Below are 57671 nucleotides of genomic sequence, written 5' to 3'. Positions count from 1 at the left end.
GGCTCAAATGGCAATGGCTGAGGAGTCTATCCAGGTGCCGTCGGTAGGTGATCGTCCACCACGGCGTATGCCCCGTGCTTCATTGGCACAGGCTGTGCAAGGGCGTTATGAGGAAATCTTTGAGATGGTGCAGGCTGAATTGCGTCGTTCTGGATTCGAGGAGTTGGTCCGTGCAGGCATGGTCCTGACGGGTGGAGCTTCGAAGATGGAGGGTGTCGTTGAGTTGGCTGAGGAAATGTTGCAAATGCCGGTGCGTGTCGGCATTCCACAGCATGTCACTGGTTTGGGTGAAGTGGTTGGTAATCCTGTACATGCTTCTGGCGTGGGGTTATTGCTGATGGGCAGTCAGATGGAACGCCCGCGTCGTCCATCGTTACCGACTGGGCGAGTGGGTGCTTTTTTCAAGAAGTTGAAGAATTGGTATCGGGGAGAATTTTAATCGGTTGATGGAAAAAGCCGGTTTTTTCGCAAGTGTAATAGCAAGGGCATGGATAGGCGCCGTAAGGCGTGGCAATAACATCAAACCAAAAATGCCGTCGGGGTTCCGAGTTCAATCTTCAGCTCGTTAGCTCGTTTTCTCGTCGGTACGGCAACTTACAATTGAGGACATGGAAATGGCACATTTTGAATTGATTGAGAAGATGGCTCCGAACGCGGTTATTAAGGTCGTCGGTGTTGGGGGCGGTGGCGGTAACGCTGTAGCACACATGGTGAATAGCACGGTTGATGGTGTGGAGTTCATCATTGCTAACACTGACTCACAGGCGATTAAGAACTGCGGTGCCAAGCTGCAATTGCAGCTTGGTGCTAACGTCACTAAAGGTCTGGGTGCAGGGGCAAATCCTGAGGTCGGTCGTCAGGCTGCACTGGAGGATCGTGAGCGCATCATTGATGCCCTTCAGGGGGCGGATATGGTGTTTATTACTGCTGGTATGGGTGGGGGCACTGGTACAGGGGCGGCTCCTGTTGTGGCGCAGTTGGCCAAGGAGATGGGTGTTCTCACAGTGGCTGTGGTGACCAAGCCTTTCCCGTTTGAGGGGCGTCGCCGAATGCAAGTGGCGTTAAAGGGGATTGAGGAGCTGAATCAGCATTGTGATTCTCTGATTACTATACCCAATGAAAAGCTAATCACCGTGCTTGGCCGTAATGCGACGATGATTCAAGCTTTTCGTGCCGCTAATGACGTGTTGCAAGGGGCTGTGCAGGGTATCGCTGATTTGATCGTGCGGCCAGGTTTAATCAATGTTGATTTTGCCGATGTACGTACCGTGATGTCTGAAATGGGTCTGGCGATGATGGGTACGGGTTCGGCCCGTGGTGATGACCGTGCTCAGGCTGCTGCCGAGGCGGCAGTTCAGAATCCGCTTCTGGATGACGTTAATTTGGCTGGTGCCAACGGTATTTTGGTCAATATCACCGCTGGTTCGGATTTTACTATGGCTGAGTTTGATGAGATTGGTCGCACCATTGATGGCTTCGCTTCTGAAGATGCGACGGTGGTGGTGGGTACTGTGCTTGATCCTGAGATGCAGGATGAAGTACGCGTTACTGTGGTTGCGACGGGCTTGAGTCGTACTGTGTCACGTGCGGCTCAGCAGCGTCCGGAGCAGCAGCGCGCGTCAGTCAAGCTTGTGCGTAACGCGACTACCGGTCAGGCTGAATTTGGTGACCTGGATAATACGGGGGGGCAGTGTCCCGCGCCGTCGGTGGGTCCTTGGGTTTGGGCTTTGGGTTGCGTCGATCCGGAACTGATGCAGTGTCTGGTTCAGCTCCTTCGGCACCAGTGACTGCTGAGTTGCCGAGCGATTATCTGGATATTCCTGCATTTTTGCGTCGTCAAGCTGATTAATGCTTGTATGGTTATCAAAGTGGCTTACCGATGGCTGATGAAGTTGTTCATGGTCAATGTAGTGTCTCAAAATGCGTATGAAGTGATCTTCTGAAAGTGCATGGGATAGTATGGAACGTTATCTCAGTGAAGGTTATGTGGAGCCGACGTTTGCTGCGCTTGGATGCAGTTGTCGGCTATCGCGTGCTTTCCTGGTGCACGTTTTATACCCTAGTCTACAACGCGTCTGCGTCTCGGTCGTTTCGGCTGCCGGGGGTGCCTATTGTTATTTCTATGTGCTTGTACTGCTAATATGAGGGCATTCATCATATTGCTACTAAATACGGTGGCGCTAATTTCTTGCCATGCTTCATTTTTTCAGACTTCCTCCTATGAGCCAGCAACGTACCCTTAACAACACGATTCGCGCGACTGGCGTTGGTCTGCACAGCGGCAATAAGATCCATATTACCCTCCGTCCTGCTCCGGTCAACCACGGTATCGTGTTCCGGCGCGTGGACCTGGATCCTGTGGTTGAAATCCCTGCTAGTGGGGATTTGGTGACCGAGGTGATCTTATGCACTGGTTTGACGCGCAATGGGGCTAAAGTACAGACGGTCGAACATTTGATGTCAGCCTTTGCTGGGCTTGGTATCGACAACGCTATTGTGGATCTGTCGTCGGCTGAGTTACCGATTATGGATGGGTCTTCTGCGCCGTTTGTATTCCTGTTGCAGTCGGCGGGTATCTTAGAGCAGAACGCTGCTAAGCGTTTCATCCGTATTAAGCGTTCTGTGGAGGTGCGCCAAGGGGATAAGGTGGCCAAGTTTAGCCCTTACGATGGTTATAAATTGGGTTTTACCATTGAGTTCGATCATCCAATGATCCCGCATAAACAGTCGTATTATGAGATGGAGTTTTCTACTGCGGCTTATATCAAGGAAATTTCTCTGGCGCGTACTTTTGGTTTTATGCATGACTTGGAAGATATGCGTGAGCGTAACCTTGGACTTGGCGGTTCAATGGACAATGCGATCTTGCTGGACGACTTCCGTGTGCTCAATGAGGATGGCTTGCGCTATGGCAACGAGTTCGTGCGTCACAAAATACTTGATGCAATCGGTGATCTTTACTTAATTGGTGGCCCGATTTTGGGGGCTTATGAGGCATTTAAGTCTGGTCATGCGCTGAACAATAAGCTGGTTCGTGCTGTACTTGCCGATGAGACTTCTTGGGAGTGGATCAGCTTCCCTAGTCCAGCCGCTGAGCAGCCGCCTGTCGTCTACACGCATCCCGCTTGCATTTGAATCATTCTCAGAAAACTTGACTATATGATTATTAATCAATGATTTCTTAATCTGCAAATAACGAATCAAGAGCCGATACCAGTTACTATGCGCCAGGTCGCGTGGTTCCAATGCCGTAAATTTTTGCGATTAAGTAAAGGAGTCATCGGTTCTCGGATTTCAGTTTTTCTGCAGATGCATTGGTCCATAAAGGGATTTTAACGCTTCTTGTAAGCCTTTAGGCATTGTTGCATTAACTGCTTCGTTTTTTTCCTTTACGCGTTCTTTAGTAAAGGGTAAAGCAGACGCTAACGTTTTGATGCTTACCTGAGTGGCCATGAGTCCGATGGATTTGGCCGCGTCTAGAAGCTGAGATTCGGAAAGTCGTAATTTTGTGTGCCAAGCAGGTGATTCGACCAGAAAAACAAGTTTTTTACCATTGACGTTGGCCAATCGGCATTGATTTGCCAGCGTTTCTGGCAGATGGGAGCGCAGCTGATGATCCAGCCTATCGAGCCATATGGCCCGATGGAAGGTGGAGACGTTTTTTTCATTCAGTACCGCTTCAATGGCGGTCTGAAAGGGGGAAGGGCTGTTAGCGTTGGATTTCAGATTAGACATGAAAAAAATCGTATGGCATTAGTAAGAAGAATCAAACTTAAATCGTATGAAACCCGATTTGAGTGCTCTGTCCGTCGGTTCCGCGACTTCTCAGAGGAACGTCCGTTCATTGTATTAGGGGCTGTATTAGGGATTGGTTTGCTCAGTGGTATTGGTACTGGTGCAGCGTTGGGGATGGTGAGCAATGTGCGGTTGCAAGCTAAGGTTCAGCAGCAGCGGGCTGAGTTGGAACACATTCGAGGCACCTCCAAGGCGCAGGTGAATGCGTTGGCTGCGCGTCTGGGGGAGTTACAGGCTCAGGCTAACCGCCTTAACGCGCTTGGTGCACGTTTGACCGAAATGGGTAAGCTCGGGAACGGTGAATTCAATTTTGAGGCTCCAGTGGGTGTCGGTGGCCCTGAAACTCCAGCAAATGATATGCCTGTGCAGGATCTCAAGGAGAGTTTAGGGCAACTTGAGCAGCAATTCTCTAGTTCTGGTCAGCAACTGAGTGTGCTTGCTTCGTTATTGTTTAATAATCAGCTTGAACAAAATGCGGTCCCTTCGCGGGCGCCGGTCCGCAACTCCTACATCACTTCCAATTTTGGTCGTCGTGTTGATCCTTTCAATGGCGCTGTCGCTGAACATAAGGGTGTAGACTTTCACGCGAGTGTGGGTAGCTCGGTCATGGCAGTGGCCGATGGCGTGGTCAGTTATGCTGGTTACCGCAATGGCTATGGTAATGTGGTTGATGTTGACCATAGCAATGGTTATTTGACACGTTATGCGCATAATTCGCGTCTGACGGTCAAGGTTGGCGATTTGGTCCGAACTGGGCAGGAAGTTGCCAAAGCAGGCTCCTCCGGGCGCTCCACAGGAGCTCATGTGCATTTTGAATTATGGAAGGATGGGGTGGTGATGAATCCGATCAAATTCCTGGGTAATCCTAGGGGACTACAGTGGGCTTCTACCAACATGGTTGAAAGACAGTGACATTAGGTTGAATTTACAGGGGTTGCCCCGAGCTACAATATAGCTTGACTACGAACAGGGTGCGGTGCGCCCTGTTTTGCTGATGGCGTTGGGATACCCTAATGATCCGACGTCTATTAATAAACCGTTCCTTTTCAACCGGTTTCCTCAATGATCAACAGTCTGCTTACCCGACTTTTTGGCAGTCGTAACGAACGCCAGCTTCGCCAACTAAACTCCATCGTAGCTAAGATCAATGCTTTGGAGGCGGAGTTACAGAAGCTTTCCGATACGGCACTCCAGGCCAAGACAACCGAATTCAAACAGTCCATCCAAGATGGAAAGTCGTTGGATAAATTGCTGCCGGAAGCATTTGCAGTGTGCCGTGAGGCCAGTCGTCGTGTGCTGGGTATGCGCCACTACGACGTGCAGTTGATCGGTGGCATGGTGCTGCATTTGGGCAAGATTGCCGAAATGCGTACCGGCGAGGGAAAGACCTTGGTAGCGACGTTGCCTGTCTATTTGAATGCGCTGGCAGGCAAGGGTGTACACGTGGTCACCGTGAACGATTATCTCGCCCGCCGCGATGCCGCTCATATGGGAAGACTGTACAACTGGTTAGGTTTGAGCGTTGGTGTGGTTTATCCAGGGATGCCGCACAGCGACAAGCACGCGGCCTATGGCGCTGATATTACTTACGGTACTAATAATGAGTTTGGCTTCGATTACCTGCGGGACAATATGGCGTTGTCTAAAGCAGATCGTTACCAGCGTGGGTTGCACTATGCGATTGTTGACGAAGTGGACTCAATTCTGATTGACGAAGCCCGTACTCCACTCATCATTTCCGGTCCGGCCGATGAGTCTCCGGATCTTTACATCCGAGTGAATCGCATCATTCCGCATCTGACCCGGCAGGAGAACGAAGAAGCAGAGGGTGATTACTGGGTTGACGAAAAGGGCAAGCAAGTGCATTTGTCCGAGGTCGGCATGGAACGTGCCGAGGACCTGCTGCGTCAGGCTGGTATTTTGGAGGAAGGGGATGACAGTCTGTATGCCGCGCAGAATCTGAGTGTGGTCCACCACCTTAATGCTGCACTGCGTGCTCATGCCCTTTATCAACGCGATGTGGATTACATCGTTCGTGACGGTGAAGTCGTGATTGTCGATGAATTTACCGGACGCACTTTGGCAGGTCGGCGTTGGTCCGATGGTTTGCACCAGGCGATTGAAGCGAAGGAAGGAGTGCCTGTACAACGCGAAAATCAGACGCTGGCCTCGATTACCTTCCAGAACTTGTTCCGTATCTATAAAAAACTGTCCGGTATGACAGGGACTGCGGACACAGAAGCGTACGAATTCCAAAGTATCTATGGACTGGAAGTCATGGTCATCCCGACTAACAGGCCGACCGTTCGAAAAGATTATCCGGATCAAGTCTTTCTTAACCGCAGTAGCAAGTTCAATGCAGTATTGGAAGACATCAAAGACTGTGCGAAACGTGGTCAACCGGTCTTGGTTGGTACCACCTCAATTGAAATTTCGGAAATGTTGTCCGAACACCTGCGCAAAGCCAGAGTCAAGCACGAAGTGCTCAATGCTAAACAGCACGAACGTGAAGCGACCATTGTTGCCAATGCTGGGCTTCCTGGTGCGGTGACCATTGCTACCAACATGGCTGGTCGTGGTACCGACATTGTTCTTGGCGGTTCGCTTGATACTGTGCTGGCTGAACTTGATCCAGATGCGACCGAGGAAGATCGGTTCCGAGTAAAGACGGCATGGAATCGCCGTCACGAGGCGGTTAAAGCTGCTGGCGGCCTGCACATTATAGGCACCGAGCGTCACGAGAGTCGTCGTATCGATAATCAATTACGCGGCCGTGCAGGACGCCAGGGTGACCCGGGTTCCTCGCGTTTCTACCTGTCCCTTGAAGACAGCTTGATGCGTATCTTCGCTTCCGAATGGGTGCAGAAGGTAATGCGTTTGATGGGGATGAAAGAAGGCGACGTGATTGAGGACCGTCGAGTGACCCGCCAAATTGAGAGAGCACAGCGTAAAGTTGAAGCTCACAATTTTGACATCCGTAAGAATTTGCTTGATTACGACGATGTCAACAACGAACAGCGTAAGGTGGTCTACGCTCAGCGTGATGAACTGCTTGATGCCGAATCGATTAAAGAGAACATTGATAGTATACGCCACGAAGTGATTGATGCTTTGGTGACACGTTTCGTACCAGAACATTCCATTGACGAACAATGGGATTTGCCTGGCTTGCAGGCGACCCTACAGAGTGAATGGGGCTTACACCTGCCGCTGATAGAGATGCTCAAGGGGCGCGAGGAAGTCGATGCCGAACGGATCGCTTTTCTGGTTCAAGATGCAGTGGATAAACATTGCGCTGAAAGAGAAGCATCTATCGGTGCTGAGACCATGCGCGCCCTTGAAAAGCATGTGATGTTGACAGTGCTTGACCAAGGGTGGAAGGAACATCTGGCCACAATGGATTACTTACGCCAAGGGATTCACCTGCGCGGCTATGCGCAAAAACAGCCTAAACAAGAATACAAACGTGAGGCTTTCGAGCTGTTTTCCGAAATGTTGGAGCATGTTAAGCGCGAGGTGATCGCCTCGCTAGCGCGGGTGCGTATCCGTAGCGAGGAAGAAATGGCTGCCCTGGAAGAGCAAGAGCGTCGTCAAGTCGATACCCTGTTACGCCAATCGCAGTTTCAGCATCAAGAAGCGGGCGGTTACGGTACCGGTGACGAAGCTGTTTCGTTACAGCGCCAGCCTGCTGGCCAAAGAGCGGCTATCGCTCAGGTCATTCGTGATACACCAAAAGTTGGTCGCAATGATCCTTGCCCTTGCGGCAGTGGTAAAAAGTACAAACATTGCCATGGTCTGGTGACTTGAATGTCAGACCCTCAATCTTGACCAGATCCCTGAGTGGCAAGCTGTTTGGGGGATCACCTGTATTCGATGATTTCCATCCACACTCGCAGTGGCGCTTATTGGCGTTGTTGCGTTTCGAACACACTGATTTGAAATCGTTGCGGTAACCAAATTGCTGCTGTTGATTTCCCCCCACCTATTGAAGAGTGATCGTCCAGCTAAAGTGTGGTAGAACTACTCTCTACCCAACAATGCGCTTCTTTGCAGATGTCCTACGCTCCCTTCTTGTTGGAAATGAGCGTATGGATTGCATCTTTAGATCTCATTGCAACGCAGCCTAACCTTCTTTGTGCTGCCTATGCCGCCGGTTTGCATCCTGATGTACTGACGTAGACAACTCTGCTGTTGCAGTGAAAGTGTGTACTGAGCAGCGTGTCATCTGCCTTAGCTTGGTGGATGTTGCGCATCAGGTTGCAGCGATAATAGCGATGTGTCCATTTGAGCAGCCCATCTCTGTTTAACTGTAATTTTCCATTCAATCAGTGATGCAACGGCCTAGGTACGGATATGATCACCGTGGTTGATCGCAATTCCCCTATAGCTCTGCGCTATGGGGACAGTTGTGTGTTAGTCCAACACAAATGAGGTATTAGATGCGACGCTTGGCAATCTTATTTTGGCTTGCAACATCCGGTTGCGTGGCCTCCGCCATGTACGGTGGAACGGTGGGTGCACAAAATGCAGTGTCTGATACTCACTTTGTTGAACCACTCCGCGGCGTTAACTGGCGTGGTTTGGAAACGGCGCAGCACCTGCCGCAAGGTTTAAATCAACGTCCCTGGCGTGAAGTACTCGACCAAATGCAGAGCCTAGGCATTAACGCAATACGCCTGCCCCTGTGCTCGGACACCCTACATGGCGCCATGCCTACCAATCTGGATCTAGTGCGTAATCCAGATCTCAAAGGACGTACCGCATTGCAGATTGCCGACGCAATCATGGATGAAGCTGGGAAACGTGGGATGCGGGTCCTCCTGGCGTATCACGGCGTGGAGTGTCCTACCGACAGAAACCCATTATTGCGCAGCGTAGATGAATCAGAGCACCAATGGATCAGCGATGTGCAATTCATCACCTCGCATTATCGTGCTCAACAAAAAGTAGTGATGGGCGTGGACTTGGCCGACATGGCAAACCATCGCCCCTTTCAGAGCGGTGGTGATAGCGCGCCTGATTGGAATCCTGTCGTCGAGCGTGCCGCCGCTGCCATTCTGGCGATGAATCCCGACTGGTTGATTGGTGTGCAGCTTGTTGGCCTGAATCCCCCCTGCTTGGATGCCTCCGCTCCCATCTCCGATGACAACATAAAATCGCAGCACTGTGTCCAATTACGCATTCCTGCTCGGAGCCTCTTGCTCATGCCGCGCTTCGCGGGCACTGACATGGATACTGAAGCTGCCCTTGGCGCATTTTCTGGAAAACAAACCGTGTTACCCAACTCTCTGGATGCCACGGATGCCGAGCAGCTCGCCCATCGGATTGATGCACTGCTGGCATTTGGTATACGCCAAGGCTTTTATGGATCTTGGATGACCTCAGCACAGATGCCATTTGGCCTGCTCGATAACGACGGCCGTACCCCACGTACCTCATTGATTGCACAACTACATCGTTGGTGGGGTGTTAGCCGTGTCGATGTTGCCAGTGAGAATGCTACGACGAAGAATCAAACAACGACCGATACCAATGGATGTGTTGCTGGTGATAACAGCGTGCCACTCAATGGTTGGGACACCTCTTTCAGTGGTGTCGCCACCTATACCTATACGGGTTACAAAGGCGGCGCATTGATGCTGGATCCGATTCAGTCCCATGTGCAAATCACTGCACTGAATCCTACTCAACTCAATTTGGGGGGGATTCCCGCTGCGATGGCCGGTGCTTATTTGCGTGTGCAGGGTCCGAAGGGAAGCACAACCGTCTACGTGACGGACCTCTATCCCACCGGATCTTCCGGGGGATTAGATCTTTCGCCGAATGCCTTTGCCAGTATCGGCAATATGGCTCAAGGGCGTATCCCCGTGCAATGGAAGGTCGTCTCAGCACCTGTGAGTGGCAACTTGATCTATCGGGTAAAAAAGGGAAGCTCGGGATGGTGGGCAGCGATCCAAGTACGTGAACATCGGTATCCAGTCCTCAAACTTGAAATCTGTCAGGATGGCACCTGGTTGAATTTGCCAAAGAGAAATTACAACTACTTTGTTGGTACCCGACTGGGTAACCAACCCTTGTCAATGCGCATGACAGATATTCGTGGTCAGACCTTGATTGATACGCTTCCCGCCTTGCCCAATAAGGCTTCCTCAAAAGCATATTCTGTGAATGGAAATGTCCAGTTTTCCGAATAAGACCGTGACTGGCTCAGCCTGGTTCTCCTACCTGAGTGGTGATTGCCTGAACAGATTAATGAGGTTTTTAAAACTGCTTTAAGCGCACTGACCTTGGAGCGCTCCGCAGTTGCCTAACGACACACTACCCCTCCTGATTGCTGAAGAGCAGACTCCCCTTGTGGTCGCAGCAATGGCATACCGAAGGTCAATGAGAGTGTGCCGAGTATCCTCCTCATCACCCTGACCCACTGCTGTGAATCACTAGTCCCCTCTCATCATTTCTGCACAATGCATATTAACGGCGTTGTGCCAACACCCCATCTAGGATCAGCGTACTTTGGAAACCCGCCTGCTCCAGGCGTCGTGCGATCTCACGAGGCACATCACGGCCATGACTCAGCTGAGTTGGTGAGCCGGTGTAGTGGAACATCTGCCCGCCACGGCACAGCACCCGTGCCAACTGATCGTAAAAACGTAGCGCGTATAACTCCCCGGCAATACTGAAGCGTGGCGGATCGTGAACAATGGCATCCACACTGGCATCCGGTAGATCCTCAATGGCTTGCTCAATGTCCCCACCAACCAACTCAAGGCGCTGATTAGCCTGTATCGCCTGAGGATTTGGAGACCAAGGATTGAGCGTGCGTAGCCAAAGAACATCAGGATTTTTCTCAAACGACCGGATGTGAATCGCACCGGCTTCCAGACAGCAGGCTGCGAAATAGCCGAGTCCACCGCACGTGTCCAACACCGTCTTCCCTTGTGGCCTGACCAGAGCCACTTTGCGTCGTGCGTCCTCGAAAGGAGACACACGCAGGGACGGTAACATCTTGATGCCATCAATCTCGAACGTCGGTGCCCCCCACGGAGTAGGCACTAACTTGATGAGCGAGCCACTGAACCGCGAAATTGCGGTGAAGTTTTGACCATCCCAATAGTAAATCGTGCGGTCTTTCAATCGGTTCGGATACGGATAAGCCTGTGTTTTGGCATGCCAAGCATCGGTAGCGATCCGTACTTGCGTATGCGTGCGCCCCAAGTCCAAGGAGCCTGACCAGGTCGCCGCCCCGCGGCTGCGGGCCTCCTGCAGCGCATGACCAATGTCCAGGGTCAGCAAAGGACCGGTGTAGTGGGGTGTCTCCATCGAAGCTGGCAAGACTGCTTGGCAAAAAAGAAGCCTGGGATCCTACCCGAGCCAGATGCAGGTGAGTAGCCGATCTGCTTGGGTATTGCGCTGTGCTTACGGCACATCCTTGATAGCGACATCACTGCATTGGCTGTGCCATCCTCATACATGGCATAAGAAGTCCCGGTATATGTGGTTGATTTGCGTCCTGACACCAGCGACACCAACGATGAATAGATAATATACCTGTGGCGGTGGAAACGATTTTGATCAGCTGAATCGTTTCCATATTGTATTGTCCATCGTGTCGACACCATGTCGGCTCCTGTTTTCGGTGAATGAAATGACTCCATATGAACAAAAGCTTCTTGATGACTTTTTGACACGACTGCGTGGTGCCGGAGAAAGCGTAAAAGATCCTCAAGCCGAAGCGCTTATCTGCGAGCGCCTCGCTGGCCATCCTGATGCAGCCTATCTCCTGGTGCAGCGCGCATTATTGCTTGAACAAGCCTTGGCCTCAGCGCAAACCCAGATTGCAAAGCTGCAGCAAGCCGCTGCCGGACATGATGCGGGTGCTGGCAGTGGCAGTTTCCTCGGCCAAGCCGCTTGGGGAACGCAGCAGACCGTCCCACCCACAGTCGCTCCCCCGCCTCCTCCCGCAGCACCTCCGAGCTGGCGTGAGCGTCTGTTTGGGAGTACTCCAGCGCCAGTGCAGCAAGCGGCGCCCTCGGCTGCAAGTAGCTTCCTCGGTACTGCTGCCAGTACGGCGGCGGGTGTTGCCGGTGGAATGTTTCTGTTTCAGGGCTTGGAACACATGTTCGGTGGTCACCAAGGCCAAAGCGGTGGACTCTTTGGTAATGCTGACAACACACCACAACAGACCATCGTTGAGAATGTTGTCACTAACAACTACTACGACACCGGCACATCCATAAGCGATGCGGGCGGTTTCGCTGACGATACCGATCTATTCGACAACGATAACGATACCTGGGTGTGAGATTGGCACAGGGTGCGTGTGGATCACACGCACCCTGTGCCGCCGTCTGCGCGGCGCACCACGCGATGGGCTATCCCTGCTTTAACCCCTGAGTCTGAGCACACATCCATGCAACCTGATGTCACGGGTGAGAGAAAAGACGCAGGTCTGTTACCTCGTATCGTGCTGGTGTTGTGAAGATGTCGCTTTGGGGTGACACACCCTCTGATGATCCTCAAGAAACACCCAACAGATGAAAACAACATCGCTTTGCTGCAGCCAAAGCCATTTCTTCATGGGTGTTTGCTGCTGCTCCGTGAGGGGGCACGATATTTTTCGATCTGAGGCCGTGTCGAAACAATCGTGTTACTGCTGCTGAAGTGTGCGATGCACATCGCATCCCTACGTTTGTTGGTGAATGATTATCCGTGCCCTATTTCTTCACCGGGGTTTTCGATGACATATGAACCCTCCTCAAGACGCAGCCCCTGCTGATGACAGCCTACCCAGCCCTTGTGTTGCAAGCTGGCATCGGATTCGATTCACGGACAGCGACCTAGCCATCCGTAAAGCGATTGACTGTCTTGATATGGATGAGATGCCACCTTTCTAGGAATGATGCTGAAGCTGTTATTGGAGTGCAGCGCTGTGAGCGTATTCCGCTGCGCAGAGAAGGGACGTTCTCGCTTGCATATGTGCGCGATGCGTCCCTTCCCCCTGCCTGCTGTGTCAATGTCTGATTCCAGACATTCAATGCGTTGAGACTGAGTTACCGTCGTTATCCAGGACTTGCACATCAGCCAGCTTCAGGGCGCGGACCGGTGCCTCAATGGTGCTGAGGTCACCGATGATGACCCAGGTCATCGCATTTGGATTGATGATGCGTTTTATGGCGCGCTCTACACTGATTGACTCAATGGCTTCCAAGCGTGGTTTGAGAGTCTGTATGTAGTTGTCTGGGCGTTCGTACCGGACAATGCTTTCCACTGCGTCCAACACTGCGCCGCTGGTTTCATAACTGCCCGGCAGGCTACGGATAATCTGTTGCTTGATCTTGTCCACTTCTTCTTGGGTGAGCGGCTTGTTACCGATCACGTCTTGTGCCTCTTTCTGTATCTCTGCGATGGATTCGGCCGTTTTGTCTGTTTGTACGGGGGCGATAAACACGTAAGGACGTTGCCCCTGTGCGTTGGGGAGCACACTACTTGCACCATAAGCCCAATGTTTTTCCTCGCGCAGATTCATGTTCAGGCGTGAACTGAAGGTGCCCCCGAACGCCTCGTTACCTACATTGATTTCCAGATTAGCGGGATCTTTCGTCGGAGGAGCCAACAGACCGGCGAGAATCAATGACTGCTGCGCTTCTGGACGATGGATCAGGAATATACGTGGTTTGAGCTGTGCGGCCACGTCGGTAATCTGCTTGTGGCTTTTGATCGTGCTCGGAGCTTGCCAGTCACCAAAGGCGGCTTCCAACTGCGGGATGATGGATTTAAGCGTGGTATGACCGGTCACCAGGATGCGTACATTGTCCGGGCGTAGCCAGCGTTGCTGGAAATCTTTCAAGTCTGTAGCCGTCAGACTTTGGATCGCTTCATTGGTACCGCTGCCTGTCAGTGGGATGCCGTAAGGATGCCCTTTCCCATATAACAGTGGCGGCAGAATGCGTAGAGCCAGTCCCTGCGGCTGGGTTTTCTCTTGCGCAATGGCGGCCAGCCATTGGCCGCGTATCCGTTCAATGTCTGTCGCCTTGAAGGCTGGATTGCGTACCAGATCGGCGAACAGGTGCAGCGATGGGATAAGTTGATCGTTGAGTGCGTTCAGCGAAGCACGACAGGAATCCAGATCGCAGGAAATACTGCTGATGGCACCCAGACGTTGATGCTGCTGTGACACTTCGACTGAGTCCAACGAAGTCGTGCTTTCGTTCATCAACGTTGCGGTGAAGTTTGCCGTACCCGGTTTAGCGTCTTGGTCGGCTGCGTAGCCAGCGTCAAATAACAGCACGATTTGCGTTACCGGAATCGTATGCCGTTCGGCCAAGATGACTTCGATGCCGTTTTTCAGCTTACTGCGCTGCAATGCAGGGAAATTTAGAGAAGGGAACTGTGTGACTTCCGGTACCCCAGAGCGGCGGTCCACCTGCGATGCTGTCACGTGGTAATGAACTTTGGGTGCGAGTATGGCTGCTGGTTTGCCTGGTTCGGCAGGGCGCGCAGTGACCTTTGCATCCTCAGTCGCTGGATCAACATTGGGGCCTACTGGTAACACGGTCAGCAGATAGTCCCCCTTGCTGAACCATGTTGCTGCTGCCTGTTTGACACTGTTGGGCGTGGCCTGTGCAGCACGTTGTAGATCGAGCTTGTAGGCACCTGGATCATTGAGATAAAGCTGTCCCGCAGCGAGGATCGCGGCCTTATTACCGACCCTCTCCAGGCCGCGCACCAGATCGGAGCGGTAGTTCATCTGAGCGCGTTGCAATTCATCATCACTTGGGCCTTCGGCCAGAAACTTTTTTAATTCCTCGGCAATCGCTGCTTCAACCTTGGCAGGATCGATCCCAGGTTTCACATCGGCGTTGATTTGCATTTGGCTGGCCAGCGCAAATGGAGAAATACTGGCCGATATGCTGTCAGCCAGCTTGTCCTTATAGACCAAGCGCTGATACAGACGGGAACTTTTGTTGCCACCAAGAATAGTTGTCGCCAAGTCCAGTTGCACCACAGTATCGCTCCCCAGTTCTGGGGTGATCCAGGTGCGATACAACCGTGGTTGCGATACCCGATCGTATTGCACACCGCGCTTCTGTGCCGGTAGCGGGGTGATCCAGGGGTGCTGGTGTGCCACCGGAGGGCCGGCGGGGATATCGCCGAAATACTTTGCCGCTTTGTCGCGTGCCTCGGCCAGCGTGATGTCTCCGGCTAACACCAAGGTCGCATTGGCTGCACCATAATGTGCTTGGAACCAGCTTTTTACATCGGCCAACGAAGCAGCCTCCAGATCCTCCATTGAACCAATCGTGCTGTGCTGATACGGGTGATTGGCTGGAAAGAGATTGGACAGAATATTTTGCGTCACCCGTCCGTAGGGCACGTTCTCCCTTTGGCGTTTTTCATTTTTGACTACGCCACGCTGCGTATCCAATTCCTTCTGGCCGATTGCGCCAAGCAGATGGCCCATACGGTCTGATTCCATCCAAAGCGCCATATCCAGCGCAGTTGTCGGTACAGTCTGGAAATAATTGGTACGGTCAAACCACGTGGTGCCATTCATCCCGGTTGCACCGATTTTCTCGAAGGGTTGAAAGTAGCTGGCCTTGTGATTTTCCGAGCCAGAGAACATCAAATGCTCAAACAGATGTGCGAACCCAGTTTTCCTGGCAGGCTCGTCTGCCGAACCGATGTGATACCACACGTTGACGGCAATAACGGGTGCTTTGTGGTCCTCATGGACGATCACCGTCAACCCATTGGGCAGGGTGAAGCGCTCGTAGGCGATCTCTGGAATGTCTTGTTTCGGAATGGCTTTGCTGGAAATCGTCAGAGTTCCCGATGTCGCATTGACCTGGGGTGTGAAAGTGGCGGTTCCGAGACCGAGAATACCGATGATGAGCAGGGGAAGCGGGCGCAGCATGTATGACTCCATGAATAAGATTCATTACCGAGCGTAGGAGGTAGCGGCGTCTTTCGCAAATGTTCCTTCTATTGAGTGAATGAAGCCATGACGCGGTGGGCACTGCTGACGGCCTATTGATCTGCGATGCAGAGTATTTCTGCCGAGTGATTGTTCAGTGACTGGATGTGCTGATAAGACATTGCTTTGGTGTCATGTTGCTGTGGGTACTTCAGGGGGAGCCACTGCACAGCTGTGTTCCCATACGGCGATTGCCCGCCGTATCGACATCAACCATGAGATGCTGGATGCGCATCGTGATGCTGTTTGGTTGTTTCAATATGAGGAGGTTCGTATTGCGATCCAGGCCTGCATCATCCGTCTGTATCCGCGTGATGGATATTGATTGCCACGCCGCAAAAATATCGGCGTGGTTGCACAGGCCTAATGATTGTTTTTGGGAGATGCTGTCATGCCATCGTTACCACTCCGGCGGCGGTCTGCCGCCGGAATAGAAAATGCACTTCAATAGTTCGAACAGAACCCGAATTCAGTCCTGCCTTTCGGATCAAGCGTCTTATTCCAGTCCATACCAAAAGCGGTGAGTGCGTTATCCTTCACTGACCAACGCGCGCTCCATAGCGTCTGGATCTTCCCCTTGATTGGAATCGTCACCGTCCAGGTATTCGGACTGTCGCTGGTATTCGTCACTTGGATCCGCTCGCAGTAACCAGTATGCCAATCGCTGTCTACGATGGTATTAACAGCAATCTTGCTCTTTGTAGGATCGGAGCCGCTACCGGAGCCGCCGCCAGCACCACTGCCGGAACCAGCACCAGCACCGCCGCTGGAGCCGCCGCGAGCACCACTGCCGGAACCAGCACCAGCACCGCCGCTGGAGCCGCCGCCAGCACCACTGCCGGAACTAGCACCAGCACCGCCGCTGGAGCCGCCGCCAGCACCACTGCCGGAACTAGCACCAGCACCGCCGCTGGAGCCGCCGCCAGCACCACTGCCGGAACCAGTACCAGCACCGCCGCTGGAGCCGCCACCAGCACCACTGCCGGAACTAGCACCAGCACCGCCGCTGGAGCCGCCGCCAGCACCACTGCCGGAACCAGTACCAGCACCGCCGCTGGAGCCGCCGCCAGCACCACTGCCGGAACCAGTACCAGCACCGCCGCTGGAGCCGCCGCCAGCACCACTGCCGGAACTAGCACCAGCACCGCCGCCGGAACCACCACTGGCACCACCACCGGCATTCCACAGCTTATTCAGCAGCTTCACCTTGTCATCGCGTGGGGTGGTCCAGTCATTGCCAACCATGCCGCCGGTATCGCCGCTGTTCTGGTTTGCCGCCCAATAGAAGGCATCCGTCACGCCGATACTGATGAGGTAATCCACAAAAGCGTTTTGCCAAGCGATATCGCGTGGATCACCTTCACCGTACTTACCACCGAACTCACCAATCGCCATCGCATAGCCGGCTTTCGCAAAACGTCCGAAGTGTTGATCCCAGATCGCTGCCATGTTGTTTGGGAAATCAGGGCTATTGAAGTACGGCTGTACGTAGACATCTGGCCCGTAGACGTGTGGCATCAATAGCAAATGGTTGGCAGGGACTTTCAGTGGCGTACAGTCCATCGGTTCCAGGTTCTCGCCCCAGAAATGCCCAATGGTGCTGGAGCAGATGGGATTTTCTCCAATCCCCTCGACTCCGATCAGCCATTTTGGTGCGGCCTCCAAGATCGCTGCTGCCGCATGCTCGACTGCGGTGTTCCAATCAGTTTTTGGATCTCCGGTGCCCCAAGTGGCTCTGCCATGTGGTTCATTCTTTACGTCCAAGCCGATGACGCCGGGTACGTTGGCGTAACGGTGTGCGACGAAGCGTAGATCATCAATCCACTGTTTTTCGCTGTATGAATCTGTGTGCCACAACTCAGAGATTGCTGAGCAGTCCGGCCGATGGTGATCTAGCAGCACATACATTCTGCGGTCGCTCAATTCTTTGACGACCTTGTCCAGGATTTGCAGCGAACTCAAGCCTTGCAAGTCCGGATTGCGGCTGTAATCAATGCTGCTTGGTGATGTGTTGCTATTTAGATTGGCTGGGCAGAACGGTAAACGTATCGCGTTGAATCCCATGCCCTGTAGCTGTGTGATGAATTCTTTCCAATTACGTGCCCACAGTCCATTTACCACATGATCTCCGGTTTCAAAACCAAACCAGTTGACGCCCCTTAATTGGATTTGGTTGCCTTTGTCATCGACGACCTTCCCATGGCTGATGCTGTAACTGAATGCTGGCGCCGTAGATAAGGATAGGCACGTGGCTAACATGAGTTTGCCGAAGTGTTTGGAAAACGACATTAAGTATCCTTAATAGGGAGGGCCGTTATCTTCTGCGCACTCATCCTCCGTCGTCGATATGGGGGTCGTTAGTGATTCAAACGCCGTTAGGATTAAAGCCAAAAATTCGATTAAATCCCGGATGAATGCGTTTATTTGTGTTTTTTATCACTCTATTTACGAGGCTAAAATCACTTAAATTCCGTCGGGTATCGCTCATGGCACTCCAAGTCTCGATTGCGTGTCATGGTCCCTAACGGTGATTGATGCGTTCTGCTTTACACTCGGAAAGTGTTTTTGCGCTAGATGAAGGTGTTGCCAATGAGGCGGATTGCAGTGGCGGTGTTGGGGTGGTCGGTGTCTGGGATGTTGCTCGCACAGACGACACCGGTGTTTGAGGGCAAACGCATGTCTGAGGATGTCAAACAATTGGCATCCGACGCCTTCCAGGGTCGCGCGCCAGGCAGTGCAGGGGAGCAGAAGACCATTGCTTATTTGAGTGAGCAATTTGCCGCCGCTGGGTTGCAGCCCGCTGGGGATGTGCAGGCCGATGGCAAGCGTCTATGGACGCAGACGGTACCGCTGCGGCGTACGGAAATCCTTGGTCCCCCGCGAGTGTTGCTCGGTGCTGCGGGTAAGCACCGCTCTTTGACTCAGGGGCAGGAGATTGCGGTACGCGCACCTTTGGATGGAGCGTCCCAGGTTGCCTTGCATGCGGTGCCGTTGGTGTTTGTCGGCTATGGGGTGAAGGCGCCGGAGCGCCATTGGGACGATTTCAAAGGCGTTGATTTGAAGGGCAAGATTGCGGTGATGCTCATCAATGATCCCGACTTTGAAACCGGCCAGGGCGATTTTGACGGTAAGGGCATGACTTATTACGGCCGTTGGACCTATAAATTCGAGGAGGCAGCACGCCAAGGTGCGTTGGGTGCGTTGATTGTGCACGAAACGGCTCCAGCCTCGTATGGTTGGGCGACCGTGGCCAGTTCCAATACCAACAGCATGTTTGATGTGGTCCGCGAGCATCCAGAGGCGGTCCATCCGAAGCTGGAAGCCTGGATTCAGCACGATGTGGCTGTGCAGTTATTTAAGGATGCTGGTCTTGACTTTCAGACGTTGAAGATCAAAGCCCAATCACGTGATTTCAAACCAGTGCTTTTAAATGGACAGACGCTGAGCGCTGATTATCGGGTGAAATCTGAAGTCATCACCTCGCATAACGTGGCGGCGCGATTGGAGGGGCGGGCGCATCCTGATGAGACGGTGATCTACAGCGCTCACTGGGACCACCTCGGTGTTGGCGCGCCTGATGCCAAGGGGGACACCATTTTCAACGGTGCTTTGGACAATGCTAGCGGCACTGCGGCGTTGCTGGAATTGGCGCGAGGTTTTGCTCGGGGGCCGCAACCGCAGCGTTCGGTGTTGTTTTTGGCAGTCACGGCAGAGGAGAAGGGGTTACTTGGCTCGGAATACTATGCGTCCAATCCTCTGTATCCGCTGGAGAAGACCGTGGCCGTGATCAATATGGACGTGATGAATCCACAGGGGCCGACCCGCGATTTTGGGATCTATGGCACCGCCAAATTGGATTTGCTGGACATGCTGAAGCAGGTTGCCGTCGGCTGGAAGCTGCGTTATACCCCCGATCCAAAGCCGGAAGCAGGTCATTTTTTCCGTTCCGATCATTTCTCTTTTGCCAAGCGCGGTGTTCCTGCCATTTCATACTCCGCCGGACAGGATATGGAGGTGGGGGGAGTGGCTGCGGGCAAGGCTGCTTCGGAGGACTATACGGTTCGGCGGTATCACCAACAGGGGGATGAATGGCAGCCGGATTGGACGTTTGCTGGCGCGGCGCGGGATGTGGCGGTGCTGTACGCCTTGGGTCGTGTGTTGACGGATGAGGCTCGGCACTGGCCGAACTGGGCTGAGGATTCCGAATTCCGTGCCCTGCGTGATGCCAGTGCCGCAGCCCGTGAATGAGTATGGCGGTGTTAGATCTCGTGCCGCGTGGAGACTTTGGGAGCGGATGCAGGGTGGTGCTTCATCTTCTTGAGTCCAACAGGTGTTCTATGTCTGGAGGTGATTCTTGGAGGTGCGGTTTGCAGGGTGTGCGCTGCTGCTAATGATGAATGGGAGTTTCACAGACTCGTACAGTGTTTTAAACAGTGGCGGTTGGGTCGTGTTGTGCGGCGCACTTGGCGCATATCCCATGGACTTCCAACGTTTGCATCTGCGGTTGAAAGCCCAGTGCTCTGGCACAGGCATTCAATTGGGCAACGACATCCTTGTCTTCTAATTCCACGGCGTTATGGCAGTTATCGCAGATGAGGAAGGGCGCTGAATGCTTTCTGCTGTTTGGATGGTGGCACGCAATAAAGGCGTTGATCGATTCTAGTTTGTGAATGAAACCATGGGTCATCAGAAAATCCAGCGCACGGTAGACCGTGGGTGGAGCATCGGCGCCGACATCCTTACCCTCGCGTACCCATTCCAGCAGTTCATATGCCTTCACTGGTTTGCCAGCGTGAGCAATCAGTTGCAATACGTTGGCGCGGATAGGTGTCAGGCGTAGTCCACGTTCGCTACATGCGTGCTCCACTGCATGGATGAACTCGGGTGCGTCGTGTACGTGGTGATGGGGGGCGGTGCAGCCGTGATCGTTACTCATAGAGATTCCGTGGGATTCAAGCCGTAGAGATTTTTATCAGTGCCGCATCAATGCGTTTCAAGGCTTCGTTGCGGCCGGTGAGGTAAACGGTATAGGCAATGTCCGGGCTGACTTGGGTCCCGGTGATCGCTACCCGCAATGGTTGTGCCACTTTGCCCATGCCGATCTCTAGTGTTGTCGCAGTCGTGCGCAAGGCGGTATCCACGTTGTCCACAGTCCACGCGGGAAGTGCGGCTAACAGCGTACGTGCGTGCAGTAGGGCTGTTTCGGCACCTGGTTTGAGATGCTTGGCAACGGCTATTTCATCATAGCGCTGTAATGGGCAGTACCAGATTTCTGCTTTCTCGGCCATTTCTTTCAGTGTCTGGACGCGTTCCCGTAAGGCCAGGATCACGTCCGTCGGAGCAGGACCGGCGCTGACATCAATACCGCGTTGTTCCAGATGCCAGACCAATGGCGGGGCAAGCGTCGCCGGGTCATCGGTCTTCAGATAGTGCTGGTTCACCCAGCCAAGTTTTGCCATGTCAAGGCGCGCTGCTTTGGAGTTGACATCGTTGATTTGGAACAGGTCGATCAGCGCTTGCCGGTTGAATAGCTCTTGGTCGCCGTGTGACCAGCCCAGCCGTACCAGATAGTTAATCAGTGCATGGGGCAGGTAACCAGAATCTCTGTACTGCATCACATCAGCCGCGCCGGTACGCTTGGACAACTTGGCGCCTTGTTCGTCCAGGATCATCGGTAGATGCGCAAATGTGGGTAGTGGTGCGCCCAGGGCGTGATAGAGGTTGATTTGCCGTGGCGTATTGTTGATGTGGTCGTCGCCGCGAATCACTTCGGTGATGTTCATGTCCCAGTCGTCCACAACCACGGCGAAGTTGTAGGTTGGGTAGCCATCGGGACGCAGGATGACCATGTCGTCCAGTTCGCTGTTGGAGATCTGGATGCGACCTTTGATCAAATCGTCGAACGCCACGGTGCCGGTGTGCGGATTTTTGAAGCGGATGACCCGGTTGGGATCATCCCGGTATGGCAGGTTGGCTTCACGTGCAGCGCCGTTATAGCGTGGTTTTTCGCCAGTGCGCAGAGCTGCTTCACGCATGGCGTTCAATGTGTCCTTGGAGTCGTAAGCGTAGTACGCCTTGCCTTCGGCAAGCAGACGCGCAGCTACCTGGTTGTAGCGTTCGATGCGTTGGGTTTGGTAGACAGGGGGTTCGTCGTAGTCCAGTCCCAGCCAGTCCATTGCATGCAGGATGGCATCAATCGCGGCTTGTGTGCTGCGTTCGCGGTCGGTGTCTTCGATGCGCAGTAGGAATTGCCCGTTGCGGCGCCGTGCTTCCAGCCAGCAATACAGTGCGGTGCGGGCGCCCCCAATGTGTAGGTAACCGGTGGGGCTGGGGGCAAAGCGGGTGCGGCACGTCATGGAAGGCTCAATGGACTGCAAATCGTTGCAATTCTAACGGAGCGGCTTGTGTTGCGTCCTGGCGTGTTGCGTTTTCAGCATTGCAACATTGTGGAATAAGGGATGCATGGGTGCGATGGCCATCACGCCTCAATGTGTTCTGAATAGCCGCCTGGTGGCTGAAAAAGTCAGCGGCCAATAGGCAGATTTTGGGAGGGTCTGCCGATTCAGCCGCCGCGTTGTGCGGTTGTGCGTCAGTATCCAATGGGTTTGCGGGTTTTGGGTGGTATGGAGTTGTCAAAGTGGATGGTTGGGTGGTGGTGGCCGTTGCGCTGATGGTTCCGCAGGCGCGATGCATGATGTCGTTTGCCTGTGTGGGGTTGGGTGGCGAGGACAGGAGGGGCATTGCAAGGGATGCGGGCATATTTTGGTGTGTTGTGCGCGGTATCACTGGCACAGGGGGTGTGAGTGATGGCCGTTTGCCCGTTTTGGCGGGTGTTGGCACTGCATGGCGGTGCTCGCAGGCTGTTGCTGTCATCGGAGCTAGGTTGGTGGGATGGACGCTTGGTGTTTACCTGCTGCCAGATGAACCAGGACAATGGCGTTTTGTTTCTATAAAGGAAATCGAGATGTCCATCGTCCGCATGACTGATCTCGCTTTATCCGGTAAACGCGTACTGATTCGTCAGGACTTGAATGTACCGATTGATCAGGGTCGTATTACTTCCGAGCAGCGCATTATTGCTTCGCTTCCGACGATCCGTGTAGCGCTGGAGCGTGGTGCGGCGGTCATGGTGACTTCGCATCTGGGCCGTCCGAAGGAGGGCGTGTGGAGTGAGGAGGATTCATTGGCACCCGTGGCGAAGCGTTTGTCTCAATTGTTGGGGATTGAGGTTCCGTTGCGTCGCGATTGGGTGGATGGCGTGCAGGTTGCGCCAGGGCAGTTGGTGTTATTGGAAAACTGCCGAATGAATGTCGGCGAAGCTGAGAATGACGAGGCGTTGGCAAGGAAGTATGCGGCGTTATGTGATGTGTTCGTGATGGATGCGTTTGGCACTGCGCACCGTGCCCAGGCATCAACGCATGGGGTGATCTGTTGTGCTGCGATTGCTGCCGGCGGTCCGTTGTTGATGGCTGAGTTGGATGCTTTGAGCCGGGGATTGAAGCATCCGGTGAAGCCGCTGCTGGCGATTGTGGGGGGCAGTAAGGTATCGACGAAATTGGAGTTGCTTTCCAATTTGGTGAATAACGTTGAGCAATTGATTACGGGGGGAGGCATTGCCAATACGTTCCTTGCCGCAGCCGGTTACCCCATCGGTAAGTCACTGTATGAGGCGGATTTGATCGAGACTGCTCGGGAGATTATTACTGTGGCGAAAGCGCGTGGCGCTGAGATTCCGTTACCCACGGATGTGGTTGTTGCCAAGCAGTTTTTGCCTGGAGTCACGGCAACGGTGAAGACGGTGGATGCAATCGTTGCCGATGATCTTATTTTGGACATTGGTCCGCAGACGGCACGGCACTATGCTGCCTTGATTGAAACGGCGGCTACGGTGGTCTGGAATGGTCCAGTGGGTGTGTTTGAGTTCGATGCCTTCAGCAAGGGGACCGAGGTGTTAGCGCGGGCCGTTGCTGCCTCGTCTGCGTTTTCGATTGCCGGTGGCGGCGATACCTTGGCTGCTATTGATAAGTATGGTGTTGCGGACCAGATCAGTTACATCTCCACAGGCGGCGGTGCTTTTCTGGAGTTTTTGGAAGGTAAGACGTTGCCGGCGGTGGCTGCGTTGCAGGCGCGCAGCGGATAAGCCGTGTGTTGAGTCCAATGGTGTGTTGATCCATTCAAGTGGATATCGTTACGGGGTTACTGCCTCGTTTTATCGTGTTTGGTGATGGGGTGCCGGAAGCGGTGTCACGCTGTGTTGGGGTGCTTGTTGTTGTGGGTTGTTGCGGTGTTTTTGTTGGATAGGTGGGGCGTTGTTGATGAGAGGTGATGGGAGTGTGGATGGTGCCCGGTGGTGGAGCAGAGGGATGCATCCGGGGTGTGCTGCCGGGGAGTCCCTGGGCCTGTCTTGCGATGTGCTGACGTGTTGTCTGATGAGGTCGGAATGATGGTTGTCTGTCTGCTGCGACATGAGAGGTATGTCCATCCTGAAAATAAGTAACATTCTGGAAAAAACAGCCTGTGTTATTTTTGCTAGCTTCTGTGAAAGAGGCTTTCTTTATGTCTGAACGCCAGCGCCGTACCAGGATTCTTGCCACTCTTGGGCCAGCGACAGATCCGCCTGGTGTGCTTGATGCGCTGTTTAAGGCGGGAGTTAATGTGGTGCGGCTGAATTTCAGCCATGGCGATGTTTCGGATCAGGCCAGGCGTGTTGCTGAAGTGCGTGCGGCGGCGGCGCATGTGGGCGTTGAGATTGGCATTCTTGCGGATCTACCCGGCCCGAAGATCCGTATTGGACGTTTTACCGGGGGAAAAGTGCGGCTTGTGGCTGGTGCGCGCTTTGATCTGCTTGCCGATAGCAATGCGTCGCTGGGGGATACGACTCAAGTTGGGGTCAGTTATCTGGGGTTGCCGCAGGATGTCGCCGCCGGAGATGTGTTGTTACTGGATGATGGCCTCATGCAATTGCAAGTGGTGCAAGTGCAGGGTGCGCGGATTGTGACGACGGTTCTTAACGATGGTGTGTTGTCCGACCGTAAGGGGCTGAATAAGCAAGGTGGCGGTTTGTCGCTGGGTGCGCTGACGGATCGTGATCGCGAACTGATTGGTATCGTTGCCAGGATGGGGATCGACTTTATTGCAGTTTCGTTTTGTCGTCATGCTGAAGAGATGCATGAGGCGCGTCGCATTGCTCGGGAGTGCGGCTGTGATGCTGCGTTGGTGTCTAAGATCGAGCGTGCTGAGGCTATCGTGAATCTTGCCGAGATTGTTGCGGCTTCGGATGTGGTGATGGTTGCGCGTGGTGATTTAGGTGTGGAGATTGGTGACGCTCAATTGCCGGGCTTGCAAAAAAAGATCATCAAAGAAGCGTTGTTACAGAACAAGGTGGTGATTACTGCCACGCAGATGCTGCAATCAATGGTTGAAAGTCCGATACCGACCCGTGCTGAGGTGCTGGATGTGGCCAATGCGGTGATTGATGGGACCGATGCGGTGATGCTGTCGGCTGAAACGGCGACAGGTGATTATCCAGTCAAGGCAGTAGAGGCGATGGCGCGTATCTGTCTGGGAGCGGAACACCAGTTTGAGTTTGATACTGATTATGAGATGGCGCAGCGTAATTTGCAGCGTGCAGATCATGCGATTGCAATGGCAACGATGTTCTTATCTGAGCACATTTGCCTTGGTGGTGTGGTTGCGTTGACGGAGTCCGGTACGACGCCACGGTTTCTCTCGCGGTTCCGGTCGCACGTCCCGATCTATGCGTTTACGCGTCACGAGGATGTGCGGCGGCGCATGGTGCTGATGCGTGGTGTATTTCCGATGCGTTTTGACAGCCGTGGTTTAACGCCGCGTGAGGCAGCTAGGGCGACAATCCGTCTTTTGGTGGAATGTGGTTGTATGAGTCCGGGTGATCGTGTGGTGTTCACGAGCGGCGAGCATATGGAAACGCTTGGCGCAACCAATACACTGCGTTTACTTGAAGTAGGCGCTGATGGGTGTGTCAGTGGTCTGTGGGAACTCTAAGCTTGCGGCTTGCGGATACAAGTAGGTTTCACTGTAGTAGCGCCCACGTGTGGCCGTCCTTGGTGAAGAGAAGATTTCGCCGTTGTGGCTTGATGTAGCAGTGGGTGTTGTTTTTTTAACGTCTCAGGATGCCTTTGCTAGTGTTGCAGGCGTGATTTGCGGCAGTGTCTGAGTGGCGGTCATGGGCGGTAGATGGGAACGTCGAGCGGTGCTGTGCAGGTGATGTGTGCATCTGTTGCCTTAGTGGCTGTGGTGTGCGCCAGGGCCGCTGTTGCAGGTGGTGTCTTGCTTGATGATGGGGTCTGCTCTAGGAGCGTATGGGGTTCAGGTGATGGATGGGTGTTTGCTGCATCTTGCTATCAGTTAGGGCGTTGTGTCTGGCCGATGTGCTTGCTGTATTGCTAGGCAGTGTGCATGAGGACGCGATGGCTGTAGGTGCAGATGGCTTGGGGATGACATTGGCTGTGATGGGGTGTCCCAGAGCATCCACTGGCACTGGGTGTGAGCTGTTTTCTTCTGGAGCACTTGGAGAGAGGGTCTGTGTGTGTTGTGGTGGAGTTACGCCCAAGGGAGTGTGTGGTGCGCAGTGGTGCTTGGGTCGGTGTGTAAGCGGGTATTAGTTGCCGTTGTTTGATGTGCTCTGATCCGGGGTGGCGTGAGCGATTGATGCTTGAATCTTGGTCTCTATTCTTTGCCCTGTTGAGTTGCAAGTGGCGATGTAGGGTAGGGCATGGCTGGGATGTGAATTAAGAAGGAGTGATTGCGTGTGTCTATTTATTTGAAAGGGAATGTTCTTGGGGTGTTCATCGCTATACTTCCGTTTTCTCCGTAGCTGCCATAGGAATCCAATGAGTATTGAACAGCTTGCAGAAACCGCTCAAGCAATGGTCGCCTCGGGTAAGGGGATCATTGCGATTGATGAGTCCGCCGGCACCATTGCTAAGCGTTTTTCCAGTGTCGGTATCGAAAATATTGAAGAGAATCGCCGTGCTTACCGTGAGTTGCTGCTGACGACCCCTAAATTGAGTGATTACATTTCTGGGGCGATTCTATTTGACGAGACCATTCGTCAATCCACGAAGGCCGGTGTCCCGTTTCCGAAGTACATGGCCGAGCATGGCATCATCCCAGGGATTAAAGTGGATAAGGGCGCATATCCGTTAGCAGGGTGTCCTGGTGAGTTGGTCACGGAGGGGTTGGATGGGTTGCGTGCACGACTGGAGGAGTATTACAAGCTTGGCGCACGTTTTGCCAAGTGGCGTGCTGTTATCAACATTGGTGATGATATTCCGTCAGGGATGTGCATTGATGCCAATGTACACGCGCTAGCGCGTTATGCGGCGTTGTGTCAGGAGCAGGGCTTGGTGCCGATGGTGGAGCCGGAGGTCATTATGGATGGTAACCATGACATCTCGGCTGCTTATGAAGTGACCGAGGCGACGTTGCGTTCCCTGTTCAATGCGCTGTATGAGCAGAATGTGGTGCTTGAAGGAACCATTCTGAAGGCGTCTATGGTGATCCCTGGTACCGACTGTGAGGAGCAGGCCAGTATTGATGAAGTGGCTGAATCCACGGTGATGTGTTTGAAATCGACAGTGCCTGCGATCCTGCCGGGTATTGTGTTCTTATCTGGTGGACAGACGGATGCGCAGTCCACGGCACATTTGAATGCGATGAATCAATTTGATCCCTTGCCGTGGCCGTTGAGTTTCTCTTATGGCCGTGCGATGCAGCAGGCGGCATTGAAGTTGTGGTCACAGGATATGAAGGGCAATTTCGCCAAAGCGCAGCAGGTTGTGTACGAGCGGGCCAAGGAAAATGGTCTGGCCGCTCTTGGTAAGTGGAAGGGGTGAGCTTCTTTGCTCATTGTGGCGAAGGCGCTGGCTGTGATGCTGGTGCCTTCTATGTTTGATGCTTCAAGTCGTACTGTGGCGGTTTTGGGAACGATGCGTAGACAAGCGGTCCGATGATTCAGGATTCAGGATTCAGGGGACGCTGCGCCGCTTGCTGTGAAGCCTTGGGAAATAGGGTTACTAGTCGGCGTTGTGCAGTTGTTGTTGATGTACGATGAATGCACGTTGCGCTGCTTGACGTGCTGCACGGCGCAAAGTGCCAATAGCGCCTTCAGCAGTTAAGAGAGGAGCTAAGGGAGCTAGTAAGCTCGGGGTTGCGGCGTTGCGCGCTAGCAGGTTTCCTAGCGTTGCTGAGTTCAGCGCGCCGCCAAGTGTTACGCCTCCGGCGATGGTGGCTAATGTCGGTATTAGGCCACCTGTGACCACGCCGCCGCCGCCGAGCAGGCCCATAGATAACATGCGGCCAGGGGTGCCTGAATCGGGGATTGGATCTTTTAAGACGGTTTGGCCGACTTTTGCTAAATCGCGATACTCTTGCGTTGCTTTGGGGCCGCGTGCGTTAACCGCGCTCCATAATCCCGCCGGTGTAATATCTGCGCGCGCACCTGCGGGGCGCGTGAGAAGCTTTTCCAAGGTTTTAAAATTGTTGTACTGCTGGTTGGTTTTTTTAAACAATTCAAGCGCTGCAACGTCGCCAGGATCATTAGACGTTTTTAGCGATTGTTCTGCATCGTTAACAAGTTCTTTCCGTAGACGGCCTACATAGTGGCCGGTGGATGTACCAGGCTGGACGCCTGCTAAATCACGCACCAACGTTTGATAGTTTCTGCCGCTAATGGGGCCTTCATGCCCTGCGCGCACGATGTCATTAAAAATACGGTGAAACTGGTTTTGAACGATTTTCCCGCCGTCGGCGCCTAAATCTCGATACGCATCGTTCACTACTTCCTGCATACGTGCAGCCGCTTGGGGAGATAACGCTATGTTTCTATCGTCCCAAATCGCGTTATATGTATCGTTAAAACGCTGTTTCTGGCTTGCTAACCAGCGATCATCTAGCCGTTCTGTTGCATCGCCTACGTGGCGGGTTAGTGCTTTGTTCCACGCGTTCTGCTGATTGCCTGCAGCTGCGTCTGCGCCGCTGAATGGGATGTATTTTGCGACACTAGCGGCGGTACGTAGCGGCGTGGATTGTGCGATCTGAGAAATATGCAGCGGAATCCCTTCACGTTGCGCAATGTCGGTCGCGGCACGTAGGATCGGATCAGCTTCACGCACTAGGCGACGCGCTGCGCCGTGCACAACGCCGCTCACGCCACGGCCTAACACGCCGCCTAATGCGCCGTAGCCTGCATTCGTGAGCCGATTTTCTCCGGTGCGTGTTTCACCAAGTGCGCCATAGGCTGCCCCTTCGGCCGCAGCAATCCCGCCTTTAACGGCAAGCTGGGCCACGTTACCGCTCCCCGCTCCTCCTTCCTATGCAGACTACAAGAACTCCATCGCATTCACTCAGTGGCGTTCGGAATTAGAGAGCAAAGGCGCACCTTACACTTCGGTCCAACGCAATGATATGTGGGTAGAGAAATGATCCATGCAATCACCAGGGGGGCACTGTTCGCTGCCCTGATGTTAGCTACACATGCTTCAGGTGTGCCAATGAACACAACACATACCGATGATACAAAACGTTCCGTGTCTGGAAGGCCAGCAGCACAATTAAAAGATATTGCAGCTCAACTGATCGTCATGGGGGAACAGGATCAGGTTGACCGCAAACGCGCCATGTCGCCTGGATTTGATGATTATGCATTGTATGCAGCCGATCTTAAGCGACAGCAACAGTTAGAACGGCTGATGCAAGGGCGCGGATTATTCAGGCTCAATGAGGTGGGCAAGGACGCTGTCACCGCCGAGTTTCTGATCATCCAGCACTCCAGTCCAGCGTTCATGAAGCGCTTTGAGAAAGAAATGGGAGAACTTGCCGCCAGGGGTGATTTCCCCAAGGATGACTACGCAACATTCGTAGACCGCCTCTTGGTCTATGAACACAAACCACAGCGCTACGGGACACAGGCAAACGGAGACTTGGAGTTGTACCCGATTGAAGACGAGCAGTTTGTAGATAAGCGGCGTGCGTCAATGGGATTGCCCCCATTACAGGTGCTCATTGATAAACTTGAGAAAGTCAAACAGTCTGTACGTAATGGAAAGGGACTCGGACTTGAGAAATAGCGAACTGTTTACAGCAGTTTCTTAACAAAAGCATCCATATTCCAATGACACCTCATCGGCTTGGCAGACGTTTTGTCGCCGAGCTAATTGAAGTATTCAGCCTCGGCATCAGTCACGGCTTTGCTGCGCCGCGTGTTTCAATCGCAAAATTTCCACGGTGCGGGTTTCTTTGCCGCTGGGCATCCCGATGTGTTGGGCAGTGCATTGTTGTGATGCAGCGCCACTTGCGGTGTGCAAACGGATGTCTTCCGTTGAGATGCCTATGTTGTAACAACGCCGCCAATGGGATTGGCGGCATCCGCACCCATAGGGGTCGGATGTTGACATGGTTAAGTCGGCCTTGCTGAGGGTGCTCTGCATCCATGCAGGATGATGCGCTGGCCAGATGGGCCACGTTGCGTTTGATGTGCTGTTTGGCGACCAGATCGCAGTGGGGCTTTGCGTGTGTGTATCGGCAAGCGCAGGAGTGTGTGCTACGTGTTGCAACGCCATCTGCGGGGGTGTTGGCAGCGGGGATGGTAGCCGCTAATGATAGCGATGGGATGAACGCGTGAGGTGCGCTGTATCTGCGGCTGTGAATGTTCCTAATGTTCTTTAGTTTTGTGCTTCGTGTGACTGTACTGCACGGGATAGGCTTGCTTGGGTGGCGATGATTGCTGTGGAGTCCATGCGACGTGTCCATTTGTTGTGCGATGGAGGACACATCGGCCGTGGAGCGTGTTGCGCTGCGCCAGCTCAGGAACATTCTGCTGTGTTCAGCCGAGACTGGCTAACCACGCGTCGTCTGAATGCTCATTGATGTCAGCGAACAGAGGGGTGGAGAAGTAACGTTCGCCGGTATCTGGGAGCATGGCGAGGATCACGGCACCCGGTTCGGCCTGTTGTGCGATCTGCAGTGCTGTTGCGACGGAGGCACCGCCGGAGATCCCCGAGAAAACACCTTCCTCCGCGGCCAGGCGACGGGCTACCGTGATTGCATCGTCGTCGGTAACACTGAGGATGTGGTGTGGAACGGAACGATTCAGTACCTCCGGTACGAAATCGGGTGTCCATCCCTGAATCTTGTGGGGTTGCCATTCCTTCCCTTGGAGCAGTGCTGCGCTGGCAGGTTCGCTGGCGGTGATTTTGATGTCTGGTCGCGCGATTTTCAGTACTTCACCAACGCCAGTAAGCGTGCCGCCGGTGCCCCATCCACTGACGAAGTGGTCGAGGCGGCGTCCGGCAAAGTCTCGTAGGATTTCCGCGGCGGTGGTGTTGCGGTGATAGGCAGGGTTGGCTGGGTTGGAAAATTGGCTGGCGAGGAACCAGCCGTGCTGTTGGGCGAGTTCTTTGGCTTTGCGTACCATGCCGCTACCGCGTTCGGCGGCTGGGGTGAGGATGACTTTGGCACCGTAAGCGCGCATCAGTTTGCGCCGCTCGATCGAAAAGGTTTCGACCATGGTGGCGACGAACGTGTAGCCGCGGGCAGCGGCGATCATGGCCAGGGCGACGCCGGTATTTCCCGAAGTGGCTTCGACGATGGTGTCGCCGGGTTTCAATAACCCCTGTTGTTCGGCGTCGAGAATGATGGCCAGTGCCAGACGGTCTTTGACCGAGCCGCTTGGATTGAATGATTCAACCTTGATGTATAGATCCACGTGTGCCGGAGCAATGCGGTTCAGTTTAACCACGGGTGTGTGGCCAATCGTGTCCAGGATAGTGTTGTAGATAGTCATGAAGGTCTCTGTGGAAGTAATCGGGGAGGATGTACACACAGATACGTGTGTCTTTGAATCAGCTTATAGGATGCGTGCGTGGGGGGCATGGGGCAGATAATGGTGTGGTGCCGAACCAATGCAGGTGTTCGGCCAGCGCGGTGACTTCGCCGAGGATCAGCAGTGCGGGGGGACGCACGGCGTATGTCTGTGCGGTGTGCGCGAGTGTTTTCAGCGTTCCTGTGAGCACCCGCTGTTGCGCGCGTGCGCCATTTTCGATCAGTGCAAAAGGCGTTGTTTCGGTCCGTCCAGCCTCACACAGGCGTTGCTGTATGGTGGGTAGTCCCGCCACGCCCATGTAGAACGCCAGCGTTTGACGTTCTTGTGCCAGTGCAGCCCAGTTCAGGGTATCTAGGGAGGATTGGCAATGGGCGGTGATCAGGCATAGCGATTGGGCGTGGTCGCGGTGGGTCAAGGGGATACCCGCATAGGCGGCACAGGCAAGGGCGGCGGTGATTCCGGGGATGACCTCATAGGGGATGCCGTGGGTACGTAAGAATTCCAGTTCCTCGCCACCACGACCGAAGACGAATGGATCGCCACCTTTCAGCCGTACGACACGCTGACCAGCACGGGCGTGTTGCAGCATCAGGGTGTGAATGTCTTCTTGGCGCACACTGTGGCCCGTTGCGGATTTGCCTACTTCGATCTGCTCCGCATCGCGCCGTGCCATCTGTAACACGGTGTCGCTGACCAGGCGGTCGTAGAGGATGATGTCGGCTTCATTCAAGGCGCGCAGTGCATTTAAGGTCAGTAGCCCGGCGTCGCCGGCGCCAGCGCCCACCAGGGTGACGCTGCCGGACTCCGTGGGGGGAGTCTTGGCGAGTGCTGCTTCCAGCACTGCTTCGGCCTCTGCGTGGCGTTGCTTGCGTAGCAATCGTTGGAGTGGGCCGGCGAGTTGGGTTTCAAAGAAGCGGCGGCGTGCTTCTATGTTTGGATAGCGGGCGCGGATAGTGTCGCGGCGTTGCGCGAACAGTGTGGTCAGTCGTCCCCAACTATCGTCAATGAGGCTTTCCAGTTGTTGTCGCAGATAGCGTGCCACCATCGGTGCGCCACCGCCGCTAGAAATCGCGATCCGCAACGGGCCGCGTTCGACCACGGCCGGGACCTGCACGTTGGAGAGTGCAATGTCGTCGACCACGTTGACGAATAACCGTTGCGCATGTGCTGCGCGCGCCGCGGCGTGGTTCACCTCGGGTTGATCGGTGGCGGCGATGACCAACCAAATATCTTCTTGCAGCCAGCTGTTTTCAAACGTCCCTTGCCGCCACGTGATGCGACCGGTTTCGGCCCAGCGCTGTAACGATGCGGTCAGAGAGGGGGCGCCGATAATCGGCAAGGCGCCCACTTTGAGTAATGCCTCTGTCTTGCGTTCTGCAACCTTACCGCCGCCGACCACCAGGACGGCGCGGTCGTGTAGGTTGGCAAATAAGGGGAACAGAACGTTGGCAGTCACGATAGTGAGTTGAGGTCGGGGGTCATGACCGTAGTGCCTGGTTGATAATCTCAGGAAATGACTTCAGGCAGTTGGAAAATAGCCGTTAGTTATTAAGTTCTTCATGGAAGTGATCTACAGTCGTTTTTGGTTTTGCGATATTTCGCCTGTCATGACGTTGACTCAACTTCGCTACCTTGTGGCTATTGCCGATGCCGATCTCAATATTACGCTTGCTGCTGCACGTATACATGCCACGCAGCCGGGCCTGTCCAAGCAATTGAAAAAGCTAGAGGATGAACTCGGCTTTTTGTTGTTTGTGCGCCGGGGCCGTAGTTTGGAGTCAGTGACGCCTGCGGGGGAGGAGGTGATTGAGCGGGCGCGGGTGATGTTGGTTGAAGTCAACAACATACGTACTTATGCCGCCAATCAGCGCCGTGAGTACCAAGGGCAATTGACGTTGAGTACCACCCACACTCAGGCGCGTTTTGTGCTGCCGCCTGCCGTGGCGTTGATCAAGCAGGCTTATCCGCAGGTTACTGTGCATTTGCAGCAGGCTGCCGAGAGCGATGTGCTGGATGAGTTTGGTCAGGGAGGGGCCGATATTGCAATCGTGAGTACTGCGGGCAGCGCGCCTTCATCAGGGCTTGCGGTCCCTTTGTATCGGTGGCGGCGTTTGGTGATTGTGCCGTGTGGTCATCCTTTGGATACAGTGGGGTGCACTCTGGATTTGGCAGCGCTGGCGGAGTATCCGTTGGTCAGTTATGACTCTTCAATACGGCCAATGTCTTCGCTGCAACGCGCTTTCGCCAGTTTAGGGTTGGAGTCGCGCATTGTGTTGACAGCTTTGGATGCTGATTTGATCAAGACCTATGTGCGTGCCGGTCTGGGTGTGGGCATTCTTGCGGAGATGGCGGTTAATGCGGTCGATACCGATTTGCGTGCTTGGCCGGTACCGGCGCCCATTCCTGAATGTATTGCTTGGGCGGTGCTGCCACGTGATCGTGTCTTGCGTGACTACGTGTTGGAGTTGGTGCATGCGCTTGCGCCGCAGATCGACAAGCGTGATTTGCGGCGTGTGCTCAATGGTCATCAGGAGCCTGACTGGCCGTCGCCTCCTAGCTGGCAATCGTTGACACAGACCATTACTCATTGAGTGGGTTCTCAAGTGGCTGTGTGGGGGCTATGGATGTTCTTGGTGAGTCACGCAGGTGGTGGCAGGGTGTGTGATGTGTTCACGGGTGCTTGCAGTCACTGCTTGGGAGTGTGTTGTGGTGCGGGCGTTTCGGTTCCACGATGTGTTGCAGGGGTGCCAGGAGGTGTTGCTCAACGGGCTTGGGCCATCGCATCGCCCGTGGTATCTGGTGATTGAGTGGGTTTGGAAAGAGTGCTGGATGTGCTTCCAGGTTCTTGGATTTAGGTGTCATCTCCGCCGTGCGGCTGCGCATGTGCAGCGTATCTTTGTGTTGGAGTGTTGCGGTATGGGCTATAGAAGCATGTAGTGTGCTGGGATCAATTCACCCCTGAGGCACGACGCCATAGGGCGTTGACGAGCGGTGGCAGGCGGTCGACCAAGCTCAGTACCCGGCCACGTAGCAGGGTGAGGTGAAATGCGTCGTTGGAGAATACCCGGTTAATGGCATCGAACGTGTAGGCCGCGAGGGTGTTATCACTGCGGCGTGTCCGTGCCCAGCGTTGCAGGCGGTGCGGTGTGGCCCAGTCAACATGGCGCGTGTGTGCCTGTTGGATCAGGGTTTGCAATGCGGTTACATCGCGCAAACCGAGGTTGACGCCCTGTCCGGCCAGTGGGTGGACGACATGTGCGGCGTCACCGAGTGTCAGTACCCGACCGGCGATGTAGTCGGTGGCCAGTTGGCGGCGCAGTGGGAATGCGGTGCGTGGTGAGATGAGCTGTATGTGTCCTAGGCGCCCACCGAAGGCAGTGGTGAGTTCGCGTGCGAATGTTGTTTCGTCCAGTGTCAGGAGGCGTTGCGCTTCAACATCGGGGAGCGTCCAGACGATTGAGCTGCGCTCATCAGTAAATGGCAGCAATGCCAATGGTCCGCTTGGTAAAAAGCATTGCCAGGCGGTGGCTTGGTGTGGGTGTTCGGTTGCGACAAAGGCGACAATGCTGCGTTGTGCATAGTCATGTCGGTGTACTGGCAGGTGCGCCAATTGACGCAAGGTGGAGTCGGCGCCGTCGGCAGCGATGGCCAGGCGTGCTTCGAGTCGCCGGCCGTCCTCCAAGCGTAAACGCACTCTGTCGGTGTCTTGCTCTAGGGCGGTGATCCGTGCAGGGCAATGCAGTTGTACGCCGGCATCCGCAAGTGCAGACCACAACTGGTTGACTAGGAGTGCGTTCTCGACGATCCAGCCGAGTTGTTCGCAGCCCAATGTGGCAGCGTCGAAGTGCAATTCATCCGCTCCGCCACTGTCCCAGATCCGCATGTGATGGTATGGCTGGGCGCGTGTCGCGCACACGGTCGGCCATACGTTGAAGGTGCGCAGGAGTGCGGCACTGTCCGGGGCAAATGCGTAGACACGCAGATCCGGAACCGTTGCTTGCCAACGCGGTGGTTCGTATTTTTCAATCAAGGCGACGTGTAACCCTGTTTTCGCCAATGCCAGGGCGCTGCTGGCACCGACGACGCCGCCGCCAGTGATGAGTACATCCGGTCGCTGAGTTCGGTTCATACGCTGTTGAGACACAATTGCGGTACGTCGCCACGGAAGCCCATCGCGCCGTTGACCAGGAGTGCTTGCAGCTCGCTGATGTGGGAGACGGCAAGCAGGCCGAGACTGCGTAGCGGTCGCAGCAGCGGCAATCCATTGCTGGTGAGTTGTGCTAAGCCGTTAGAGAACATGAGTGTCTGTTCGCGGTCTGCACGCCGTCGTGCGGTATAGGCGGTGAGCAGTGCGGTTGCGCCGGGGTCGGTGTGATCGGCGGCGATCATTTCAGCCAAGGTGAGTGCATCGCGCAGGCCCAGGTTGAAGCCTTGGGCTCCTATGGGGTGCAGTGTCTGTGCGGCGTTGCCGAGCAGTGCCACGCGTTCGGCGGTCAGATCTTGTGCGATCACTTGCATCAATGGGTAGGCGCTGCGTGCGCTACTGGCAATGAAGCGACCAGCGCGCCAGCCCATGGCGTGTTGCAGCCGTGTCAGCCAGGCGCTGTCATCCAGGGCAGCGACTGTATTGGCCTGGGTACGGGCGACGCAATGAATGGCGCCATAGTGACGGTCGGCGCGAGGCAGCAGGGCCGTGGGGCCGTGTTCGGTGAAACGTTCGTAAGCGGTTCCGTCGGGTGCTTGAGTGGTTTGCACCCGTGCGACGAAAAGTGTTTGGAAGTAATCGTGTTGTGTGGTGTCGATATGCAGCAGTTCGCGTACGGTGCTCTGTGTGCCATCTGCACCGACGATCAGGCGTGCATGTAAGAGCTGTTCGCCATCGGCATGGGCGATCCGTACGCCGCGCATGCCATCGGTCACGGGCGTCACGGCGATGCAGCGTGCTGGGCGGTAGCGGGTGAGTTGTTTGAGTTCGGTGAGGCGGTGTTCCAACGCTTCGCCGAAATCACGTGCAATGACTACTTGGCCGAAGGCGTCACGTCCGTAGGTCGAGGCGTCCAATCGCACGCGGCCGAAGTCGCCGGTGCGGCTGGCGTGGATACGCCGGATGGGGCCGGCGGCGTGGCGTATCCGTGTCATGACATTGAGGGCGTCTAAAGCGTTTACTGTGGCTGCGGCGAAACAGAGGGTACGCTCATCGAATACCGTGGGTAGCGCCCCCGGTGGTGTGACTTCAACCAGGCCAATGTTCATGCCGATCTGGTCCAGGGCAATCGCGAGGCTGGCGCCGACCAAACCGCCGCCGACAATCAAAACATCATGGAGCTGATTCATGCCGCCATGATAAGCCTTCCTCTCTTGGCAGTGGGCCTGGGTGTGGGTTCGTCTGCCAAAGTGGGCAGCATCATGAGGTGCTGTCTATTGCATAGGAATGATGGGGCCGTAGGTGATAACAGCGGATGCCTCCAGAGGATCAAGGGGATTCGTGTCTCGTTGATAGTGATCTCGTCAGGCTGGGCGGCACCGCGTTAGGACTTCAAGGTCAAGGTGACGTTGCTAAGAGGAAGATTTTTTTGAATGCGCGCTGAACTCGGTGTGCCGCCACGTTGCTATTGCGGTGGTGGGTTGGTATCGCTGTGAATAGCGCAGGGACGCCATGCAGACGTTGCGTGATCGTTGTATCGCTGATGTTTGTGGGTGGTGCGCTCTGCCGTCGGAGGCAGTGATGCATGTTTGCGGTGATTGAACTATTGCGTCTTAACTTTATTGTCCATCAGTGGGGGATGGGGCAAGCTAAGCGACGTTATTATTGTGATAATCCGACCACGTGTATCGAGTTCTACGTTTATTACCCCTGCCTTTAAGTGTTGCGATCTCTTTGTCGGCGTTGGCAGACGAAAAACCGCCTAATTGGGGGTTGTGCCCCGCGACGTTGCCGTTACAGGGTTTTGAGCAGGCCCCCGGCATGGATAAGCATGTTGTTCAGAGTCGCCCTCAATTGCCGACCAACATTGAGGGTGACACGCTCACTGGTACCGCACGCACACCGCTGTACCAGGGCAATGTTTTGATGGCGCGTGGCGATCAGCTCTTGGGTGCCGATAGTGTACGGATGGATACCGAGACGGACAGTTATGTTGCTGAGGGGCATGTCCGTTACCAGGATTCTTCAATCTTGGTCGTTGCCGATCGTGCTGAGGGCAACCAGGATACGGATGTTCATAAGATCAGCAACATTCAATATCAGTTGATAGGTCGGCGTGGCAATGGTGTTGCTAAGTCTGTTGATATCCACGGTCAGGTTGGACAAACGCATGAGGCCACCTATACCACCTGCGATCCATCGCAAGCGATCTGGCGTCTCCGTGCTCCCGAAATTGATGTGGATAACGTGGAAGGTTTCGGCGTTGCGCGTCATGCGGTGTTTGAGGTTGGTCAATGGCCGGTGTTGTATCTGCCTTGGTTTAAATTTCCCATAGATAGCCGCCGCCAAACGGGATTGCTTTACCCGCAGTTAGGGTATTCCGGCCGCAATGGTTTTGACTATGCGCAGCCGATCTATCTCAATCTGGCACCGAACTATGACGCCACGCTGTATCCGCGTTACATGCAGAAGCGTGGTTTCATGATCGATACCGAATTTCGCTATTTATACGATGACGGCAAGTGGCAGACGCGTGCCGCTTTTATCCCTAACGATCAGTTGCGCGATAAAGATCGTGGGCGCTTCAGTTTCAATGGCTACCACAATATCGATAACCATTGGCAGGCGCGTGCTTCATTGGCCTGGGTCAGTGATACCCGCTATATGGAGGATTTTTCCAGCCGCCTTGTTGGGATGTCATCTCTGTCGAGCTTGCAAAGCACCGTCGGTGTGTACGGTACAGGTGAGACATGGACGGCTGGCCTGATGGCTGACCGCTGGCAACTCACTGATTACAGCTTGAATGAAAGTGCGTTGGCTTATAACCGTCAGCCGCGCTTGTTTTTCAACTGGGATAAGCCGGTGTTGGACTTTCTGGAATTCGGCCTGTACAGCGAGGTGGTGCGTTTCAAACACGATGATGCGTATTTGGTGGCACTCCAGAATGATGGCAATTATCTCCGTACCGGCGAGGTGATTCGCTATTACGGCGGCACTCGCCTGGATGTGAAGCCTTATGTATCGCTACCTTTCACGGGTGCGTCTTGGTACGTCACTCCGACGTTTGGGTGGCGCTATTCCTCCTATTATTTGGATAGCGGCATTGCAGAACAATTGAATGGGAGTCGCACGCCGGTGCGCAGCCTGCCTATCGTCTCTTTGGACTCGGGGGTGTACTTGGATCGTGACACCACTGTTTTCGGCAGGAACTATCTCAATACATTGGAACCGCGGTTTTACTATCTGTATGTCCCCTACCGTAACCAGAGTGATCTGCCGCTGTTCGATACTCGTGCGTTTACCTTCAGTTGGGGGCAACTGTTCCGCGACAGCCGCTACACTGGTCCCGACCGTCAAAACGACGCCAATCAGCTGACTCTAGCGGTCACGTCGCGGTGGCTGGATCAAAATACTGGCAAGGAGGATCTTGCGCTGAGTGTCGGCCAGATCCTGTACTTCAAGGATTCGCTTGTCACGTTGAGCGATAGTGAGGAACGTATCCAAAAGGGTAAGTCGGTTTGGGTTAGTGATGTGGCTTACAACGTCAACGACCGTTGGACGCTGAACGCAACGTACCAGTGGAATCCTAATTTCCGCCGCGATGATTTAGCCAGCGTCCGCGCCCGTTACTTGATCGGTAGCGATGGCATCATCAACCTGGCTTACCGTTATCGGCGTAATACCTTGGATGGGACAACCCAGCTCAAACAGACGGATTTTTCTTTCCTGTATCCAATCAATCCCCGTTGGAGTGCCATTGGTCGTTACTACTATTCGTTGTTGGATAAGAAGCCGTTGGAAATCATCGGTGGTCTCCAGTGGGATAGTTGTTGTTTAGCCGTACGCACCGTGCTCCGTCGTCACATGCGTGACCGGACAGGGAATATGGATAATTCTATTCAGCTGGAGTTTGTGTTTAAGGGCTTGAGCTCAGTGGGGCAGGACACAGATCGGGTCCTACGCCGTGCTATTCTCGGTTACTATCGCGATGACCTTTACTTGGTTCCGCCTAGTAATACGACGACCGATCCAGACGCTTACGATCCAAATAAGATTCCATGACCAGATATTTTTCTATTGTTCTCTCTTTGCTGTTGGCTGTGTCCTGCGTGTTTTTGCCGGTGGCGTCAGCACGACAGCAACAACATCAACCGCTTGATCGCATTGTTGCTGTGGTTGATGACAATGTGGTCTTGAAAAGCGAGCTTGATCGCGCGATTCACAATGTCAAATCACAGTATGTTGGCCATGAAGGCCAGTTACCGCCGGATGAAGTGTTGCAGCGCCAAGTGTTAGAACGCTTGATTTTGATCAAGCTGCAAGTTGCGCGGGCGCAGACCAATGGCATCCGCGTCAGTGACGATGAGCTGAATCAGGCCATTTCCAGCATTGCTGAGAATAATAAGACCAGTGTTGATGGTCTTCGCCAAAAATTAGTTGCCGAAGGGATTTCTTTCCCCGAATTCCGCCAGTCAGTGCGTGATGAGATTACCGTGCATCATTTGCGCCAAGGCTTTGCGCAGAGCCGTATTGTGGTCAGTGAAGGTGAAGTGGATACCGCACTCGCGCAGGCCAACAGCGGTGCCCAGTATCATCTACAGCACATCTTGGTTTCCTTGCCTGACGGGGCAACCTCCGAACAGATTGCGATTGCCCAGAAAAAAATCAATGGCATTAAGAGTGTGATCGATAAAGGCGAACTTGCCTTTTCCGCTGCCGCAGTACGTTATTCCGATAGTCCCAACGCGCTTGAAAGTGGTGATTTGGGCTGGCGTAGCCTTGACGAGATTCCCGAAGCATTTGCGCAGATGGTTCAAACCATGAAGCCTGGCCAGATCGTTGGTCCGCTGCGTGGCACCAGCGGTTTTCAGCTGCTTAAGCTCGTAGAAGTTCGCGATAGTACTGCTGCGGCGGGTCCGCGGCAGATGGCGACCGAATACCACGCCCGCCACATTCTGGTTCGTATTACTGATAAACAGAAAGAAGCGCAAGCCAAGGCCAAAATCGACACCCTGCGTGCTCGTATCGCTGGTGGTGCGGATTTCCAGACCGTTGCTCGAGAATCCTCAGAGGACGCTAACAACAGTAACCAGGGTGGGGATCTTGGTTGGTTCCCGTCCGATGCGTTTGGGGCTGACTTTGGCAACCATGTTAAAGCGCTTGCTGACGGCAACGTCTCCGAACCTTTCCGTAGCGCTGCCGGATGGCATATCGTGCAGCGTCTGGGCACCCGCCAGACAGATGTCACCAGGGAGAACCAGCGTGCCCAGATTCGTGACACGATTGGCCAACGCAAGTTAGAAGAATCTTATGAGCGTTTTTTGCGGGAACTCCGTAGTGAAGCGTATGTGAGTCTTCAGATTGAGGAGCCAGCTGACGATCACCATACTCCCAGTGCGGCGGTGACCCCGGCAACAGGGGCCGTATTACCGGCCGCAACGAAGCACTGATTTATGTTGCACCCCGCGCTTGCTTTGGTTCCTGGCGAACCGGCGGGCGTTGGCCCTGAATTGTGCGTGCGGTTGGTACAACAGCCGCGTCAAGATTGCCGACTTGTTGCCTTCGCCGATCCAGCCACCTTACAGGCTGCTGCCGCTGCACTAGATTTGCCGCTGCGTTTGCTTCCGCCCGAAGCACTCCCTGAGCGTCCTGGTGATCTGCCTATACAGGCCCATTGCCACGTTCATCCGACGCGTTTTGGTCACCCAGACCCTGCCAATGCTCCTGCGGTGATCGCTGCACTCTGTGAGGCGGCAAGCCACTGCGTACATGGAGTGCTGCATGGCATCGTCACTGGCCCGGTACACAAGGCCGTTATCAATCAGAGCGGCATCCATTACACCGGCACGACAGAATTGCTGGCCGCGCAGGCAGAGTGCGACGTAGTCATGATGTTGGCTAATCCGCATCTGCGCGTGGCCCTGGTCACCACCCATCTGCCGTTGCGTGATGTGCCGGACGCTATCACTGCAGCACTGTTAGAGCGGTGCTTACGGATTGTTAATACCGCGATGTGCGGTGACTTTGGCATCGCAACCCCTCGCATTGCCGTCCTTGGATTAAATCCGCATGCAGGTGAAGAGGGTTATCTTGGTCGCGAAGAACTGGATGTTGTCATCCCCGTGTTGCAGCGTTTGCGTGCCGAAGGCATGGTTTTGCTGGGGCCACTGTCTGCGGATACGGCGTTCTTGCCAACCAAGTTGATTGGCTATGATGCAGTGGTGGCGATGTATCACGACCAAGGGTTGCCAGTACTCAAACACAGCGGATTTGAACAGGCGGTCAATATCACCTTGGGCCTTCCCTATCCGCGTGTCGCTGTGGACCACGGCACCGCCCTTGACCTTGCTGGCCGTGGCGTTGCTGATCCTTCTAGTCTCTTTGCAGCCACTGCGCTATGTGCCCGGCTAGCTGCGTCGCGCGCCTTGCTGTCCGTACGTTCCTGATGACCGCGCCTCAGTGATTCCAAACGAGCGCCTTGTATCGGGCAGCTACCGTGTTTCCCTGTGATACAACCTCATCAACCGGCTGACAGCAGTAGCGTGAACATCCAGTTGCCGATGCCGCTCCGTGTGCGATGCCTTGCATTGCTAGACATTCCCATTGAGTGGATGCTCGCTCATTGTTACTGGTGGCTCCCGGCAAGAGGTGCAAAGCGGCATCGTTAACGCATGGCTGGAGACTGCTGCCTGTCGCGTATCCACGGACATACTTTCCCTTGCCTCTGGTATTGCCGAGCAAGCCTTACCTCTCATGAGAGCGTGCAAACAGACAAGACCCATGCCCAGCAGCGTCTCTGCTGCTGCAGAACATTATTTGGCCGTCCTTGGAGTGATCCAGCGTTGCTGCTGCACACCGCGTACCTGTGCTGCTGCCGTATCGCTCACATCGAAGACGAGCACCGTATTCTCCCCTTGGCGCTGCCACGCCCCCGGGAAGTAAAGCGCCCGCTGCGGGCCGATGTCCCAGTAGCGGCCAAGCATGTGACCATTGGCCCAGGTCACCCCCTTGCTGAAAGCCTCCATATCCAAAAATGTGTCTCCAGGCGTGCGGATAAACAACGTGCCACGATGAAAAGCAGGTCCTTGCATCGGTGCGGTTGTCCAACCGTGGATCGCTTCGGGCGTCTGCAACGGCAGCAGGAACGTTTCCCAATTGTTGACGCGTTCATGATTGAGCATCACCGGACCAATCAGCCCGGCGCGGCCGTCAGCCAGGTGCGGACCGTAGTTAACCCGTCCACTGTTTTCTACCAAGACATCCAGACAGTGAGTACCGGAGGGAATGTCAACCTCCACCCAGACCTGCTGCCGACGCCGTTCCGCCCGACCCACGAAGAGACGATCAACGTAGACATGGGCGTCATCCCGCACCTCACCCAGATACAGCCTGCCCTTCCGTGGCCCGTGGAGCGTGGTGCGGTACAAAATGTAACCGTAGGCCTGCCCATAGCGCTCCATCGGCTGCGGATCTGCTGTGGTGGCGACCGCTGCAGGCAGGTTGTCCCAGAGCGAAGCGGATGCGCGCAATGGCGTGTCCGGCAAATCGATAAAACGGCTTGCCGCTGGCAAAGGCGGCGGCTGGAGACCAGTCACACGGGTGATGACATCGCGGAACAGCGCGAACTTCGGCATCGGCCGTCCGGCTTCGTCCAACACCGCATCGTAATCGTAGCTTGTGGTTTGAGGGCTGTAATGGTCACTGGGACCACCTTGGAAGTTAGCACCATTCATAAAACCAAAACTGGTGCCGCCAACAAACATATACAGATTGATCGAATGCCCTTGCCGCAACATCCATTCGATCTCATCAGCCTGCTGCTTTGCATCAGTCTGCGCATGCGGCTTGCCCCACTGGTCGAACCACCCCGCCCAATATTCACCCACCAGCTGCGGCTGCCCAGGATGGAATGTGGCGAGCTTGTCGAGCGCCTGTTTTGCCTCACCCGGTGCGACATTCACCGCCGCCAGCACGTCCGGCAGCGTGCCATTGCCAAGCATCTGAGCCCCGTCGGCGGTAAACAACAGCGCACCTCCCAAACCGGCCTTGATGAATAGCGCGCGCACAGCCTGTAGATAGCCATGATCATCCCCATAAGAGCCGTACTCATTCTCAACCTGCACTGCAATGATGGGACCGCCATTGCCATTGAGCAGCGGCCTGACCTGTGTGCCGAGTGCCTCCAGATAGCGCTGACTGGCATCAAGAAAACGCGGATCCTGACTGCGCACCCGTAGCGTTGGATCGGCGAACAGCCACGCTGGGAACCCCCCTGCCTCCCATTCTGCACACACATATGGCCCGGGACGCAGAATCACGTTCAGACCTTGCGACGCTGCTTCACGCACAAAAGCACCAATGTCGTTATTCCCTGTGAAGTCGAATTGACCTTCACGGAGTTCAACCAGGTTCCAGAAAACATAGGTTTCCACCGTGTTCAACCCCATTGCTCGGGCTTTTTGCAAACGGTCCTTCCAGTACGCCCGCGGGATGCGTTGGAAGTGGATGGCACCCGAGATCAACTGATACGGCCTCCCATCACGGATGAATTGCGTTCCCCGAGTTGAAAAAGCAGGCCAAGGCGCGGCGCTAACTCCAATGGGCAGCACGATTGCGAATATCAGCGACAACGTGAGCAGGTGACGCAGCATGGGTATGTCTCAAAGAGGGAAAACGTGGCGTGATCCGATCCAGCATCGCCAGTCGGATGAAGCGCTGTCGTTCAATGGAAAAATCAGAAGACCGGGCATCCTTGCTCCATCGGCAGAGCATCATCCACCCAGAGTCGCCGCCCCGCGTTTTGTACTGACTGCTGCATCCATGAACGCGCCACATGGATACGGAAATAAGCATGGCTGTTCCTACACCGCTCATGCGTGTTTCGGAACTGGCTGCAATGCCATGAAAGATGGAGGCAGATCCTGCGGATGGGTGCCGAAATCGAGATTCGGTTGCGCACCCATCTCAAATTCCAGCGTCCCCCCTCCTGCCAATTCAGTGTGGCGCAGCCAAGCACGCGTCATCGGACTGCCGTTCCAGCGCAGTGCTTGCACATAGACATTGGACGCACTGGTGTGACGCGCCAAGATGCGCAGCTTACGGCCTCGGCCCACGTCCAACTCCGCGTATGGGAACAACGGGCTGCCGATCACATAGATACCGCTGACCGGATCCACTGCGTACATCCCCAGCGCACTGAGCACAAACCAAGCACTCATCTGCCCGCAATCCTCATTCCCGGACAGACCATCGCGCCCATCATGGTATTGCTCCCGGAGTAGGCGGCGCACCATCGCTTGCGTTTTGTACGCTTGCCCCGCATACACGTACAGATAGGCGATATGGTGGCTTGGCTCGTTACCGTGGGCGTACTGACCCACCATCCCATCAATATCCGGTGGTGCTCCTGGCGGCAATTCCGAGAGTGCAGAAAACAGAGCGTCGAGTTTGGCGGCAAAGTGATCAGCGCCGCCGAACAGAGCCATATAACCGTACACATCGTGCTGATTGAGGAACGTTGCCTGCCAAGCATTGCACTCCGTGAAATCGTGCCACTGCTTCAAGTGCCCCAACGCGCGTGGATCAAACGGCGTTGCCCAGGCACCATTTTCCAGACGCGGTTGCATAAAGCCACTGTCGCGGTTGAACACATGGCGATAATGGCGGGAGCGTGCGCGTAGCACCCGTGCCTCACTGTGCGCCCCTGCGGCGGTGGCCAAATGCGCACATGCCCAATCGTCATAGGCATACTCCAGCGTCCGGCTGACGGATTCATCCACCTTGTCACTGGGGATATAGCCGAGCCTGCGGTAGTACCGCAGACCGTGAGCGTGATCCTGCATGGCGCGCTTGCGGTAGTGCGGCCAAGCCGCCGCATAGTCGATGCCAGTGAATCCTTTTGTATAGCCCTCGGCGAGTGCTACCGCGGAGTGATAGCCGATCATGCAGCCGGTCTCCACGCCCTGTAATGGCCAGATCCCGACACCGTCCGGACACTCAGCCGCGCCACGGACCAGACATTGCAACAGATCCGGGACCCGATCCGACTGCACCAGCGTCAGCAGCGGATGCAGCGCGCGGTAGGTGTCCCATAAAGAGTAGGTACTGTAATTGTGGTAGCCAGTTGGCAGCGTATGCACCTGGAGATCCATACCGCGGTAGCGCCCATCCACATCACTGAACAACGTGGGCGCCAGCAGACTGTGGTACAGACTGGTGTAAAAAATGCGACGTTGCGCCGGATTGTCGGTTGCGATCCGCGCGCGCCCTAGAGCATTCTCCCAGGCCGCCACGGCCTCGGCATGTACACGGGCAAAATCGAAATCCGGCAATTCTGCGTCGAGATTGGCAAGCGCATTTGCGGCGCTGACCGCAGACAGGCCGACTTTGACCAGCAACGGCGCCTCGCCCGCATCGGGGAAGTGCAACGCCGCTTTCAGACACACGCCCTGAACCTGGCGCGTGTCCGCAGTCAGCGGCGCATCGTTGCTATACAACTGCGCACGTGCAAACGGGCGTGACAACCGCATAGCGAAGAAGAGATAGCGGCCCTTGGCCCACTGATACACACGGCGGCCGCCCAGTAGCGTGCGTGTATCGACGATCGATAACTCGACATCGCGCAACCGTGGTGGGGTGCTTGGGTTGTCCTGCATCGCGTGGCTCAAGTCCAACAGCAGGTGACCGGCTTGATGTTGAGGGAAATGGTAACGATGCAGGCCAGTCCGTGCGGTGGCGGTCAGCTCGGCCACAATGTCCGTGTCCTTCAGGCGCACCTGGTAGTAACCAGGCGAGGCCACTTCCTCGGCGTGATCGTAGCGTTGCCGGTAGCCGGTCTCAGGAGCATTGAGCGGCCCAGGTGCCAGCTTCACGTCCCCAGTCCCAGGCATGAGCAAAATGTCCAACATGTCGCCAATGCCCGTGCCGGAGAGGTGAGTGTGCGAGAACCCCATGATCGAGCCGTTGGAGGCGTGATAGCCGGAGCAAGCATCCCAGACCGCGTTATCGGTGTCCGGGCTGAGTTGCACCATGCCAAAAGGCAGCGTAGCCCCTGGGAAAGTGTGCCCATGACCGCTGCTGCCGATAAACACATCCACGTAACGCGTTAGATCTGCCTGTGCCTGTGTGTCAATGGGCAGTGCCCAGGTATTGGCGCGTGGATGTGCCAGAGCACGTAGCTGGCCAGTGCTGCCAATCAGCGTCAGGCTGATCGCACCCCGCAAAAAAGTGCGTCGTGTTGCCATCGTAGGTCTCCTCCGCCGTGTATGGAGTGGGAAGGTGTCTGAAGAGGTCGGGACAACTCATCCATTCAGCAGCGCAGCACAGCGGTTCCCTCCGAGCAGATGCGGCTTGCGTTGTGCCAGATCGACGATCAATTCACCGAACAAACTATTCGCCCAGGCGAACCAACTGCGGGTAAACGTGCTTGGGTCGTCCTGATGAAATGCTTCGTGCATGAAGCCGGTCCCGGCATGGGTGGTTTTCAGCCAGTGCAAACAGCGTTGGATCTGAGTGTCGTCGTGACTACTCAGCGCGTAATGGATGATCGACATCGGCCAAATAGTATTGCGCCCCGTGTGTGGGCTACCCACCCCAACAGCGGCGCGTCCCTGACAGAAATACGGATTCCGCGCGCTCCAGGCCAAGTCACGGGTGCGTAAGAACACCGGATCGGTCGACGTGCAGCAGCCCAGATAAGCCAAGCTGAGCAGGCTCGGAGCATTGGCATCATCCATAAATAATTGGTTGCCATAGCCATCTACTTCGTAGGCCCAGAAGGGGTGGTTGTCCGCATCGTGCATCAGCCCCAATTGCTGTGTCGCCTGCGCGATCTCGTGGGCTAGGCTGCGGCACTGGCTTGCAAATGCAGCATCATGGTGAATCGCCTCGCTCATTGCAGCCAGCTGGCGCAGCGTGATGACGGCGAACAGATTTTCTGGCACCGACAAGGGGTAGGTGCAGGCATCGTCGGAGGGACGGAACATCGAGTGCAGCATCCCGTTGGGTCGCGTCGGCGCGCCGTAGCCCTCCAGCATCAATGTTTCAGTGGCCCGCAGTGCTGGACGCTGGAAGGTATACGGGCCGAGAGTCTGCAAGCGTTGTTGTTCGCTGAAGGTGCGCAGCACGATGTGCATGGCCTGTCGCCAGTCCTCGTCAAACGGTGCGATATCGTCACTGGCGCGCCAATAGGCATGCGCTAAGCGGATGGGGTAACACAGGGAATCAATTTCCCATTTACGCTCCCCAATCCCTGGTTGCATCTGCGTCACATCGTTGACGGACCATTTCAAAGGGTGGCTAACCCCATCGGGCAGAAAGGCATTGGCGTAAGGGTCCAAACGGATGCATGACGCGTGGCGTTGGATCAGGCCGTGGAATAAACGGCGCAGCGCGGGGTCATGGCGGGCCAAGGGGACATAGGCCTGCACTTGTGCCGCAGAATCACGCAGCCAGAGTGCTTGGATATCGCCGGTGATGATGAAGGTGTCGGGCTTGCCGTTGCGGGTGCCGGTGGTGACGGTGGTGTCCAGCGTGTTCGGATAGCAGTTTTCAAACAGCCAAGCCAATTCAGGGTCAGCAATCTTGGCTTTGATGTGTATCAAATGCTGTTCCACCGCAGCACTGACAAAGCGGCGCTGTGCTTGGGGTGGGCGGCGGCTGATGAAGTCGGAGGATGATGCAGGGGGCTTGCCTGCGCGCGGTGCGCTCTGTGCCAGCCCTATGGGATTGAGCAGCGCAATCCCCGCGGTATGAGTGATAAAGCGCAGCAGGGTGCGGCGACTCAGGCGCTGCTGGAGGGGGAAGGGAGGCAATGGTGATGTCATGGGGTGATGTGCAGTGCACACCGACACACAGATGGTAGGGGGCTATGTGGCGGGTATCCCTTTCCTGCTGTCTTGTACGGCGGTGATGGGGCGCCAGTCATTGTGCAGGCGCTGGTGTGGCTGGGTCCGCTAGCTGGGGATGGAGGCATCCATGAGGTGCTGTTCATAGACAGTGTTGATGGCGCTGTTGCCATTGGGGCAGTGGTGTTGCGTGGTGACACGTTGCGTGAAATATCAATCTATCCATCTGTGCAATGCATTGGTGATGCGTTGGGTGGCTGTTGATGCTGGTGTGCGTGGCTGTGAGTGTTGCTGGGGTCATCTTCGCGGATTCTTCACACGAGGGGATGTGCTGTCGGGCACAGTACGCACCAAATTATTTCGGGAGCAGGGCGCGGCCGATGATTGAGAATGCGGCGGTTCCGCCGGGTGCGCCGGTGTTGGGTTGGCCACCGCCCACAAAGAGGTGGTAGTGACCGGCTTCGACGCTGCGTTGCCCGGTCTGCTGCACGCTGCTGAGTTGCCGTGCGTCTAGTGTGAAGGTCAGCAGGCGGGATTCGCCAGGGCGCAATGTCACTCTTTTGAAGCCGACCAGGCTGCGCAGCGGTGCCTGTGGGGAGTACGGGGGTTCTAGATAAAGTTGCACGACTTCATCACCAGCCCGGGTGCCGGTATTGCGGACGTGGGTAGTGACGGTCAAGGTGTTGCCCGCTTTCAGGGTTGCGGTGGAGAGCTGCGGTGCTTCGTAGGCGAATTGGGTATAGCTCAGGCCGTAGCCAAATGGATAGAGCGGTTGGCCTTTGAAGTAGCGATAGGTGCGTCCGGTCATGTCGTAGCTGATGTAGGGGGGCAGGTCCTGGGTCGAGCGGTAGAAGGTCACCGGCAGACGGCCGCCGGGATTGACGTCACCAGCCAGGGCTTGTGCGATCGCGGTGCCTCCAGATTGTCCGGGATACCATGCGGCGAGGATGGCGTCGGCATGGTGTTGTGCCCAATTCAGTGCAACGGCGCTGCCGCTCATGAGGACGACGATCAGGGGTTTGCCTGTGGTCTTCACATGTTGCAGCAGGGTTTCTTGGGTGGCGGGCAGGTCAATCGTGGTGCGGTCGCCGCCGCTGAACCCGGGGGTGTCGATGTGCAATTCTTCGCCTTCCACCTCAGGGGAGAGGCCGACGAAGGCGACGATGGCATCGGCATGTGCGACCGCACGTTCGGCTTCAGCCAGTTGTGGCGTTTCCGGGGCTAGCCATTCCAAACGCACGCCTTGGTCTTCGCCACGGTGTTCCATGTCCAGGCGGATGTGGTGTGGGCGGGTATCGGTAAAGTGAAGGGTTGCTTCAAGGTGTGTGTTATTTGTCTGCTGGGGGGCCGTGGTCGCTTGGGCCGCTGTGGCGTTGTCGGGGATGATTTGGCGATCGTCGATGTACAGGCGTATCGGGTCGCGGCCGTTGCAGTCGAAGCAGCGCGCGACATGCACGGCGAAGGTGTAGGTGCCGGGGCCGGGGGGGAGGAGTTCGCCGGTCCAGCGCACCGCGTAGCGGTGGGGGTTCATGCCTGGTGCGGGGGCGACGTGGTCCCAGTTGAAGGCGATGATGCGATCTTGACGCACTAGGTGCGGTGGGCCGGAAAAGTCAATCGTGTCGAAATATTCCCCTTTCAGTCCGGGGTGGCCGTGGTTGCGCAGTGCGGTTTCCGGGATGGTGTTTGGGACGCCGGGCGCCAGGGAGGCGCCTTGTGCATAGTGGACTTTGGCGGTACCGAAACGGGTCCGTAGGCCGGTCAGTGGGGTCACTGGGGTTGAGGAGGTGCCTTGGTAATTGGCTTCCAGGGCGGTGAGTGAGTCGGCGTCCGGGCCGAGGACTGCTAATGTGGTCTCGGGGGGTAACGGGAGTGTGTTGCCGGAGTTTTTCAAGAGGACGAGTGACTGGGCGGCCGCTTGTAGTGCAAGGGCGCGGTGCGCTGGGGTATCGATGTGCTTGATGCCGATGGCGGCATAGGGGTCGTGCTCGCGTGGTTGCAGCGTACCCAGGCGCTGGCGTGCGGTGAAGAGGCGGATGAGTGCCTGGTCCAGTGTTGATTCATCAATGTCGCCGCGCGCGATGGCTTGGTTGAGGTCGCGATAGGTGTTGCCGCAGTTGAGGTCGTTGCCGCTCTTGAGTGCGGCGGCTGAGGCGCTGGCGTTGTCTTGACGGAAGAAATGGAATCGGGTCATGTCTTCGATTGCGTCGCAGTCGGAGACCACAAAGCCGTTGAAGCCCCAGTCGTTGCGCAGACGTGTGTTGAGTAGCCAGTCGGAGGCACATGCGGGTGTGCCATGTAGGGCGTTGTAGGCACACATCACTGAGCCAGCATGGCCGTCGACAATCGCGGCGCGGAATGCGGGGGTGTAGGTCGCTTCCAGGTCGTATGCGGAGACATCCACGTCAAAGCTGTGGCGTCCTTGTTCTGGGCCACTGTGTACGGCGAAGTGTTTGGGGGTGGCGATGGTCCGTGGGTGGTCGGGGGTGTCCCCTTGCAGGCCACGGATGAAGCTCACTGCAAGTTGGCTGGTGAGGTAGGGGTCTTCACCGTAGGTTTCCATGCCGCGGCCCCAACGTGGGTCACGGAAAATGTTGATGTTAGGGGACCAGAGGGTGAGTCCTGCATAGCGGGGGTGGTCTTTGCCGGGGCCGCCGGTGAGGTTGAATTTGGCGCGGGCTTCGGTGGAGGTGACGGTGCCGACGTGTTGCAGTAGGTCGGTGTTCCAGCTTGCGGCCAGGCCAATGGCTTGGGGAAAGACGGTGGCGTAGCCGTTGCGGGCGATGCCGTGCAGTCCTTCGCTCCACCAGTCGTAGGCGGGGATGCCCAGGCGTGGGATGGCCGGGGCGGCGTTCATTGTTTGCGCAATTTTCTCTTGGCGGGTCATCTGTGCCACTAGGGCGGCGGCGTGTTGTTCGGGGGTGAGTGCCGCAGCGGTGGGTGTTGTGGCGAGTAACAGGGTGAGGGTGCTTGCCAGTATGGGGGGGGCTGCAATGGGCAATGGCATCGCATTATTCCTGGGCGTGGGAGACGTGACGGGGGCTGGTTGGAGAGGCGGGGAGCAATAAAGGGTGTGGTGTCACTGGGCTGCTTCGGGTTCGGGTGGGGCACCGGCCAGGGTTGCGGCCAGGTCACGGATGTGCAGGGCGTGTTGGAGTTGTGTCAGTGGGGCGGTGCTGCGGATATGGATGGTCAGGGGTTCTCCGGGGAGGAGGTCGAAGGCGTTATCAGAAAGTTGCGCATCAATATCGCCAAATGATAGCCAGACGTTGCGTGCCAGGGTCGGGCTGGTCAGGGTGAGTAGAGAGATGCCGTGGTCTGTCTTCCAGGCGTTGTGGATGTGGGTCTGGGGGAGTTTTAGGTGTTTGGGGGCGTCGAAAAGGAGGGTTTGACGTGATAGGAGGGTGTTGCCATCCAGGAGTTCAAACACGGCAACGGTGTGTGTGGGGTCGGCGTGGCCGAGGAGTTGTGCGTCGCTGTAGTGTGCGACTTGGAGGCTACTCAAGGGGGGCAGTGTGGTGTGTTGGTCGTCGGTGTGGTGTGGTGTGCCGTCCATGTCTAGGACGCGCAGGCGCCAATGGACGTGCAGGGGTGTGGTGTGGTCGGAAACGAGGGAGACGGTGGTCATGCCGTCTTTACGGAGTGCGGCGATCATGAGGGGGGCGTAGAAGCGGCGTGCGTAGTAGTGCAGGGCTTTCCAACGTCCTGCGTAATCAATGCTGGACCAGGAGGCGCCGGGCCAGACGTCGTTAAGTTGCCAGTAGAGGGATCCCATGGTCTGTGGCCGTGCGGCACGCAGGTGTTGGGCGGCAATGGCAATGCCTTCGGCCTGCATCAGTTGACTCAGGTAGATGAAGCTTTCGAAATCTTTGGGTTCGCCGAATGCGCGACGGATGTACAGCAGAAGGCGTTGGTTGCCGTTGCCGTTGTCAAATTTTTGGTGGGCACGCATCACTTGGGATGTGAGGGAGAGGTCTTCTGGGCGGGTGAATGTGCGGATGGTGCGCAGATCCGGAAGGGATTGCAGGCCATATTCGGACATGAAGCGCGGGGTGATATTGAGGTATTCGGTGACTGGGAGTGCGGGGTTGCCCCAGACTTTCCAGTAGTGCATGTCGCCGTCGTTGGTTTGGTCTGCTGGGCCGTCGAGGTCGGTGCCGGGGGAGGTGGCCCAGTATGGGGTGCCGGGGGAGTAGAGGTGGACGGCTTCGCGCAGGACGCTGCCGAACAGGGTGGTCATGCCGCGCTCTATGTTGCTGCGTTCTTCAGGGGGCAGGGATTGTTTGAAGGTGATGCGGTCGGCCCAATGTTCCCAGCCGGTCTGTACTTCGTTGTTGCCGCACCACAGAACGATGCTGGGGTGGTCGCGAAGTCGGGTGAGTTGTTCGATGGCTTCTTGGCGGACGTTTTCGCGGAAGTCCACGTCGTCGGGGGGGATGGCGCCGCCGAACATGAAGTCTTGCCAAATCATGATGCCCAGTGCGTCGGCCAGGGCGTAGAAGTGTTCGTCTTGATAGTGGCCGCCGCCCCAGACGCGGAGCATGTTCATATTGGCGGCGTGGGCGTCTTGGAGGGTGCGGCGGATGGTCGCTTCGGTCACGCGGGTGGGGATGCTGTCGAATGGGATGAGGTTGGCGCCTTTGGCGAAGATCGGAATGCCGTTGACCACGAGGGTCATGCTTTTGCCCCATTGGTCCGGTTCGCGACGCAGGGTGATGGTGCGTAGGCCGGTGATGCGTTCGATGTGTTGGATGGTGCCGGCGGCATCGCGGACGGTGGCTTTAAAGGTGTAGCGGTCTGGGGTGCCGTAGCCGACGGGGAACCAGCGCCGCGGTTGGGCAATCCGCACGGGGAGGTGGATGTGGTTGGTGCCGGTGTCGAGGGTGGGGTGTTGGCGGTATTGGGCGATTGGGCGGCCGTCTGGGTCAAAGATTTGCAGGGTGATGTGGGCGGGGCCACGATGCGTTGCATCTAGGGTGAGTTGTGCTTCTAGGTGTGCGGTGTCGGCGTCGATGCGTTGTTGGGCGATGTGCAGGTCATTGATGCGGGTGGTGTCCCAGGTGTCCAGGGTGACGTTTTTCCAGAGGCCGGTGGTGACGATGCGTGGTCCCAGTCCCAGCCGAATTGGTAGGGTGCTTTGCGTACGTAGGTGGCGCTGTGGCGTGCGGTTGGTTCGTCGTGGAAGGCGGAGTCGTAGGCGCCGGGGAGGGCATAGGGTTGTTGTGTGAGCCAGGGTTGAATCTTTTTGATGGGTGAGTAGAGGGTTATTTCCAGGATATTTTCACCGCGTTTGAGCAGTGGTTTTGCGTCCACGCGCCAGCGCCGAAACATGTTGTTGGGATGGAGCAGGGGGGTGCCGTTGAGGGTGACGGTGGCGAGGGTGTCGATGCCGTTGAAGACGAGTTCGATATGTTGGCGGGTCAGTGTGGCGGTGTCGATGTGGAAATGGGTTTGGTATTGCCAGTCGTTGAGGCCGATCCATTGAATCTGTGCTTCTTGGTCACGGTAGAAGGGGTCGGGGACGATGCCAGCGGCGATGAGGTCGGTTTGTACGGTGCCGGGGACGTGTGCGGGCAGCCAGGTGGTTGTTTTTAAGGGGAGGGTGGGTGTTGTGGGTTGGTCAGGGGCGAGGCGCAGGTGCCAGTTGCTGAGGGGGTGGCTGCTGGGTGGGGCGGCCGAGGCAGTGAGGAGGGTGCCAAAGGCGAGTAGGGGGAAGGCGGCCAGGCGGAGGCAGATGTGTCGGTGGCGTGGCATAGGGGGTGTGGGGTTCAGTGTGTGGGTGGCGGAGGTGATGCGGGGGTGTTGTGGATCAGTTGGACGCGACCAATGGCATACAGTGGGCCGTGGATGGGGGCGGTGATGCGTAGGCACAGGTCGTGGACGCCGATGGTCGGTGGTAATGGGGCGTCGAGGGTGAATGGTTCGCCGATGGTGTCTCCGGGCGGGAGGGGGATCACGGCCAGTGGTTTTTTGTTGCAGTCGGTGCGGATTTCCAGTTCGCCGTGTGCGGTGTGTTTGGGATATTGAATGACTTTGGATTGGTCGTGGGCCAGGCCGTAGTTGCGTGCTAGGCGTGCGGCGTCGATGTGGATGACTTGTATGTTGTTGAGGCGTATTTGGGGGACGATCCAGCAGGCGTGGAATAGGTCGACGTTGTACACGGGGGTGTTGGGGTCGGGCATGTCTGGTAGGAGGGGGACGCGTAATCCCAGTGGTCCTTTGTCGGAGCAGTTGCGTAATTCTTGGGTGTCCACGCTCAGCAGTGTGTTGTGGTCGAAGGTGCGGCTGCGGGTGGTGGCCAGGGGGCGGCCGTCTTCGGTGAATACGGTTGCTTTGACGGTGGTGGGGAGGGTGATGGGAAATGGGGCGGTGTAGCGGGGGGAATGTAGGGTCGGTTCGTTGCCGTTTGTGGTGTAGTGAATTTGGCCGGTGTTGGTTTGGTTGCTGAGTGTGATGTGAGGGGGGGCGCCAGCAAGGACGTAGGCTGAGCGGTGTTGCAGCATGATGTCGGGGGCGAATGGGCCGTCGCTGTAGTCGATGTGCAGGGTGCGGTAGCGGTGTAGTTGTGGGGGGAGGCGTTTGAGGAAGTTGTCCCAGTTGCGTGCGGTCATGGGGGACCAGGCGACTTCGGCGACGGCGGCGAGGCGTGGGAATAGGGCGTGGTCGATGTGCCAGCGTGAGGGGATGTATTCGCTCCACAGGGCGCTTTGTAGGCCCAGGATGTGGATGGCTTGGTCGGGGGTCAGTTCTTTGGGGACGGGGTCCAGTGCGTAGACGCGGGAGAGGGGCAGGGTGGCGAGGCGGCCGTTTGGTTCGTCGTTGCGTTCGGTTTGCAGGTTGTCTAGGTACATCCAGCCAGCGGGGGCGAGGACGACGTCGTGTCCTTGTTGTGCGGCAGTAATGGCGCCTTCGACGCCGCGCCAGGACATCACTGCGGCGTTGTCTGGCAGGCCGCTTTGGATGATTTCATCCCAACCGATCAGGCGTCGGTCATGTGTTGTCAGGTATTGGGAAAGTTGTGTGTTGAACCAGCCTTGCATGGCATGTGTGTCTTTCACGCCCAGTTTGCGCATTTGGGCGTGGATGGTGTGTGAGGCTTCCCATTGATCTTTAACGGCTTCGTCGCCGCCGATGTGGATGTATTGGGAGGGGAATAGGGTGAGTACTTCGTCGAGTACATTGCGGATGAAGTCCAGGCTGGGTGTGCTGGTGTCGAAGAGGTAGGGGTTGATGCCCCAGTCGACGCTGACGGGTGGGGTGGTGCCGGTGACTCCGATGATGTCGGGGTAGGCTGCCACGGCGGCTTGTGCATGGCCGGGCATGTCGATTTCGGGGAGTATGGTGATCTGTCGTTCGGTGGCGTAGGCCACGAGTTCGCGGATTTGATCTTGGGTGTAGAAGCCGCCGTAGCGTTCTGGGGTGCCGTGGCGTCCGGCGCCCGGTGGGATGCGTTCGGCGCCGATTGCAGTGAGTTTGGGGTAGCGTTTGATTTCGATACGCCAGCCTTGGTCGTCGGTGAGGTGTAGGTGCAGGACGTTGAGTTTGTGTTGTGCCATGGCGTCAATCACGTGTTTGACGGTGTCTACGTCGTGGAAGTGACGGGCGACGTCAAGGAGTTGGCCGCGCCATTTGAAGCGTGGCCAGTCGTGAATGGTGACGGTAGGGATTTCGGTTGGGCCTTGGTTGCTGTCGGCGGTCAGTAGTTGCCATGCAGTGATCGCGCCGTAGAACAGTCCTGCTCCGTCTCGTGCCGTGATATGCATGCCTTGGTTGGGGAGGGCTTGCAGGGTGTAGCCTTCTGTCTGAGTGACGGGTGATTGTGGGTCGCGTTGTAGGCGGATGCTGTCTGGTGTGGGGGTGGTTTCGGTGTGGATGTGTAATGTCAGGTTGCGGGTGTGCTGTAGCAGTGTGGCTAGGTAGGTGGCGCTGTGTTGTGCGTCGGTATCGTTGGGGGGGATGGAGATCAGGGTGTGGGGGCCAATGTGGATTTGGCCGTGACCGCGTTGTATTTGAACGGGTGCAGGGATCAGTGGTAGTGGTGGTAGTGGTGGGCCGGAAGCAGTTCTCGGGGGTAATGGGTGTTGTGATTTTTTATGGTGTGATGCGGTGGTGTCGAAGCTCGTTGTTGACAGTGCGGCAATGCACAGGGTGAGCAATGCCCGCAGTAATGGGAGTGCCTGTGTTGGGTGGACGGGGGTGGGGGGCATCCTGTTGTTTCCTTGGGGGTTGGCGTGTGCTGCGTTGTATGGTGGCAGGTCGCGGCAACACGCCAAGGGGAGTGTTTAGTGGGTGGCGAGGGGCAGTTCATCCCACATTTTTGGGTCTTCGGCACCAAGCACCCAGCAGCTGAAACCCTGGAGTCCATTCTGTTTCACCAGGTCATAGCGTGCACGGAAGCTGTGTGCGTCAGGGCGGAAGACCCATTCGCGCATGTTGTCGCGGTAAAAGTAGAACCATGATTCTTGTTCTATAGGATCCCATTGCACGTTGGCTTTTTGTGCGATGGCTAATGGGAATGATTTGTCGGCGTCAATGTAGGTGCCGGAAATGTTGGAGTTTTCAGTGCCGTCTTTTCTGACTGGGTTACCGGTGAACCAGCGGTAGCCATAGGTGGGGATTCCCAGAGATAGTTTTTCTTTCGGTACCTGGGTCAGTGCGTATTCCAAGTGCTTTTTGGTCCAGGGCATGCCGGCAACGGGGCCGGGGGTGGTCCAACGGGTGTGTTGGTCGTAGGTCATCAGGCTGATGAGGTCGGCGGCTTGACCGAGTGCTTTCAGGTCGTAGACACCGCGCCAGTATTCCCACATCCATTTGGAGAAGTCGCCTCCTTCTTCTGGGTGGCCAGGTGCATTGGGGACGATGGCGATTGATAGGGTCATGCCTGCTTTATGTAGGGCTTCGGCGGTCTGTTTGACCATCAAGGTATAGGCGCCACGGTCGGTTTGGGCGATGTTTTCAAAGTCGAATTGGAAGCCTTTGTAGCCGCGTGCTTTGCTTTCTTTTACCAGGAATGTGTTCATCCGGGTTTTTGCTGCTTCGTCATGCAGAAGTGTG

Annotated in this window: 38 protein-coding genes and 4 pseudogenes (2 of these 42 cut by a window edge); 21 read left to right on the top strand and 21 right to left on the bottom strand. The window is 55.8% G+C overall.

Translation table 11 applies throughout. The annotated features are described in order from the left end of the window. The 3 genes and pseudogenes from ftsA to lpxC all read left to right on the top strand — a co-directional run. Positions 1–439, top strand: the 3' portion of a protein-coding gene (gene ftsA, locus F7G16_RS10270) for a cell division protein FtsA (RefSeq protein WP_004090510.1). The gene continues 797 nt to the left of window position 1, outside the view; 439 of the gene's 1236 nt are visible here — the last part of the coding sequence; the start codon falls outside the window, past its left edge; its stop codon occupies positions 437–439. 175 nt (positions 440–614) lie between these two features. Continuing rightward, positions 615–1849 (top strand): annotated as a pseudogene (ftsZ, locus tag F7G16_RS10265) (cell division protein FtsZ). Between the two features lie 371 nt (positions 1850–2220). Next, positions 2221–3135 (top strand): UDP-3-O-acyl-N-acetylglucosamine deacetylase, encoded by a 915-nt coding sequence (gene lpxC, locus F7G16_RS10260; protein ID WP_004090515.1) that lies wholly within the window; start codon positions 2221–2223, stop codon positions 3133–3135. 159 nt (positions 3136–3294) lie between these two features. Here the strand turns inward: lpxC and F7G16_RS10255 are convergent, their stop codons facing one another. Then, positions 3295–3735: a DciA family protein gene (locus tag F7G16_RS10255; protein ID WP_004090517.1), complete on the bottom strand. Its 441-nt coding sequence runs from the start codon at positions 3733–3735 to the stop codon at positions 3295–3297. 12 nt (positions 3736–3747) lie between these two features. Here F7G16_RS10255 and F7G16_RS10250 point away from each other — a divergent pair, with 12 nt between their 5' ends. The 4 genes from F7G16_RS10250 (at position 3748) to F7G16_RS10240 (ending at position 9989) form a co-directional block, all read left to right on the top strand. Continuing rightward, positions 3748–4707, top strand: coding sequence for a M23 family metallopeptidase (locus tag F7G16_RS10250; protein WP_011098284.1), 960 nt, complete (start codon positions 3748–3750; stop codon positions 4705–4707). Positions 4708–4857: 150 nt separating this feature from the next. Further along, positions 4858–7602, top strand: coding sequence for a preprotein translocase subunit SecA (gene secA / locus F7G16_RS10245; protein ID WP_004090521.1), 2745 nt, complete (start codon positions 4858–4860; stop codon positions 7600–7602). A 17-nt stretch (positions 7603–7619) separates the two neighbouring features. Beyond that, a complete protein-coding gene (locus F7G16_RS12605) occupies positions 7620–7748 on the top strand; it encodes a hypothetical protein (RefSeq protein ID WP_256626217.1) in 129 nt (42 codons plus the stop codon). Positions 7749–8234: 486 nt separating this feature from the next. Continuing rightward, a complete protein-coding gene (locus tag F7G16_RS10240; protein ID WP_004090523.1) occupies positions 8235–9989 on the top strand; it encodes an expansin EXLX1 family cellulose-binding protein in 1755 nt (584 codons plus the stop codon). A gap of 277 nt (positions 9990–10266) precedes the next feature. Here F7G16_RS10240 and F7G16_RS10235 read toward each other — a convergent pair whose 3' ends face one another. Then, positions 10267–11115: a class I SAM-dependent methyltransferase gene (locus tag F7G16_RS10235; RefSeq protein WP_004090525.1), complete on the bottom strand. Its 849-nt coding sequence runs from the start codon at positions 11113–11115 to the stop codon at positions 10267–10269. Positions 11116–11440: 325 nt separating this feature from the next. On the opposite strand from F7G16_RS10235, the gene F7G16_RS10230 reads away from it, so the two are divergent. Then, positions 11441–12097 (top strand): DUF2076 domain-containing protein, encoded by a 657-nt coding sequence (locus tag F7G16_RS10230; protein WP_004090528.1) that lies wholly within the window; start codon positions 11441–11443, stop codon positions 12095–12097. 442 nt (positions 12098–12539) lie between these two features. Then, positions 12540–12689 carry a hypothetical protein gene (locus F7G16_RS10225; protein ID WP_164874252.1) on the top strand — a complete coding sequence of 50 codons (150 nt, stop codon included), beginning with the start codon at positions 12540–12542 and terminating at the stop codon, positions 12687–12689. Between the two features lie 137 nt (positions 12690–12826). Here F7G16_RS10225 and F7G16_RS10220 read toward each other — a convergent pair. Continuing rightward, positions 12827–15583: pseudogene (locus F7G16_RS10220) on the bottom strand (M16 family metallopeptidase); the annotation flags it as partial. 283 nt (positions 15584–15866) lie between these two features. Between F7G16_RS10220 and F7G16_RS10215 the strand changes: the two are divergent. After that, on the top strand, positions 15867–16094 hold the full coding sequence (locus F7G16_RS10215; RefSeq protein ID WP_004090534.1) for a hypothetical protein: 228 nt from the start codon (positions 15867–15869) through the stop codon (positions 16092–16094). A 119-nt stretch (positions 16095–16213) separates the two neighbouring features. Here F7G16_RS10215 and F7G16_RS12835 read toward each other — a convergent pair whose 3' ends face one another. Together F7G16_RS12835 and F7G16_RS12410 are read right to left on the bottom strand one after the other, a co-directional pair. Next, positions 16214–16444, bottom strand: coding sequence for a cellulose binding domain-containing protein (locus F7G16_RS12835; RefSeq protein WP_394354810.1), 231 nt, complete (start codon positions 16442–16444; stop codon positions 16214–16216). Between the two features lie 486 nt (positions 16445–16930). Next, positions 16931–18058: pseudogene (locus tag F7G16_RS12410) on the bottom strand (glycoside hydrolase family 5 protein); the annotation flags it as partial. A 300-nt stretch (positions 18059–18358) separates the two neighbouring features. Between F7G16_RS12410 and F7G16_RS10205 the strand changes: the two are divergent. Further along, positions 18359–20017 carry a M28 family metallopeptidase gene (locus F7G16_RS10205; protein ID WP_038233251.1) on the top strand — a complete coding sequence of 553 codons (1659 nt, stop codon included), beginning with the start codon at positions 18359–18361 and terminating at the stop codon, positions 20015–20017. Positions 20018–20195: 178 nt separating this feature from the next. Here F7G16_RS10205 and F7G16_RS10200 read toward each other — a convergent pair whose 3' ends face one another. Genes F7G16_RS10200 through F7G16_RS10190 form a run of 3 tightly spaced genes read right to left on the bottom strand, consistent with a single transcriptional unit; the run spans position 20196 to position 22528 of the window. After that, positions 20196–20705 carry a Fur family transcriptional regulator gene (locus F7G16_RS10200; protein WP_004084453.1) on the bottom strand — a complete coding sequence of 170 codons (510 nt, stop codon included), beginning with the start codon at positions 20703–20705 and terminating at the stop codon, positions 20196–20198. Positions 20706–20721: 16 nt separating this feature from the next. Continuing rightward, positions 20722–22125 (bottom strand): glutamate--tRNA ligase, encoded by a 1404-nt coding sequence (gltX, locus tag F7G16_RS10195; RefSeq protein ID WP_004088131.1) that lies wholly within the window; start codon positions 22123–22125, stop codon positions 20722–20724. Positions 22126–22132: 7 nt separating this feature from the next. Continuing rightward, on the bottom strand, positions 22133–22528 hold the full coding sequence (locus F7G16_RS10190) for a hypothetical protein (protein WP_126709102.1): 396 nt from the start codon (positions 22526–22528) through the stop codon (positions 22133–22135). Positions 22529–22733: 205 nt separating this feature from the next. Here F7G16_RS10190 and F7G16_RS10185 point away from each other — a divergent pair, with 205 nt between their 5' ends. The 3 genes from F7G16_RS10185 (at position 22734) to F7G16_RS10175 (ending at position 27645) form a co-directional block, all read left to right on the top strand. After that, positions 22734–23909 (top strand): phosphoglycerate kinase, encoded by a 1176-nt coding sequence (locus tag F7G16_RS10185; RefSeq protein ID WP_011098278.1) that lies wholly within the window; start codon positions 22734–22736, stop codon positions 23907–23909. A 416-nt stretch (positions 23910–24325) separates the two neighbouring features. Continuing rightward, complete coding sequence (pyk, locus tag F7G16_RS10180; RefSeq protein WP_004088137.1) at positions 24326–25792, top strand: pyruvate kinase; 1467 nt, start codon at positions 24326–24328, stop codon at positions 25790–25792. Positions 25793–26640: 848 nt separating this feature from the next. Next, the gene (locus F7G16_RS10175; protein WP_004084446.1) at positions 26641–27645 is read left to right on the top strand and encodes a class I fructose-bisphosphate aldolase; all 1005 of its coding nucleotides are present in this window, start codon (positions 26641–26643) and stop codon (positions 27643–27645) included. A 180-nt stretch (positions 27646–27825) separates the two neighbouring features. Here F7G16_RS10175 and F7G16_RS10170 read toward each other — a convergent pair whose 3' ends face one another. Continuing rightward, complete coding sequence (locus tag F7G16_RS10170; RefSeq protein ID WP_004088139.1) at positions 27826–29097, bottom strand: hypothetical protein; 1272 nt, start codon at positions 29095–29097, stop codon at positions 27826–27828. Between the two features lie 204 nt (positions 29098–29301). On the opposite strand from F7G16_RS10170, the gene F7G16_RS10165 reads away from it, so the two are divergent. Beyond that, on the top strand, positions 29302–29877 hold the full coding sequence (locus tag F7G16_RS10165) for a DUF6624 domain-containing protein (RefSeq protein WP_012382746.1): 576 nt from the start codon (positions 29302–29304) through the stop codon (positions 29875–29877). A 108-nt stretch (positions 29878–29985) separates the two neighbouring features. Here F7G16_RS10165 and F7G16_RS10160 read toward each other — a convergent pair whose 3' ends face one another. From F7G16_RS10160 to cysG, 3 genes are all read right to left on the bottom strand, one after another. Continuing rightward, positions 29986–30369: a hypothetical protein gene (locus F7G16_RS10160; protein ID WP_014607481.1), complete on the bottom strand. Its 384-nt coding sequence runs from the start codon at positions 30367–30369 to the stop codon at positions 29986–29988. Positions 30370–30632: 263 nt separating this feature from the next. Further along, positions 30633–31592 carry a cysteine synthase A gene (gene cysK / locus F7G16_RS10155; protein WP_004088146.1) on the bottom strand — a complete coding sequence of 320 codons (960 nt, stop codon included), beginning with the start codon at positions 31590–31592 and terminating at the stop codon, positions 30633–30635. Between the two features lie 58 nt (positions 31593–31650). Next, on the bottom strand, positions 31651–33087 hold the full coding sequence (gene cysG / locus F7G16_RS10150; RefSeq protein ID WP_004088148.1) for a siroheme synthase CysG: 1437 nt from the start codon (positions 33085–33087) through the stop codon (positions 31651–31653). A gap of 151 nt (positions 33088–33238) precedes the next feature. Here cysG and F7G16_RS10145 point away from each other — a divergent pair, with 151 nt between their 5' ends. Together F7G16_RS10145 and F7G16_RS10140 are read left to right on the top strand one after the other, a co-directional pair. Continuing rightward, positions 33239–34222, top strand: a complete 984-nt coding sequence (locus tag F7G16_RS10145) for a LysR family transcriptional regulator (protein ID WP_011098275.1) — start codon at positions 33239–33241, stop codon at positions 34220–34222. A gap of 73 nt (positions 34223–34295) precedes the next feature. Continuing rightward, on the top strand, positions 34296–34568 hold the full coding sequence (locus F7G16_RS10140; RefSeq protein ID WP_004088152.1) for a hypothetical protein: 273 nt from the start codon (positions 34296–34298) through the stop codon (positions 34566–34568). A gap of 10 nt (positions 34569–34578) precedes the next feature. Here F7G16_RS10140 and F7G16_RS10135 read toward each other — a convergent pair whose 3' ends face one another. Both F7G16_RS10135 and ubiH read right to left on the bottom strand, forming a co-directional pair. Then, positions 34579–35760 (bottom strand): UbiH/UbiF family hydroxylase, encoded by a 1182-nt coding sequence (locus F7G16_RS10135; RefSeq protein ID WP_004088154.1) that lies wholly within the window; start codon positions 35758–35760, stop codon positions 34579–34581. Then, positions 35757–36965 (bottom strand): 2-octaprenyl-6-methoxyphenyl hydroxylase, encoded by a 1209-nt coding sequence (ubiH, locus tag F7G16_RS10130; protein ID WP_004088156.1) that lies wholly within the window; start codon positions 36963–36965, stop codon positions 35757–35759. Before ubiH ends, F7G16_RS10135 begins: the two co-directional genes overlap by 4 nt. Positions 36966–37458: 493 nt before the next feature. Here ubiH and lptD point away from each other — a divergent pair, with 493 nt between their 5' ends. The 3 genes from lptD to pdxA are packed head-to-tail and all read left to right on the top strand — an operon-like array spanning position 37459 to position 42221. Further along, positions 37459–39837, top strand: coding sequence for an LPS-assembly protein LptD (lptD, locus tag F7G16_RS10125; protein ID WP_011098274.1), 2379 nt, complete (start codon positions 37459–37461; stop codon positions 39835–39837). Then, the gene (locus F7G16_RS10120) at positions 39834–41225 is read left to right on the top strand and encodes a peptidylprolyl isomerase (RefSeq protein ID WP_004088162.1); all 1392 of its coding nucleotides are present in this window, start codon (positions 39834–39836) and stop codon (positions 41223–41225) included. The genes lptD and F7G16_RS10120 overlap by 4 nt, the downstream gene beginning before the upstream one ends. Positions 41226–41228: 3 nt before the next feature. Further along, positions 41229–42221, top strand: a complete 993-nt coding sequence (gene pdxA, locus F7G16_RS10115; RefSeq protein ID WP_004084423.1) for a 4-hydroxythreonine-4-phosphate dehydrogenase PdxA — start codon at positions 41229–41231, stop codon at positions 42219–42221. Positions 42222–42587: 366 nt separating this feature from the next. Here the strand turns inward: pdxA and F7G16_RS10110 are convergent, their stop codons facing one another. The 3 genes from F7G16_RS10110 to F7G16_RS10100 form a co-directional block, all read right to left on the bottom strand. Continuing rightward, the gene (locus F7G16_RS10110) at positions 42588–44426 is read right to left on the bottom strand and encodes a glycoside hydrolase family 35 protein (protein WP_004088164.1); all 1839 of its coding nucleotides are present in this window, start codon (positions 44424–44426) and stop codon (positions 42588–42590) included. Between the two features lie 219 nt (positions 44427–44645). Next, complete coding sequence (locus F7G16_RS10105; protein ID WP_004088166.1) at positions 44646–47018, bottom strand: GH92 family glycosyl hydrolase; 2373 nt, start codon at positions 47016–47018, stop codon at positions 44646–44648. Positions 47019–47075: 57 nt separating this feature from the next. After that, positions 47076–48599: a glycoside hydrolase family 125 protein gene (locus F7G16_RS10100; RefSeq protein WP_004088167.1), complete on the bottom strand. Its 1524-nt coding sequence runs from the start codon at positions 48597–48599 to the stop codon at positions 47076–47078. A 72-nt stretch (positions 48600–48671) separates the two neighbouring features. Here F7G16_RS10100 and F7G16_RS10095 point away from each other — a divergent pair, with 72 nt between their 5' ends. Next, entirely contained in the window at positions 48672–48884 is a 213-nt protein-coding gene (locus F7G16_RS10095) for a hypothetical protein (RefSeq protein ID WP_012382744.1), read from the top strand. A 91-nt stretch (positions 48885–48975) separates the two neighbouring features. On the opposite strand, the gene F7G16_RS10090 is transcribed toward F7G16_RS10095, so the two are convergent. The 4 genes and pseudogenes from F7G16_RS10090 to F7G16_RS10075 all read right to left on the bottom strand — a co-directional run. Then, a complete protein-coding gene (locus tag F7G16_RS10090) occupies positions 48976–51624 on the bottom strand; it encodes a glycoside hydrolase family 3 protein (protein ID WP_004088169.1) in 2649 nt (882 codons plus the stop codon). A 72-nt stretch (positions 51625–51696) separates the two neighbouring features. Further along, positions 51697–54371, bottom strand: a pseudogene (locus tag F7G16_RS10085) (beta-mannosidase). Between the two features lie 14 nt (positions 54372–54385). Next, positions 54386–56824 carry a beta-N-acetylhexosaminidase gene (locus tag F7G16_RS10080; protein WP_004088173.1) on the bottom strand — a complete coding sequence of 813 codons (2439 nt, stop codon included), beginning with the start codon at positions 56822–56824 and terminating at the stop codon, positions 54386–54388. Positions 56825–56899: 75 nt separating this feature from the next. Continuing rightward, positions 56900–57671 carry the 3' portion of a glycosyl hydrolase family 18 protein gene (locus F7G16_RS10075; protein ID WP_004088175.1) on the bottom strand. It continues 284 nt past the right edge of the window, so the window shows 772 of its 1056 coding nt (coding positions 285–1056); its start codon lies off the right edge, out of view — the gene reads right to left on this strand; the stop codon is at positions 56900–56902.

The sequence above is a fragment of the Xylella fastidiosa genome, from assembly GCF_011801475.1.
Classification (GTDB): domain Bacteria; phylum Pseudomonadota; class Gammaproteobacteria; order Xanthomonadales; family Xanthomonadaceae; genus Xylella; species Xylella fastidiosa.
The sequence above is the reverse complement of the archived record's forward strand: the minus strand, read 5'-3'. Positions and strand labels throughout refer to the sequence as shown.

Excerpts from the sequence above, each read along its gene's own strand:
- lpxC (WP_004090515.1), top strand. The coding sequence starts at position 2,221 with ATGAGCCAGCAACGTACCCTTAACAACACGATTCGCGCGACTGGCGTT.
- F7G16_RS10255 (WP_004090517.1), bottom strand. The coding sequence starts at position 3,735 with ATGTCTAATCTGAAATCCAACGCTAACAGCCCTTCCCCCTTTCAGACC.
- F7G16_RS10250 (WP_011098284.1), top strand. The coding sequence starts at position 3,748 with ATGGCATTAGTAAGAAGAATCAAACTTAAATCGTATGAAACCCGATTT.
- secA (WP_004090521.1), top strand. The coding sequence starts at position 4,858 with ATGATCAACAGTCTGCTTACCCGACTTTTTGGCAGTCGTAACGAACGC.
- F7G16_RS10240 (WP_004090523.1), top strand. The coding sequence starts at position 8,235 with ATGCGACGCTTGGCAATCTTATTTTGGCTTGCAACATCCGGTTGCGTG.
- F7G16_RS10235 (WP_004090525.1), bottom strand. The coding sequence starts at position 11,115 with ATGGAGACACCCCACTACACCGGTCCTTTGCTGACCCTGGACATTGGT.
- F7G16_RS10230 (WP_004090528.1), top strand. The coding sequence starts at position 11,441 with ATGACTCCATATGAACAAAAGCTTCTTGATGACTTTTTGACACGACTG.
- F7G16_RS10225 (WP_164874252.1), top strand. The coding sequence starts at position 12,540 with ATGAACCCTCCTCAAGACGCAGCCCCTGCTGATGACAGCCTACCCAGC.
- F7G16_RS10205 (WP_038233251.1), top strand. The coding sequence starts at position 18,359 with ATGAGGCGGATTGCAGTGGCGGTGTTGGGGTGGTCGGTGTCTGGGATG.
- F7G16_RS10200 (WP_004084453.1), bottom strand. The coding sequence starts at position 20,705 with ATGAGTAACGATCACGGCTGCACCGCCCCCCATCACCACGTACACGAC.
- gltX (WP_004088131.1), bottom strand. The coding sequence starts at position 22,125 with ATGACGTGCCGCACCCGCTTTGCCCCCAGCCCCACCGGTTACCTACAC.
- F7G16_RS10190 (WP_126709102.1), bottom strand. The coding sequence starts at position 22,528 with ATGCCCGCATCCCTTGCAATGCCCCTCCTGTCCTCGCCACCCAACCCC.
- F7G16_RS10185 (WP_011098278.1), top strand. The coding sequence starts at position 22,734 with ATGTCCATCGTCCGCATGACTGATCTCGCTTTATCCGGTAAACGCGTA.
- pyk (WP_004088137.1), top strand. The coding sequence starts at position 24,326 with ATGTCTGAACGCCAGCGCCGTACCAGGATTCTTGCCACTCTTGGGCCA.
- F7G16_RS10175 (WP_004084446.1), top strand. The coding sequence starts at position 26,641 with ATGAGTATTGAACAGCTTGCAGAAACCGCTCAAGCAATGGTCGCCTCG.
- F7G16_RS10165 (WP_012382746.1), top strand. The coding sequence starts at position 29,302 with ATGAACACAACACATACCGATGATACAAAACGTTCCGTGTCTGGAAGG.
- F7G16_RS10160 (WP_014607481.1), bottom strand. The coding sequence starts at position 30,369 with ATGGCGTTGCAACACGTAGCACACACTCCTGCGCTTGCCGATACACAC.
- cysK (WP_004088146.1), bottom strand. The coding sequence starts at position 31,592 with ATGACTATCTACAACACTATCCTGGACACGATTGGCCACACACCCGTG.
- F7G16_RS10145 (WP_011098275.1), top strand. The coding sequence starts at position 33,239 with ATGACGTTGACTCAACTTCGCTACCTTGTGGCTATTGCCGATGCCGAT.
- F7G16_RS10140 (WP_004088152.1), top strand. The coding sequence starts at position 34,296 with ATGTGTTCACGGGTGCTTGCAGTCACTGCTTGGGAGTGTGTTGTGGTG.
- F7G16_RS10135 (WP_004088154.1), bottom strand. The coding sequence starts at position 35,760 with ATGAACCGAACTCAGCGACCGGATGTACTCATCACTGGCGGCGGCGTC.
- ubiH (WP_004088156.1), bottom strand. The coding sequence starts at position 36,965 with ATGAATCAGCTCCATGATGTTTTGATTGTCGGCGGCGGTTTGGTCGGC.
- F7G16_RS10120 (WP_004088162.1), top strand. The coding sequence starts at position 39,834 with ATGACCAGATATTTTTCTATTGTTCTCTCTTTGCTGTTGGCTGTGTCC.
- pdxA (WP_004084423.1), top strand. The coding sequence starts at position 41,229 with ATGTTGCACCCCGCGCTTGCTTTGGTTCCTGGCGAACCGGCGGGCGTT.
- F7G16_RS10110 (WP_004088164.1), bottom strand. The coding sequence starts at position 44,426 with ATGCTGCGTCACCTGCTCACGTTGTCGCTGATATTCGCAATCGTGCTG.
- F7G16_RS10105 (WP_004088166.1), bottom strand. The coding sequence starts at position 47,018 with ATGGCAACACGACGCACTTTTTTGCGGGGTGCGATCAGCCTGACGCTG.
- F7G16_RS10100 (WP_004088167.1), bottom strand. The coding sequence starts at position 48,599 with ATGACATCACCATTGCCTCCCTTCCCCCTCCAGCAGCGCCTGAGTCGC.
- F7G16_RS10090 (WP_004088169.1), bottom strand. The coding sequence starts at position 51,624 with ATGCCATTGCCCATTGCAGCCCCCCCCATACTGGCAAGCACCCTCACC.
- F7G16_RS10080 (WP_004088173.1), bottom strand. The coding sequence starts at position 56,824 with ATGCCCCCCACCCCCGTCCACCCAACACAGGCACTCCCATTACTGCGG.